Source organism: Candidatus Aegiribacteria sp., from assembly GCA_021108435.1.
Lineage (GTDB): Bacteria > Fermentibacterota > Fermentibacteria > Fermentibacterales > JCC-6 > Aegiribacteria.
On record JAIOQY010000073.1, the window covers coordinates 1 to 45,017 of the forward strand.

Annotated in this window: 38 protein-coding genes and 1 pseudogene; 20 read left to right on the top strand and 19 right to left on the bottom strand. The window is 45.6% G+C overall.

Going from position 1 to position 45,017, the window contains the following annotated elements:
• The 6 genes and pseudogenes from K8R76_04380 to K8R76_04405 form a co-directional block, all read left to right on the top strand.
• On the top strand, positions 1 to 486 hold a 486-nt coding region (locus tag K8R76_04380), incomplete at its 5' end, for a hypothetical protein (protein ID MCD4847409.1).
• A 212-nt stretch (positions 487 to 698) separates the two neighbouring features.
• Positions 699 to 1,184 (top strand): GNAT family N-acetyltransferase, encoded by a 486-nt coding sequence (locus K8R76_04385; protein MCD4847410.1) that lies wholly within the window; start codon positions 699 to 701, stop codon positions 1,182 to 1,184.
• Between the two features lie 124 nt (positions 1,185 to 1,308).
• Positions 1,309 to 1,686, top strand: a complete 378-nt coding sequence (locus K8R76_04390; protein MCD4847411.1) for a nuclear transport factor 2 family protein — start codon at positions 1,309 to 1,311, stop codon at positions 1,684 to 1,686.
• A gap of 129 nt (positions 1,687 to 1,815) precedes the next feature.
• Positions 1,816 to 2,304: a GNAT family N-acetyltransferase gene (locus K8R76_04395; protein MCD4847412.1), complete on the top strand. Its 489-nt coding sequence runs from the start codon at positions 1,816 to 1,818 to the stop codon at positions 2,302 to 2,304.
• Positions 2,305 to 2,366: 62 nt separating this feature from the next.
• Positions 2,367 to 3,128 (top strand): GNAT family N-acetyltransferase, encoded by a 762-nt coding sequence (locus K8R76_04400; protein ID MCD4847413.1) that lies wholly within the window; start codon positions 2,367 to 2,369, stop codon positions 3,126 to 3,128.
• A gap of 94 nt (positions 3,129 to 3,222) precedes the next feature.
• Positions 3,223 to 4,079: pseudogene (locus tag K8R76_04405) on the top strand (hypothetical protein).
• 33 nt (positions 4,080 to 4,112) lie between these two features.
• Here K8R76_04405 and K8R76_04410 read toward each other — a convergent pair.
• The gene (locus tag K8R76_04410; GenBank protein MCD4847414.1) at positions 4,113 to 4,331 is read right to left on the bottom strand and encodes a transcriptional coactivator p15/PC4 family protein; all 219 of its coding nucleotides are present in this window, start codon (positions 4,329 to 4,331) and stop codon (positions 4,113 to 4,115) included.
• A 123-nt stretch (positions 4,332 to 4,454) separates the two neighbouring features.
• Entirely contained in the window at positions 4,455 to 6,767 is a 2,313-nt protein-coding gene (locus K8R76_04415; GenBank protein MCD4847415.1) for a vitamin B12-dependent ribonucleotide reductase, read from the bottom strand.
• Positions 6,768 to 7,144: 377 nt separating this feature from the next.
• On the opposite strand from K8R76_04415, the gene K8R76_04420 reads away from it, so the two are divergent.
• The 6 genes from K8R76_04420 (at position 7,145) to K8R76_04445 (ending at position 10,882) form a co-directional block, all read left to right on the top strand.
• On the top strand, positions 7,145 to 7,702 hold the full coding sequence (locus K8R76_04420; GenBank protein MCD4847416.1) for a sigma-70 family RNA polymerase sigma factor: 558 nt from the start codon (positions 7,145 to 7,147) through the stop codon (positions 7,700 to 7,702).
• Between the two features lies 1 nt (position 7,703).
• Entirely contained in the window at positions 7,704 to 7,925 is a 222-nt protein-coding gene (locus K8R76_04425) for a zf-HC2 domain-containing protein (protein MCD4847417.1), read from the top strand.
• Between the two features lie 203 nt (positions 7,926 to 8,128).
• Positions 8,129 to 8,566, top strand: a complete 438-nt coding sequence (locus K8R76_04430) for a hypothetical protein (GenBank protein MCD4847418.1) — start codon at positions 8,129 to 8,131, stop codon at positions 8,564 to 8,566.
• Positions 8,567 to 8,629: 63 nt separating this feature from the next.
• Positions 8,630 to 9,133, top strand: coding sequence for a hypothetical protein (locus tag K8R76_04435; GenBank protein ID MCD4847419.1), 504 nt, complete (start codon positions 8,630 to 8,632; stop codon positions 9,131 to 9,133).
• The gene (locus K8R76_04440; GenBank protein ID MCD4847420.1) at positions 9,133 to 9,915 is read left to right on the top strand and encodes a UDP-2,3-diacylglucosamine diphosphatase; all 783 of its coding nucleotides are present in this window, start codon (positions 9,133 to 9,135) and stop codon (positions 9,913 to 9,915) included. Before K8R76_04435 ends, K8R76_04440 begins: the two co-directional genes overlap by 1 nt.
• Positions 9,908 to 10,882 carry a glycosyltransferase family 2 protein gene (locus K8R76_04445; protein ID MCD4847421.1) on the top strand — a complete coding sequence of 325 codons (975 nt, stop codon included), beginning with the start codon at positions 9,908 to 9,910 and terminating at the stop codon, positions 10,880 to 10,882. The genes K8R76_04440 and K8R76_04445 overlap by 8 nt, the downstream gene beginning before the upstream one ends.
• 190 nt (positions 10,883 to 11,072) lie before the next feature.
• On the opposite strand, the gene K8R76_04450 is transcribed toward K8R76_04445, so the two are convergent.
• From K8R76_04450 to K8R76_04465, 4 genes are all read right to left on the bottom strand, one after another.
• Complete coding sequence (locus K8R76_04450; protein MCD4847422.1) at positions 11,073 to 11,954, bottom strand: hypothetical protein; 882 nt, start codon at positions 11,952 to 11,954, stop codon at positions 11,073 to 11,075.
• A 229-nt stretch (positions 11,955 to 12,183) separates the two neighbouring features.
• Positions 12,184 to 12,915, bottom strand: coding sequence for a methionine biosynthesis protein MetW (locus K8R76_04455; protein MCD4847423.1), 732 nt, complete (start codon positions 12,913 to 12,915; stop codon positions 12,184 to 12,186).
• Positions 12,916 to 13,210: 295 nt separating this feature from the next.
• Positions 13,211 to 14,362 carry a glycosyltransferase gene (locus tag K8R76_04460; GenBank protein ID MCD4847424.1) on the bottom strand — a complete coding sequence of 384 codons (1,152 nt, stop codon included), beginning with the start codon at positions 14,360 to 14,362 and terminating at the stop codon, positions 13,211 to 13,213.
• The gene (locus K8R76_04465; GenBank protein MCD4847425.1) at positions 14,359 to 15,432 is read right to left on the bottom strand and encodes a glycosyltransferase family 9 protein; all 1,074 of its coding nucleotides are present in this window, start codon (positions 15,430 to 15,432) and stop codon (positions 14,359 to 14,361) included. Before K8R76_04465 ends, K8R76_04460 begins: the two co-directional genes overlap by 4 nt.
• A gap of 204 nt (positions 15,433 to 15,636) precedes the next feature.
• On the opposite strand from K8R76_04465, the gene K8R76_04470 reads away from it, so the two are divergent.
• From K8R76_04470 to K8R76_04490, 5 genes are all read left to right on the top strand, one after another.
• Positions 15,637 to 16,533 carry an NAD(P)-dependent oxidoreductase gene (locus K8R76_04470; GenBank protein MCD4847426.1) on the top strand — a complete coding sequence of 299 codons (897 nt, stop codon included), beginning with the start codon at positions 15,637 to 15,639 and terminating at the stop codon, positions 16,531 to 16,533.
• A complete protein-coding gene (locus tag K8R76_04475) occupies positions 16,530 to 17,486 on the top strand; it encodes a flippase-like domain-containing protein (GenBank protein ID MCD4847427.1) in 957 nt (318 codons plus the stop codon). Before K8R76_04470 ends, K8R76_04475 begins: the two co-directional genes overlap by 4 nt.
• A 183-nt stretch (positions 17,487 to 17,669) precedes the next feature.
• Positions 17,670 to 18,419, top strand: a complete 750-nt coding sequence (locus K8R76_04480; protein MCD4847428.1) for a methyltransferase domain-containing protein — start codon at positions 17,670 to 17,672, stop codon at positions 18,417 to 18,419.
• A 248-nt stretch (positions 18,420 to 18,667) separates the two neighbouring features.
• Positions 18,668 to 20,998: a hypothetical protein gene (locus K8R76_04485; protein ID MCD4847429.1), complete on the top strand. Its 2,331-nt coding sequence runs from the start codon at positions 18,668 to 18,670 to the stop codon at positions 20,996 to 20,998.
• Complete coding sequence (locus tag K8R76_04490; GenBank protein MCD4847430.1) at positions 20,998 to 23,100, top strand: lysylphosphatidylglycerol synthase domain-containing protein; 2,103 nt, start codon at positions 20,998 to 21,000, stop codon at positions 23,098 to 23,100. Before K8R76_04485 ends, K8R76_04490 begins: the two co-directional genes overlap by 1 nt.
• A gap of 25 nt (positions 23,101 to 23,125) precedes the next feature.
• Here K8R76_04490 and K8R76_04495 read toward each other — a convergent pair whose 3' ends face one another.
• From K8R76_04495 to K8R76_04520, 6 genes are all read right to left on the bottom strand, one after another.
• Positions 23,126 to 24,139 carry a transposase gene (locus K8R76_04495; GenBank protein ID MCD4847431.1) on the bottom strand — a complete coding sequence of 338 codons (1,014 nt, stop codon included), beginning with the start codon at positions 24,137 to 24,139 and terminating at the stop codon, positions 23,126 to 23,128.
• A gap of 107 nt (positions 24,140 to 24,246) precedes the next feature.
• Entirely contained in the window at positions 24,247 to 24,837 is a 591-nt protein-coding gene (locus K8R76_04500; protein ID MCD4847432.1) for a threonylcarbamoyl-AMP synthase, read from the bottom strand.
• The gene (gene purE / locus K8R76_04505) at positions 24,834 to 25,277 is read right to left on the bottom strand and encodes a 5-(carboxyamino)imidazole ribonucleotide mutase (GenBank protein ID MCD4847433.1); all 444 of its coding nucleotides are present in this window, start codon (positions 25,275 to 25,277) and stop codon (positions 24,834 to 24,836) included. The genes K8R76_04500 and purE overlap by 4 nt, the downstream gene beginning before the upstream one ends.
• Entirely contained in the window at positions 25,277 to 26,524 is a 1,248-nt protein-coding gene (gene purD, locus K8R76_04510) for a phosphoribosylamine--glycine ligase (protein MCD4847434.1), read from the bottom strand. Before purD ends, purE begins: the two co-directional genes overlap by 1 nt.
• Complete coding sequence (panB, locus tag K8R76_04515) at positions 26,521 to 27,330, bottom strand: 3-methyl-2-oxobutanoate hydroxymethyltransferase (GenBank protein ID MCD4847435.1); 810 nt, start codon at positions 27,328 to 27,330, stop codon at positions 26,521 to 26,523. Before panB ends, purD begins: the two co-directional genes overlap by 4 nt.
• On the bottom strand, positions 27,327 to 28,253 hold the full coding sequence (locus tag K8R76_04520; GenBank protein ID MCD4847436.1) for a phosphatase PAP2 family protein: 927 nt from the start codon (positions 28,251 to 28,253) through the stop codon (positions 27,327 to 27,329). The genes panB and K8R76_04520 overlap by 4 nt, the downstream gene beginning before the upstream one ends.
• Before the next feature lie 327 nt (positions 28,254 to 28,580).
• On the opposite strand from K8R76_04520, the gene proS reads away from it, so the two are divergent.
• Positions 28,581 to 30,020, top strand: coding sequence for a proline--tRNA ligase (gene proS, locus K8R76_04525; protein MCD4847437.1), 1,440 nt, complete (start codon positions 28,581 to 28,583; stop codon positions 30,018 to 30,020).
• 23 nt (positions 30,021 to 30,043) lie between these two features.
• Positions 30,044 to 32,530 carry a hypothetical protein gene (locus K8R76_04530; protein MCD4847438.1) on the top strand — a complete coding sequence of 829 codons (2,487 nt, stop codon included), beginning with the start codon at positions 30,044 to 30,046 and terminating at the stop codon, positions 32,528 to 32,530.
• 59 nt (positions 32,531 to 32,589) lie between these two features.
• Here the strand turns inward: K8R76_04530 and K8R76_04535 are convergent, their stop codons facing one another.
• A complete protein-coding gene (locus K8R76_04535; protein ID MCD4847439.1) occupies positions 32,590 to 34,620 on the bottom strand; it encodes a S9 family peptidase in 2,031 nt (676 codons plus the stop codon).
• A gap of 202 nt (positions 34,621 to 34,822) precedes the next feature.
• Here K8R76_04535 and K8R76_04540 point away from each other — a divergent pair, with 202 nt between their 5' ends.
• Positions 34,823 to 35,296, top strand: coding sequence for a hypothetical protein (locus K8R76_04540; protein ID MCD4847440.1), 474 nt, complete (start codon positions 34,823 to 34,825; stop codon positions 35,294 to 35,296).
• Between the two features lie 405 nt (positions 35,297 to 35,701).
• Here K8R76_04540 and K8R76_04545 read toward each other — a convergent pair whose 3' ends face one another.
• The 6 genes from K8R76_04545 to K8R76_04570 all read right to left on the bottom strand — a co-directional run bounded on the left by K8R76_04545 (position 35,702) and on the right by K8R76_04570 (position 44,708).
• Entirely contained in the window at positions 35,702 to 36,751 is a 1,050-nt protein-coding gene (locus tag K8R76_04545; GenBank protein ID MCD4847441.1) for an efflux RND transporter periplasmic adaptor subunit, read from the bottom strand.
• Entirely contained in the window at positions 36,748 to 39,786 is a 3,039-nt protein-coding gene (locus K8R76_04550) for an efflux RND transporter permease subunit (protein MCD4847442.1), read from the bottom strand. The genes K8R76_04545 and K8R76_04550 overlap by 4 nt, the downstream gene beginning before the upstream one ends.
• Positions 39,773 to 42,778, bottom strand: coding sequence for an efflux RND transporter permease subunit (locus K8R76_04555; GenBank protein ID MCD4847443.1), 3,006 nt, complete (start codon positions 42,776 to 42,778; stop codon positions 39,773 to 39,775). The genes K8R76_04550 and K8R76_04555 overlap by 14 nt, the downstream gene beginning before the upstream one ends.
• Positions 42,779 to 43,101: 323 nt before the next feature.
• Positions 43,102 to 44,049, bottom strand: coding sequence for a HipA domain-containing protein (locus K8R76_04560; protein ID MCD4847444.1), 948 nt, complete (start codon positions 44,047 to 44,049; stop codon positions 43,102 to 43,104).
• A complete protein-coding gene (locus tag K8R76_04565) occupies positions 44,046 to 44,357 on the bottom strand; it encodes a HipA N-terminal domain-containing protein (protein ID MCD4847445.1) in 312 nt (103 codons plus the stop codon). The genes K8R76_04560 and K8R76_04565 overlap by 4 nt, the downstream gene beginning before the upstream one ends.
• An 87-nt stretch (positions 44,358 to 44,444) precedes the next feature.
• The gene (locus K8R76_04570) at positions 44,445 to 44,708 is read right to left on the bottom strand and encodes a helix-turn-helix domain-containing protein (protein MCD4847446.1); all 264 of its coding nucleotides are present in this window, start codon (positions 44,706 to 44,708) and stop codon (positions 44,445 to 44,447) included.
• Positions 44,709 to 45,017 lie beyond the last annotated feature (309 nt).

Below are 45,017 nucleotides of genomic sequence, written 5' to 3' on the forward strand. Positions count from 1 at the left end.
CTTTCCCGCCTGTCTCGCTCCGAGATGCGGTACGACACTGTGGATATGAGCGCATGCGCCATTGAAATTACCGAAGACCTTCGGCAAACAGATCCCAATAGAAAGGTAGAATTCGTTATTTCACCGAATATCTCCGCACACGGAGACGCAACGCTGCTAAAAATCGCGCTGATTAATCTTCTGTCCAACGCGTGGAAATTCACAGGCAATCACGAGCATGCCAGGATCGAAGTCGGTGTTGAGAGTATTAAAAACGATAAAGTCTACTTCGTTCGAGACGATGGAGCTGGTTTCAATATGAAATATGTTGAAAAATTGTTTGGTGTTTTTCAACGCCTGCACGGTACAACAGAATTTTCAGGCAACGGAATCGGGCTTGCTACCGTACAACGGATAATACACCGGCACGGGGGACAAATATGGGCCGAAAGTGAAGTGGAGAAGGGGGCAATCTTCTATTTCACCTTACCGAAACAGAATTCTTGAAATCGATGCGGAAACAAGTCGTTGGACACAGACACTATCTCAACTTCAATTGTCAAACAAATTGGCATCTGTCGCCAGTTCAGTTATCAACAGTACAGGTCAACTCAGCCGTTGTGCCGTGAAAATAAAGGCAATTGTTTATATGCTTCAAATTCGAGAATACTCATAAATATTATGTGAAGAATAGAAGGTCAATAAAAATGATTCAAATAGTGAAACTTGAAGATCCGTTAATTAAAAAAACCGATAAACTTGTATCAAAAGTATTTCCATTCAGAAGTTTATCAGAACGCTTAACATTCTGGGCATTTAAAAATCAGAATAATGGATTAGTGAAAATATTAATTAAATTGTTCGGTGTTTCATCTCTATCAAATTTCTGGGTTGCTATAGATGAAGATAACAATGTTGTTGGAACAACTGGAATTTATACATACATAAAGGATGAAAATGAAGCAATCTGGTTGGCATGGTTCTGTGTTGATCCCGAGCAAAGAGGGAAAGGTATTGGGAAAAAATTGATCGAGTATTCAATCAATATGGCAAGAGAATACAAGAAAAAGTATTTTCGACTTTATACTTCAAGTGATCCTAATGAAGCTGCTGCCCAAAACCTATATGATAAATATGGCTTTAAAGTGATAAAAAGGGGAAAGAAATTATTTTACACGAGAATATATAGAGAGCTTGAATTATGAAAATCCTGTCTTACGCACAACAGTAGATAAATGACTTCGCTTATGCAATGAGATCAGCAAATGTGTTTGATCAAGTCGAAATATCAAAGATGAACTTGAAATTAACCCTCAAGGAAGAGATCAAATGAATGCAAAAGAAGTTGTAACAGCATTCTGGAAAACAATTGAGAGCAATGATTTTTACATGGCAAGTGAATGGCTCTCTGAAAATTTCGAATGCTACTGGCCTCAATCATCAGAATTGATCATCGGCAGAATGAATTTCGCTTTGATAAATACTAACTATCCTGCAAACGGCACCTGGAAATATCACATTAATTCAATTGTTTGTGAGGGTAATCACGTGGTTAGTGATGTTAGTGTTACAGATGGTACAGTCAGCGCCAGAGCGATAACATTCCATACTGTAGAGAATGACTTAATCACCAAGCAAACAGAATTCTGGCCGGAAAACTATGAAGCTCCAGAGTGGCGGAGACAGTGGGTCAGGATCGTTAAGTGATTTCCATAATCAAGCCATTGACAATCGTATTCAGTCGAATAAACAAAAACAGCTCAATGCATCGTCTCGGTTCCCGCTGCGTAGAATCAGGTGCGTAAAAACATGACTGACGAACTTACAATACGAGAAATGGCATATAAAGATCCTCCGACTATTGCGAAGGCGTTCCGTGCACAGGGGTGGAATAAAACGCAGGGTCAATATGAGAAATACCATTCGCAACAAATGGAAGGTAGTCGTACTGTTCTTATCGCTGAGATGAATGGAGAATTCGCTGGCTACCTCACCATAGTCTGGGAATCAGATTATCGCCCTTTTCGTGATGCGGGTATTCCCGAAATCGTAGATTTTAATGTCCTGATGGCTCAACAGCAGAAAGGTTTCGGGACTGCCCTTATGGACAGAGCAGAAGCCTTGATAGCGGAGAGATCGAAGATCGCAGGTATTTGTGTGGGCCTGGACGCGGATTTTGGAGCGGCCCAGGTTATGTACGCCAGGCGAGGCTATATACCCGATGGCCGCGGAATACAGTATGATGGAAAGCAGCTTAAGTTCGGGGATAAAACAATTGTGGATTACAGCCTTTGCATGTGTTTCATGAAGCAGCTCAAGGAATAGACGGACACTCAGGCAAGCAGTTCCTGGCCAGGTGATAAAGAATAAAATGAGAGATGAAACCGATGATCAACTTCGATCAATATTACCATAAATACCTTGGCGTTGATACGGAACGCATGAAAGCAGGAAATCGAGTCTTTCCATGCGAGAGAAGAGCAGAATCATTTGCTTTCTTCTATGTACACCATCTGATTTCAACAGTTATTGATGGGAATGTGATATTCTCTGTTTCTCCGGAGTTTGCTCCTGCCTTTGAGATTCAACGTACAGCACTTTCAGACAACCTTGTTAATGAGGAATTACTGAAAATGATCGATGATACTTTCTTTGATTTCCTTCCGGTCCTGCTTTACAGCACCAGACTTATGATACGAATGACACTGGATAAGGGAGAATTGGTCAAACAAAAAAAGAAGATCCAGGTTAATGTTCTCTCAGAATCAGACAAGGCCAGGTTCATTTCTCGCTGGATTGTTAGAGGAAAGAAATCTATTGAATATTTGTGGGACGCAAGAGCAGAAACTATTCGTGCCGGCAGATACTTCACTGCTTTTGAGAAAGATGAAATCGCTTCTTCAGCATACATATCAGATATTGATTACCAGGGAGCAAATATTACGGTAGGAACAGGTTTAAAATTCAGGAAAAAAGGATATGGAAAAGCTGTTGTCAGCCATGCGACTGAATGGTGCTTCACGCATGGATATCGACCAATATACCTTGTAGATATTAACAACAAACCATCGATTAAACTGGCTGAGAGCCTGGGTTTCAGGGAGATGTCTCGGGAAGTTATCGTATCGTCGTACAATGAAATCCATTAATAATAATCGATTGCCAGAACGTCAAAAACGCTGCTTCGAAACATTTATATATCCACATGCTTAAGCCTGATGCAAAAAAAAAGGAGCATCAGATATGTGGTTAAAAGTTATTGTGATTGCGATTATCGTTCTGGTTTTCGTGATTACGGCAGCAATCCTCTACGGCGCGAACCGGTGGCAGTCGAACACGAAAGAACTGTATTCGAAGATGGAGGCAGCACGCTTACCGATCAGCCCTGAATCGTATTATTCACACGAATGGGATGGGCTGCCCGTTCCTGTTCAGCGGTATTTCCGCGCTGTTCTAAAAGAGGGGCAGCCATTGATTGCGGCGGTCAACCTTGAACACACTGGAACATTCAACATGAGTGAAACAGGAGAACAATGGAAGCCGTTCAAGTCGACTCAGCGCGTCATTACGCAGTGCCCGGGTTTTGTCTGGGATGCACGCATCTGTATGGTGCCGTTGCTTAACGTTTTTATCCATGATGCCTACATCGCTGGTGAGGGTGTTCTGACTGCGAAGCTGTTCGGTTTCCTGACAGTGATGGAGCAACCAGGTATTCCGGAACTGGCACAGGGAGAGCTGATGCGTTTTTTCGCTGAAGCGGTATGGTATCCCACAGCACTTCTTCCGGGTCAGGGTGTGATTTGGGAGGCAATTGATGACGCACACGCCAGTGCTACTCTTACCGACGGTATAACTACAGTAAACTGGTGTTTCAGTTTGATGCTCAGGGATTAATCAGTTCAGTTTATTCCCATGGCCGATACCGTGAAGCGGACGGAATGCAGATAATAACCCCATGGCAGGGTCGTTTCTGGAACTACGAATTACACGACGATATGCTTATACCATTTGAGGGCGAAGTGGAATGGCTGCTGCCGGAAGGACCAAAACCTTACTGGCGCGGCCATATTCAGCAAATCGAATACGAATATACGGATTAACCGCCTGATACAGGTACAACAGCCGCTATGGAATTATTTGTCTTCAATCTCATCCAGAGCTTCGCTCAGTGAATCCCGAACCTGCTCCATCAATTCAGGCGTCAATGTAATACCCTTGCGAGTGGGCTTCCAGTCGCCCTTGTCATCCATATAGTAAATCCTGGCGCCAATGTACTGATTTCCTTTGAATTCAGACAGTTCTATTCGTACCAGATCCGTACCCTTCTCGATATCCCTGATAGTTTTTTCCAATGGTTTCATCCTCTCCAAATGCTGACTCTGGTTACTCACGAAAGGCAAGTCTAATAAAAAAGAGCTTTGAAATGCAAGATCAAATAATTGCAGTGTGATAATTGGGGAGGTTCAGAGTACTGATCAACCGCACTCAGAGTAGCCACAATTCAAAGCGCAGGAAACACATCCTGATTCATACTTGAGCGGTCCTCCGCACATTGGACAGGCTCCTGCAAGGTTTTCGACTACTTCATCATCTAGTTCAGATCTGATATTCTCAGATTCTCCTCCCGTGTTCTCCACAGGTTCAAGAGATTGAATTGTACTTATTGTCTGCTCCTGAATTGAATCAGGATTTCCTTCAAGATACCATTCGATAGTCTGACCAATTGCATCAGCGCAAGAGAGTATTCTGTTTCCACCCTGCCAGACAATCCGGTGACAGCTGATCCCTGTCAGTTCTTTGACAATTGCTTCAGGTTTGATATTTGACCGCAGTGCAAGCGAAACAAGTCTGCTGATAGCTTCCGACTGACTCGCTGCGCATCCTCCGGCCTTGCCCATCTGAGAGAATATCTCTACAGGTCCGTCCGAGTCCATATTGATGGTTACGTAAAGGTTACCACAACCGGTCCGGATTCTCCTTGTGATACCGGATGTGACATCTCCCCTGTCTCTTGGACCAATCGGAATTGCAGGGAGCGGAACATCAAGCATCTGTTCTTCGGTTTCAGAACTATTCAGATTGAGAACCTGCTTATCTCTGCTCTTGTCACGGTATACAGTAACACCCTTGCAACCAAGCCGTCTGGATAATTTGAATACTTCCGCTACATCCTCGCGAGTAGCATCCTCAGGCAAATTAACTGTTTTTGAAACAGCATTATCAGTGTACTTCTGGAAAGCAGCCTGCATTCGGACATGGTAAGCAGGAGAAATATCATGAGATGTACTGAATACTCTCTGGACATCAATCGGAATTTCTTTTATTCCCTGACATGAACCTTTTTCAGTCACCAGGCTCATGATCTTCTCGGAGGCAAATCCTCTCTCCTCGGCTACTCTTGAAAATTCGGGAACAACTTCATACAGTTCATCATTCTCATCAAGAAGATTACGCCTGGTGAATGACAGTGCAAATACCGGCTCAATGCCTCCCGAACATCCAGCAAGAATACTTATGGAACCAGTAGGAGCTATTGTTGTTACAGTAGCATTTCGGAGCGGGGTCTGATGCTTTTCATCGTATACACTGCCCTTGAAATTCGGAAAAGGCCCCCGATCCTCTGCTAGATCAATACTAGCTTTTCTGCCTTTCTCTGCAATAAAACTCATCAGATCCTCAGCGAATAGAAGAGCTTCTTCTGAATCGTAAGGTATCCCCAGCTTAAACAGAAGATCAGCAAAGCCCATTACTCCAAGTCCGATTTTTCTATTTCCGGCAACCATTTCCGCTATCTCCGGCAGAGGATATTTATTCACTTCAATAACATCATCAAGAAACCTTACTGCATTCAAAACTGTTTTCTCAAGTCTGGTCCAGTTCATTGCCCAGGCTCCATCATTTCTTTGTTCCGCCATGACAGAGACGTTAACTGAACCCAGATTGCAGGCTTCGAATGGAAGAAGAGGCTGCTCACCACATGGATTCGTTGCTTCAATATCGGCAATATGAGGTGTAGGATTCGCATCATTCATTCTATCGATAAAGATGATTCCGGGTTCTCCGGAATTCCATGCTGAATCTACAATTGCATTGAAAATCTCCGTGGCATCTCTGGTTCCGGCAGTCTTACCTTCTCTGGGATTTATGATATCGTAAGTTGCTTGTCTTTCAACAGCATTCATGAATTTATCAGTAGCAGCTACCGAAAGATTGAAATTGTTCAGTTTTTTCATGTCTCGCTTAATGTTGATAAATTCATCAATATCAGGATGATCTACCCGCAAAACAGCCATATTAGCACCTCGGCGGACACCGCCCTGTTTCACCGTTTCAGTTGCCTGATCAAAAACGGTCATAAAGGATAATGGACCACTTGAAACACCTTTTGTAGACATCACAGTATCGTGTGCTGGGCGTACTTTTGAGAATGAGAAACCTGTTCCTCCACCGCTCTTGTGTATCAGAGCAGTGTTCTTAACCGCGGTGAAGATACTCTCCATGCTGTCCTCTACAGGAAGTACAAAACAGGCGGACAGCTGACCTAGAGTCGTGCCAGCGTTCATGAGTGTAGGAGAATTGGGAAGAAATTCCTTTCTTGCCATCATGTTATAAAATGATATTGCCCTCTGTTCGACATCATCATTGAACTTCTCTTCAGCTGTGGCAACAGTGGAAGCAACCCTCCACAGCATCTCTCCTGGCTCTTCCAGTATCTCTCCGGTTGCTGATCTGTTAAGGTAACGTTTTCTAAGAACCAGAATTGCATTATCGGTAAATTCAGGCTGAATTAAATCACTGGGATGAGATGCGGTTTTTCGTTCAGCAGATGCCTCTTCAGTATCAGTTCCTGCCCCTGAGAAAAGATCCTGCTGAAGACGTAACTCGTCCAACGACACCCTCCTGCCCCAAGCGGGGCTTTCAATCACAGATATTACGAATCATCTTGTGATAATCATCATTTATAGACCAAATCGAAGTTCTCAATAAAATGAGGACTTAATTTCCCGTCAAAGGATTGCTTTGACGTCAAATGTAGACTATCAATATTTTGTGCTTTTGGCAAGGGGGCACCACAACCGGTTGTGTATGTACATAACCTCTTGCCATATCTCTGGATCCTTCGCTAGTATAGAGCAAACGGATTGCAGGATAATTCTGGAGTAATATGAAAAGTGATCAAAAGCAGATATTCGAACAGGAAATACTCACTCATCTTGACAGACTATACGGGTACGCGATGCATCTATGCAGGAACAGTGACGATGCCTCAGACCTCGTACAGGATACATATCTCAGTGCTCTGAGATATGAGAAGCAATACTCCATCGGAACAAATGCGGGTGCTTGGTTGTTTACAATTATGAGAAATACGTTTTTAAACAAGATGAGATCAAAGAACAGAAGACCTGTTGGATTAGCCGGTGAATGGATTGAAGAGCTGTCTCGAAAAGATATTTCTGAACTTAGAAAACTCGGACCGGATCCGAGCGTGCAAATGCTTGATGATCTTTTAAAAGAGGATATCAGAGAAGCAATTGACAGTTTACCAAAAGAGTTCAGGGATGCGGTTGTACTGTGTGATGTTCAGGGGTTTTCATACTCGGAGATTGCTTCAATTCTTGATATTCCAATTGGTACTGTGAGATCCAGAATTCACAGGGGTAGAAGCATTCTGCGGCATTTACTTGCGGAGTGGAAGAATATTGCGAAGGAGGGAAGATAATATGACTTGTGAGGATGCTCACTCTCATATGCATGACTACATTTCCGGTGAATTAGCTCCGGAATACCATGAACCCCTGATGAATCATCTGGAGGAATGTGGCTCCTGCCGCGCACTGTTCAACCAAACTCAACTTCTTCAAACTGCTGTAAGGAATTTAATGCAATATGAAACTCCTCCCGAGCTTCAAACAGCTGTTTCCCGGATTCTTCTGGATATCTGATCATTAGCCTGCATATTTCACCAGCATTTTACTGCAGCGACGCATACAGCTGCGTCTACTTCGTTATGCTCGCACAGCCGTCCTCGATGTACTGTTCAAGTACGCCTGCGGAGTCTGCACTCACAAGCCTCGTATCCATAACTGTCTGCGACGCTTCGAAAAAAAAGCTGGTGAAAAATGCAGGTTAGAATGCTGACACGGTTATGAGGAAATCAAAACTTCCTGCCATATTCATTGCCGGCATTCTCCTTTCCACAATACCGGTCCTGTTCAGGAAACCTGCAGCAACAATTATCAGACTTGATGAAATCGCAATTCTGGCTGCAGAGGTTTCAGTGAGAGACGCGTTCTGGATGGGGGATAATACCTTCTTCAATTCGCATCTCCCTGAGCCAGGTACTGTTGCTTTCGGTTCTCATGAATATTACCCTTACCATCTCACAACAGTAAGAGATTCGGCTTCAGGTGCTGTCATGGTTATGATAACTTCCCGGCTAAGCATTCCCTCCGTCATACCTCAGAACACTTCCACTCATTCTTTTAAAGCTGCTGTTGATGATGGGAAAGTTTATGTACTCATACATGATGGTTCAGATGGATCCTGGCCAGCAAGACTCTTTTCCGTTATTAGTAATGATTGATCCAGGCAATGTTGTCCGGGTTTCATTGAGTATTATCAAGCCTATCAGTGGAGAGACGAGGACATGAAGATTTCTGTGTTACTTACAATAGTGCTTTTCCTTACCATCACACTCAACGGATGTGGTTCGGAGGAAAGCAACGCTTCTCAGGCTGAATCTATAGAACCATGTGAACCAATTACAGTGATTCTGCCAGGTAACGTGATGGAACCTGCGGGAGATACAGTATCTGTTCCGGATAGTACTTCTGTTATGCTCTATTACTGGGTACCGCTGGAAAAGTTTGAGGCAATGGAAAAAGATCTGCTTTTCCTGTCATCAGTCGATCCAACAATTCTTGTTCTGCCTGTACAGCCTGATCAGGAATCCAGGAATCATGCCCAGAGGGTTGTAAACAGCCTGGAGATTTCTCTTCCTGTTTACCTTGCGGATTCAACTCTCATGGAAGTATTCGAAGGGTCTATTCTTCCAATGACTGTTCTTTTTACTCCCGAGGGTGATCTATTTACCGCTGAAGGATTTGGAGCTCCATTACGGCTTCTTGAAAAACATCAAACGGGGATTTGATGGACTATTTCTTTTTAAGTGATGTACACATGTTCCCGGAACCGGAAGAACATCCTGGCCGGGATATATTCATCAATTTTCTGGGTTCTCTTCTGCTGAATCATGATCCCGGACAGCTCTGGATATTAGGAGATCTCTTCGATTTCTGGTTCGAGTACCGCAGTGTCATCCCCTCTGGATATGACAGGACATTATCAGCCATCAGAGGACTTTCCGACTCAGGATGGGATGTCAATTTCATGCCTGGCAACCATGATTTCTGGGTGGCTGAACACTTCTCACGGGCAACTGGCGCTTTAATCCATTCCAGGGATCATCTGGTAAGAAATTTCAACGGCAGGAATGTACTTCTTGCTCATGGAGATGGTCTTGGTCCAGGAGATACCGGATACAAGATAATGAAACCGGTCCTTCGATCCGGTCTGAGCAGATTTCTCTTCAGTCTCATTCACCCGGATATAGCAACATATCTCGCCCGTATTTTCTCGGATACCAGCAGGAGGATTCTTCGCCGGGATCTGGATTCAATACCTCCTGGAATCGAAAAGTGGGTAAAGGACAGATTCGAGGAGGATATTGATATCGTAATAACCGGTCACACACATCTGGACAGTATTCTCCACATGAAGAATGGTACCTATGTTTCTCTTGGAGACTGGCTCACGAGGTATACCTACTGCATAATCAGAAATAATAGCCCGGAACCGGAGCTTTTATCATATTCTGATGAAATATCCGCAGAGAATTCCCAGCAGGAAGAAGGAGTATCAAACGATGGATAGCAGGCTAGAGAAGATAATACCTGAAGTTTCTATCGTAATACCGGCATTCAACGAAGAAGAAAGTATCATAGAGCTTGTTGGAGAAATAACATCTCACTTCACAGATATTCCTCATGAAATCATCATTGTGGATGATGGAAGCACTGACCTTACCTGGGAGAATGTCAAACAGCTCTCTCTGGAATACCCCGTTTCAGGTCTGAGGTTCAGCAATAATCAGGGAAAAGCTGCAGCTCTCGCTGCTGGATTTCAGGAATCCAGAGGGAAGTACGTGGCAACACTTGATGCAGATCTACAGGATGATCCAACTGAGATTACCGCAATGATTCAACTCATGGAGAAGGACGGCTTCGATCTGGTCAGCGGATGGAAAAGAGATCGCAAGGATCCAACAGGCAAGACTCTCCCCTCAAAGTTTTTCAATTTCACAGTAAGACTTACCACAGGTGTCAAGTTGCATGACTTTAACTGCGGTCTTAAAGTATACACCAGGAATGTAGCGAAGAATCTGGAACTGTATGGAGAAATGCATCGATATACTCCTGTACTTGCTGCTCAACAGGGTTTTTCAGTGGGAGAGAAAATAGTACATCATCGACCCAGGAAATATGGAAAGACGAAATATGGAATGGCTCGTTTCTTCAGGGGCTACTCAGATCTTCTGACGGTCCTGTTCCTGCACAGGTATTCACATCGCCCTCTTCATTTTTTCGGTGGAATAGGAACCTTTCTCGCATTCATTGGATTTGGCATATCCGTTTATATGACAGTTCTATGGTTCAGCGGTGAATCTATTGGCCAGAGGCCTCTGCTTCTACTCGGTGTGCTTCTTCTGGTAGTTGGATTCCAGTTCATATCCCTGGGTCTCCTTGGAGAAATGTTTCTGAAACTTTTTTCCGGATCACATTACAGTATAAGAGAACGAACCGGGATAAATATCATGAAGGAAACTCAAAAAGGAGACTAGGAGCTTGTCCGATAATGTGCATTGAGCAGAAGAGCCTCGCAGCTGAGATAGAATGCTCGGAGATTTGAGGAGAATACTGGATGTATTTTACGCCAATATGCGAAGATTATAGCCAGCTGTGTAGGTTTTATGCCGATGCTTCATTGTCGGACAAGATCCTAGATAATCCTGATATGGAATCACCAGCCTGCTAATAAAATTTGATAATCCTGAGAGAACCGGAGCTGCTTCCAATATGATTGAATTTTACGAAGTAAGCACCGGATGGAACGTGATTTCCGGAATCATCAACTCCGTCCCATATTACTGCAGATGAACTTATGCCCTGGTATACCGCTTCAATACTTCTCACAGGATGCCCGGAAATATCATAGATGAGGAATGTTACATCATCAGATATCCCGGATAAATTGAATGTTACAACAGAGTGGAACGGATTAGGTTCAACGGAAACACTGAACTCATCACAGCCTGGATTCGTATCTTCAGCAACTCCAGTCTCTGGAACCGCTTGAAACCAATCCCAGTATGCGTGATACTCGCCTCCTGTCATCAAACCCACACGTCCAGAAACAGGAGCTGGGTCAATTGCTGAAAATTCCCATTGCTGTTCAGTTGACGGAACTTCAATAAGGAAAATCAGACTATCTCCCCTGCAGGTAAATGTAAGATTGTACCATACATTTGATGGGAAATTGTAGTATATGGAATTGTATTTGGTGCTGACATTTCCGTTGTATACTCGTCGAATCCTTGCTACATCATGATCCGGTGAAACATAAGCACATACACCGTTATTCGGATCATACATGCGAGCTGCAACTCCGCAAACGTGAACAGCTTGAGTTCTTGTAGTCACAACGCAATCCTCAAACTCCACATATTCGGGAGCCAGCAATGCTGCGCAACTGGCAGTATGATAAGCATGAACCATGGAATCAGCAGCAACCCATTTACCGAGAAGGCAGGAAACCTGCCAGTCACTTATATCATTATCAGAGAAATCGTCATAAAATCCGAGTACAGTTGAGAAAACAGCAAGAATAAGAATAAGGTATACTGATAAACGCATAATAATGAAACCTCCTATCCATATTCAGTATATATGGATGAAAGAACCTTGTCAATAATGTTAAAATTGGCCGGCTTGAGTTTGAGGAGATTGGTCATGAAAGATACCTGGTTGCCTGTTTTCTCGTCTGAAACAACTTTTACAGCAACTATAACTGGTGATGAGATTCGCACTGCATGATTGCTCAGTGTGACATTTATGATACCGGAGAATCAATGATGTAAAGCTTTTATACAGGGGGGAAACGGAAAATTACATCACTTGCCCATAGAGAAGGCCATCTGGCGTATGCATTGAATAACTTAACCTTGCCGCGAGCACCTATGATCTCCGGCTTCCCGAATCCTAACCAATCTGTCCAGTCGATAAAATCTCTGACTGTCCAATAGCGTATGTGCTCCCGAACATCAGTGATATATGTGAGAGGAAACCGTCCGAACAGCATTCGAAGGCGATGGGCAATGTAGCCAAGGTTGGGAATGGCTACATAGAGACCCTTCCTGAATCTGCCACGAAGATTAAGCATAAGCGTTTCTGTGTTGTGGACATGCTCTGCAACACCGAATACGATGATATGGTCATATTGACATTCAAGGCCGCTGGCCGGTTCAGTCAGATCCAGGAAGATCGTTTTAAAACCTTTTGCTGAAACCTGTTCCAGTGCTGTCATTGAAATATCAAGCCCGGTTCCCTCTATTGACCTCGCTTCTCTAAGATGATCAAGCGTTTCTCCGGTTCCGCAACCTATATCGAGAACGGAATCACCTCTGTCCAGAAATCGCTCTATCATTCGAGCTCTTCGAAGTGTCGGTTCAATGACCACATCAGTGTCAATCCTGTCACGCCAGTAATCATTGTAATCGAGATCAAAACTACCTTTACTGGCAGGAAACGGCATTGTGCCGAATACTTCCTGAAGCACGCTTCGTCCCTTTTCACCTGGCCGCTTCGAATCAGACACTCTGTTCCTTCCCTGAATCAGACATCAATGGTTTAGAATGACAGCAACATATCTTCTTATAGGATAGAGGATTAACATGTTCTGGATCGCAGTCAGATTCATGATGTCCTTGCTAGTGCATTCTATGATAATATCTAAGATAGTATTATAAGCAATTGAAAAATGAGGTGTCTACGTGCAAAGCCGGTATCGACAAAGATGTCTGCAGACAGCTGTATGCTTTAATAAGTTGGATGATCTTACGGGCTAAGGATATACACTACAAAATATCATTAACGCCTGGCTTTACTATGTATTACTCGGTTGTTAGAGCAAGAATCGCTGATGCCAGATTATTCCAGGAGTATTTGTGCTTTTCCTCAGCAATTCCTTCAGCTAATCCAGATGCAAAATCTTCATCAAAAAACCGGATTACGGCATCTGCCAGCTTCACCGCATCTTTAGGGGGAACAAGAAATCCAGTTAAGCCATCGTGTACTACTTCGGGCAATCCACCAACTTCTGTTGTTACCACTGGCAGATCGTAATTGTAGGCTATCTGAATAATACCGCTCTGAGTTGCTGATAGATACGGAAGCACGAGGAGATCTGATGCAATGAAATAGTCCTCTACTTTATTGTCAGGAACGAAGCCGATATCGAACGATATTATATCTTCGGCACCTGAATTCTTAATTCTGTCGTAATAAGGCGCACTGTCTCCGTAAACATCCCCAACTATCAACACTCTGATCCCATTACCATATTTGGCTTTCAGAACGGGACATGCGTCAATTAAATAGTCAACTCCCTTGTACGGCTTGATGAATCCGAAGAACAGAATAACCTTGATATCTGCTGGAAGTCCCAGGTCTCTCCTGGTTTCACTTCTACTTTTTCTTTCCACGCCGGGTTCACCGAAGTCATAAACTGGATGTGGAATCAACCTGATCCTATCCTTGTTAACCCCCGGCAGTACAGAAAGAAGATCGCTCTTCACATTCTCTGACTGTGCTATGAACCCATAACCCTGATTTAATGCAACTTTTCCCAGTATACGGCTGAAAGGCTGTTTTTCATGTGGTATAACGTTATCAAGTATATAGATAGTCCTGATATCGGTGTATCGATTGAGAAGATAAGCAACTGCCGCATAACCGAGTGCAAAGAAAGGCAACCAGTACTTCATTATTACTGATTCAGGATTCTCTTTTCGGATATCCCTGTAAGTCCTGTACCAGCTTACGGGGGACCATGGTACAAATCGTGGACTGTTCTCCATTATGATCCAGGAGGCAACTTCCCCAAGCTGATCCGATCCTGGAAACAAAAACCGTGGATACTGCTTCTTAAATGAAGACCAGTATAGTTCATTTCCTTCTTTCTTGAGTTCTCTTGCCAGCATCCCAAGATATGTAACGATACCTCCCCGGAATGGTGGAGCTGGACCAAGAATGCAGATTTTCATTTCGAACTCAGCAGACAGTTTATGGCTTCCAGCACGGTATCGGGCATCAGTGTTTCCATGCAAAAGCTCTTATTCGTACATTTGGGTTGGAAGAAGCATGTGCATTTCTGTTCGGGAGCAAGAATAACTCCCCTCCCGTATAGTTCAAATTCATGAGGATTGAAGATATTGTTAAACAGAACAAGCTTTTTCTTCAGACCGATCGCTATATGCATAGCCATTGTAACCGCAGTGACTACTACCTTACATCTATCCATAACTGAAATGAACTCATTCAGTGAGAAGTAACCTGGATAGTATGCATCTGTTATCCTCGAAATCCTGGAATTCTTCTCATCTTCTTCTGGTCCACCAAGAAGCATGACCCTGTTCCCATGATTAAGAAGAAGTCGGGTCAGATCAACCCAGTATTTCTCAGGCCATAATCTGCTGGTCCATCTGCTTCCACATCCAGTATTCAATCCTATAACAGGCCCTGTGCCGGGAATCTCCAGATCCACTTGAGTATCCGGTGGGTCCAGGATGTACTCCTCCCCATGAAACTCATAGCCACACATGGCCATCGTTTCTTCAACATAGGATAGCGTATTCTTCATGTTTGAATCATCGAATAAACCTGTAATGAACTTGTCCTTTGCTGCTCCTTCATCACATGGACTGCAGATACCACTGTCATCAAGAATAAAACCCAGCTTCCGCCCGGCGTTTATCTCTTTCGCCAGAGCACAGGCTTCTCTGTCTTTATCAAGATTTATAAGAAGATCAAAGTACGTGTTTCTCAACCATAGTATTGATTCAGGTGAAAACGATAAAGGATCATCTATGATTGAAGGGAGAAGGTCAGTGTACTTGCTGAGCCATGTAATCCTATGAGAGGAATAATCCTTTTTTAAAGGTTCCAGAATGGGTGTGGTTCTGATCACATCACCGGCAGCAGCCAGCTTGATTATCAGAATTCGACCATCTGCTTTCAGATACTCCGGGCACGAACTGCAATGATATCCATGTAGTTTGTGTGGTTTGCACGGTATGTGTCCATGGAAATGAATGCAATCAGTTTTTATCATCATACTGGAGGTCCCTTCCAAAGTTCGCTGCGAAGTGAATTTGATCAGTTGCCTTCAAACAAGCTGTATCATCGCTTTCGTTGTAGTATATATATATTTGTTTATTGAATGTTACATACTCTGTTTTTAATATTGAACCAATCCTGAACAGGCAGAATTATCGTAGCCTGAAAACTCGATTCATATTCAAAAGATAGGGAGACAGTTCTGAATATTCTGATAACCGGAGCAGGTGGCTTTATTGGCTCGGCAGTATTCACCCATCTAACACAGAAGGATCTCTCGGTAGAGAGACATATAAGATCCATTCACGGTGATCTGACTGAAGCTTCCATCCCCGCTACGGTGGATGTAATTGTTAACTGCGCTGGCAAACTGGGGATTCCAGGTGTTGATTCAGATCAGTTAACTAAATCCAATGTAATCCTGCCATTGATGCTGGCGGATGTATGCAAAAGCAGACAGATTCATCTAATACACCTGAGCACACCTGGTATTGCAGGTCTTCATGCAGATATTATGGAAGAAAGTCCAGCTGATCCATGGGGAGATTATGAGATATCAAAACACCAGGGTGAGGAGGTTCTGCGTAAACATGATATCTCCAAATCAGGGCAGCTGACAATATTAAGACCGGATTTTGTCTATGGTCCTGGAGATCGACATAAATTGCCATTCTTCAAGCAGGTGAAAAAAGGTTACCTTCCACTGATCGGTTTGAAAGGTGGAAGGATCAGACCAACCTTTGTTTCAGACGTCTGTAACGCAATTGTGAATTCAATGCCTGGAAGATGCCTGAATGCGGGACTCTTTAATATCGGTGGTCCTGAGGTTGTATCTATTAAAGAGTTTGGCGCTCTGATAGCACAGATAATGGAAAGGAAGCTTACAACGATTCCGCTTCCTCGATTTCTTTACGCTTTAGCTCTGATATCAGGACCATTCAAACCAAGGTCTCTATCATACAGCAGATTGAGACTTTTCAGTGAAGATCACTACGTATCTATCAGCAAAGCTGCTGAGGCAGGATTTGTATCCTCGGTCTCGCTTTCTGATGGTATATATAAAACACTGGAGTGGTATAGATTCGAGAAACTGCTATGACAGGAAGGCAACGTCTTCTCTGGCTTAGCAGAGCTGTATTACTGGTGCTGATTGTACTGGCAATACTTCTAATCCTCAAGTATGGAAGCGAATGGCTTTCTGAAATAGCTCAACTGAACTGGGAACCTGACCCTATTCTTGTTGCTCTTTCAGCTCTTCTTCTTTTCATTTCTCTCTGGTTGACACCTTTCGCGTGGATATGGATATCAAGAAAACTCGGATCTACTTCCAGCTCGAGCGAACTCAGAGGTATATGGTTCGCGAGCCATCTTGGTAGATATGTTCCGGGGAAGATCTGGCTTTTCGTCGGCAGAGCTGGTTATCTGAAATCAAACGGGGTCAGCACATTGAATTCTGCTCTGGCTCCAGTGTATGAGTTAATGCACACAGCTGCCGCAGTTGGCGTTATCACCATTTCTGCTGCATTGTTGTTTCCAGAATTTCTTAACTCAGATATTCTAAGAATAACGGCAGTTGTAGCTGGTATATGCATGCTGGTTCTACCGTTGCTTCATCCCATACAGAAGTATGTTTATCGACTCAGGGAGAAGAGAAGCGGTAATGCTGTCGGCTCTGGAAGAACGAATCGTATAACTTTTCTTCCATTGAGTCTTTCAATGAAGATGATCAGCCTTTTCTCTGCTGTCTTTATTATCAGAGGGCTTTCCCTATTCATTCTTCTTGCGGCTCTCGGAATATCCAGCAAAGGGATTTTGGCTTGCATAACTGCAACCCCGCTATCCTGGCTGGCCGGGTATATTGTTTTCCTCGTACCTGGTGGCATTGGCGTAAGAGAAGCCGTAATCGTTTCAATGATAGCGGGTCCGAGTGAGACTGGTCCCGTGCTTGCAGCTGTACTGGGTCAGAGATTACTGCTTGCTGCAATAGAAGTGATCTTAGCCGTAATCAGCGCGAAATCAATTTCGTTTCTCCGAAAGGAAGGAAAGGGATAAGGAAACACCCGATCTGGCAGAGGTGTATACTTCCGGACGCGGTTTCTGGCTGTATCATCAATTCAAGTTGAAATCGGAGAAATAGCTATGCTGAGAACTGTCCTGGTATTGTGAAAAATCCAGTTTCCTTTTATTTTCACTTGCATTTAGTGATTAGAAGAATAATAAACTTTAAGGAACTTTGTGATGAAAGATAATCCTCAAAAGGTATCTCTTAGTGAGAAGGAACTTGCTTTCTTTGATCAACGGGCAAAGTTATATGATAAGATGATTATAAGCACTTCGCCTGTAGGTATGGATCGTATAAAACGCCGGGCTCGGTCGATTACTCAGGGTGCTGAACTGAAAGAGGGGATGACTGTTTTAGAACTCGGTTGCGGCACTGGAGAATACACGAAAGAATTTGCCGAAGAAAAAGTGCAGTTGGTTTCCCTGGACATTTCACCGGAGATGGTAAAAGTAGCCAGATCCAAGACGGGGAACAGCGTGAAATATATCGTCAGCAACGCTGAACAGCTCCCTTTTAAAGACGGTGTTTTTGACTCCGTTCTGGGCAACGCTATTCTCCACCATTTTCCTGATTTAAGTACAGCCTTGCTGGAAGTAGGGCGTATTAAGACGCAACGGGCAAGAATTGTATTCAGGGAACCAAATTTGTATAATCCCGGTAAATTTTTCGCGTTCGGTATCCCGATACTGCGGTTATTCAGGAAAAACCGCTGGTCGCCGTCAGAGAAAGTATTTTCCCGTTCGTTCATCAAGAAATTACTTGAGAAGACCGGATACTCCGTGGTGGATATTGAATATGCCGGATTGGTGGGTTCCAGATGCCCGACGTCGATTAGCAACTTCTTGTACCGGGTAGAGAGATGGGTCTCTAAAATACCTGTTTTGAACGCGCTTATGGGTTCCATGATTATCCAGGCTAAATAGTACTGAATCAATCAACTCATTTCAGAACATTGCGCCTTTCTGCTTCTCGACTCATTTTCCGAAATGAATCTACATTGAAATACAAGGTTTATAGCAGTCGATGAATTACCTCAGGGCTAGGAGGCTATGAACCGGACCCTGTTCTTGCGGTTATAGCCGGACAGCGTTTGATATCATCTATTATTGAAGTATCTTTTGTCTTTGCATCCACAGGAAAATAGATAATTCTCCGGAGAGGGGAAACGATTTTGATTTCATTTCCGAAAAGAACAGGATATCTGCTTTTTCTAATTCCTGCAGTACTAATAACCTATTCAACTGTCTTTACATCAGGAAAACTGCCTGGCGGGGAACTCAGCGATACGGTAACTCAGGGATATCCCTTCTTTACATACACAGCTGAATCTCTTCAGAATGGCAGTCTCCCACACTGGAATCCTTACATATTCTGTGGTATTCCATTCTACTCTTCATTTTCTGCCCCTGTTTTCTATCCCGTTCGCGGTTTGCTTCTGCTGATCACAGGTTTAGAAGGTATGGTACGTTTTCTCTTTCCCATTCAGATGCTTCTTGGAGGAATATTCGCATGGCTCTTTCTCGGGTCCATCGGAGTAAGCAGGTGGGGCAGAATAGCCGGTTCTATTGCTTTTGCCGCAACAGCCTGGTCAAATACACTGGTCTATGCTGGACATGGCAGCAAGATAGTTTGCTGGAGTTTTCTACCTCTGCTTCTGTACGCATGTGAAGGGTGGATGCAGACAAGAAGAGGAAAATACATAGCAATTGGCGGTATAGCACTAGGTATGCAAACCCTCGCCAGCCATCCACAGATGGTTCTATACTCAGTTGGGGCCTCTCTAATCTGGTTCGGCTTCCGGGCTTTCTCCAGAAAGGGATCTATTGGCAAGAACCTTGGCAGTGCAACTATTGGAATAACGGTTATCGTACTTCTTGCAGTAGCGATTGGAGCCGTTCAGCTGCTGCCGGGATATAATTATTCAGAGTATTCCTCAAGGGGTGATAATCTATCTTTCGATCAGGCGTCAAGCTATTCTCTCCCTCCTGAAGAAACACTGACAATGCTGTTCCCGCATCTTTTCGGTTACAGGCACGGATTTCCTGACAGTACGTTTTCTGGTGTTCCCCTCTATTTTGGCAGACTCGGACTGAGATTAAGCAGTGAGTTCACAGGTGTTCTAGTCTTTTTGCTGGCACTTGCCGCATTTCTGGGCTTTTCAAAAAAATACAGATGGCCTCTGCTGGCTGTCATGGTGACAGGACTTCTCATATCATGGGGCGGTTATACCCCGTTCTTCGGAGTACTCTACAAGATAGTACCGTTCTTCCGTAAGCTTAGAGCTCCGCATATGGCCGCATTCCTTACGACTTCTGCTATAGCACTTGCTGCTGGCCCCGGTTTTGATTCGATTTTCTGTAACGATAGTTTTCCCAGAAAGAAGTTCCTTATCGGGATTTCCGTTTTTGCAGGCATATGCGTATTAATTTTCCTCCTCGCTGATTCTGTACTGCCCGGTCTGCAATCCGGCTGGTGGTCCAGAATGCAAAACCCCCTGGCTTCAGGATACGCTTCCGTAGTACATAGAAGAGTTGATATTGCTTCACCGGATTTTCTGAAAGCCGCTGCTGCCGCTCTGATTCTGGCAGGTTTAATCTATTTCAGAAATAGAATCAAAATGGGGCTGTTGATCCCGGGTTCTGTCCTTACGGTTCTGATTGCTGTTGAAATAATACCGGTGGACAAAGATTTCCAGTTCTACCTGGATGAAACAAGTGTTGACGAACTTTTCGAAGACTACAGCGATTTGTCCGCACTGACAGAATCCGGGCGACTTCTCATTGGTGGAAACAAGTTTATTCCCTACCATATCAGATCGGTAGGTGGCTATCATGCGGCAAAAACCGCTATTGCGGAAGACCTCCAGAGTATTATTTCAACAGCCGGGGTCACAGCAGCCAGGCAGACTGCTTTCACTGTTCTTCAGACACAGGATAGTTACTTCACATATCCGCAGTTCAGAAATTATCTAATCGAACAGGCCTCGTCTTCCAATCCATCCTATGTCGATACACTCGAAGCCTTGCTTCCTGAAGAACATCTTCCAAGGGTATGGTTTGCTGAATCCTGGGTAGTGCTATCGGAGAATCAGTGTCTGAATCTTCTAACGAGCGGCATCGATCCGCAAAAGATTACGATACTGTACGAAAGTTCTGAACTGCCCGAAATGCTTAATACAATAGAAGCGGAAGCAACAATAGTACTTGATGAACCCCAACAGGTTACTATTCGAACTGATAACCCGGAGGATGGTCTTCTTGTCCTTGCCGATACATGGTACCCGAGGTGGCGTGTATTCATAGATGGAGAACCAGCTTCAATGATGCAGGCAAATCACTGGCAGCGGGGAGTTGTTGTACCTTCCGGACTGCATGAAGTAGAATTCAGGTTTGATTCATCCGATGTTACCACCGGTCTTATCATATCAATTGCGGGATTGATATGTTCCATTCTCCTTATTGTATCTGATCTAATAATTAGAAGGAAACGGAAATCGGCTTAATGATCAAGGATCGCAAAAAATTGTTCCACCTGCTGTCCACCTGGGGTGGAGTACTCCTGCTTATTATCGCCATTCTCTATTTCGCTCTGGAACTCTGGCCCAAGTGGGAACCCGGACTGATCAGCTTCTGGGAAAACTCCAGGGACAGTGCAAGCCTTCCAATGATAGGTCTCTCTTTCATCTCGCTGCTACTGGGATACTATTTTGCACCTGCGCCATGGAGAAAGATCCTGGAAGCCCTGAAAATTCCAAAGATTGATAAAGGCGAAGTCAGGCGTAACTGGTACACAACTCAGATGGGGCAGTACGTTCCAGGCAAACTCTGGATGATTGTCGGAAGGATTGCCTTCCTGAAAGCAAACGGGACAGGTCCAGTCAAAGCTATAACAGCCTTTATTCTCGAAAACCTCTACATGATGGTCACACTGACTATTATGGCCTTGATAGGCCTTCCGTTTCTGGGTCTTGCGAATGTACCTCTTCCTGTAGTAATCGCTCTGTGGATCTCAGCAGGTCTTGGAGTTGTAATGCTCTTCGCACCGAAAATACAGAGAGTGCTTACTCATAAGCTGAGTCACAGACTGGGAGCAGATATTGATGATCTTCCTCATATCTCTCACAGGCACCAGGCTGCATTCATAGGTTACAATCTACTTTCATGGAGCCTCCGGAGCATGGCTCTGTATTTCTGGTTCAGGGGATTCGGAGTTCAATCTGATCCACCATTCGCAATGATAGCAATCTGTCTTCTTGCAGGTCCTGTATCCTGGTTTATCGCGCTCATAATGGTTTTCATACCGGGCGGAATAGGAATAAGGGAAGGTGTTCAGGGCATTCTTCTTTCAGGTTTCGTACACGGTGGAGTCGAAGTTGCTACAGTCATCGCGCTTGGTCAAAGGGTCATGCTTATAATTATCGAAGGGTTATATGCTCTTCAGGCAATTGTTTATGGAGCAATGAGAAAAAGATTCACGACAAAAATGAATCATATAGAGCAAGTTTTTCATCTTGCGGGCAGCTTATTCAAAGGTGCTCTTGCGATGCGAGGACTCTCTCCTCCACCTCAGCCGATCAACGTAACATTCTCTGTTACACGTCGCTGTCAATCAAGGTGCAAAACATGTTACATATGGAAGCATAACCCCGGTGATGATCTTGATCTTAATACGATTGAAAGACTTTTCAGGTCTATTGGATGGACTTATTTCTTTAATATCTCCGGTGGGGAGCCGTATCTTAGAGACGATCTACCGGAAATAGTAAGACTGGCATGCAGATTCATGAAACCTGCAATAGTGCATATTCCAACAAACGCTCTTGCTCCTGAGCGAATTGAAAGAATAACACTGGAGATACTCAACGCAATTAAGCAGGAAGCACCGGGAACTGTTCTAACTGTAAAACCCTCCTTTGATGGAGTAGGAGCTTTGCATGATGAGATCCGAGGCGTACCGGGTAACTTCGAGAAGCTTCTGGATACTATCGAAAGACTGAATAAACTCAGAGAACAGTATAAGTATCTTCATATTGGAGTTGGAACAGTGATCTCCCGGTTTAATGCTTCTCATCTCAAAGAAATAATCGTATACGCAAGAGGACTTGGTGTTGATACATACATCAATGAAATAGCAGAGGAACGCGAAGAATTTTTCAATCTGGGGTCAGGAATAACACCGGAAAGCCACAGCTATGATCAACTGATGGAAACATTCAAGGAATCAGTCAGAGGAAAAATGAAGGATATGAAAATACTTCCTCGAATTACTACTGCCATGAGGATTGTTTACTACGATCTTGCGGTGAAGATCCTTGACAGCAATAAACAGGAGATACCATGCAATGCAGGTATACTGAATGTAAACATCAATTCTGATGGCGCCGTATGGCCCTGTGCCGTGCTGGCTTATAAGGCAGAAATGGGTATAGTCAGTCAGGACAATGATTTCCAGTATATCTGGAGATCAAAGAAAGCAAAAAATATCAGAAAATCAATCAGAAGAGGGGAATGTGCCTGTCCACTTGCGAATCAAGCTTACTCCAACATCCTCCTCCATCCTCCCAGCCTTCTAAGAGCTCTCTGGATCGCATTCCGAGGCAAATAGCAGGGTCGGACATAACATCGTACACTTATGAAATCAGTTGTTCTATAATAAATGGGCGTTCTCTCTGTAATTCTGCCCCTCTCTGGACTGCTTTCGCAGCACCAGACCTACTAATAGCGAGTAATCTTGAAATATCTCTATAACTGAGACCATACTTCTGCGAACATATCCATGCTATCGCTCCACGGGCTTCTGCAAGCTCAGTGCTGCGGCTATTCCCGCAGATCACACTGCGGCATAATCCCATCGTTACTTCCATTTGATTAAATAATCGTTCAATCTTCCTGTGTATATTTTCTCTGTCCCTGATATCCAGTGATCTGGAATCATTTAACTTACTTAGAACTCTTTTTGCGAATTCCTTATCTCCCAGAACTCTGCAGATACCAGTCCAGTGAGAAGTTCCAGTTCTCTGATCTGAACTCGTAATTCCATTTGTACCTAAAGTATAACTTCCACAAACCATTTCGCTGGAGGGTAAATCACTTATATTATTCATTAGAGATGTCTGATAATTCTTTATTGCACAGAGTTCAGTATCACCGAAATTCTCTAATACTGAATCCCTTTTCATCCATCTGCACTCCGTCTTTCCGATAAGACACGGATGTCCGGACCATTTATATATGTCTAGCTCTTCTAGCGAATTAGCAAGATTAGCCTTTAAAGGATTAAGATGAATGTAGTTAATGAGTTTCAGAAAATAGTTTTCCTCTTGTACGAGAATTGATTTGAATCGACCCTGAAACACATGTCCAGTTCTGTCATGGCGTCTGTTATATGAAACAGCAAATCCGGTAAGTAACCGGTGCATCAGGAGACTTATAGGTTCTGGCCCGGTTCGAATAAGAAGATGAAAATGATTAGGCATTATCACCCACGCATATACGGAAAACTTCAATTCAATAACAAGTTGTTCCAGCCTGCTTCTAAGATGTTCGTACTCAAATACGTTTGAGAAAAGAGTTCTACCGTCTATCCCCCGTGCCATCACATGGTGCAGAGCATTTTCCCAGTCTGGGCGCGTGATTCTAGCCATAGTACCTATAGCTTACTCATGAATTCATTTAATTTCAAGGTCTGAATTATGATACAAGAACTATTGTCAGTTTATTATGAGATTATTTGTATCACAAGTGTACGTTGTTATGTCCGACCCTGGCTGCTCCGGAGGAGACGGAGGATCGTCGATGGAGAGGACGGTGGCATAGTACCGGCATCGAGAATGATATCCACACCATCCAGTATAGATTCAGGAATTTCAGCCAGACTCAGGGTAGGTTTCATTCCAGACAGATTGGCGCTGGTTGAGACCAGCGGGACACCGCAGCGTTTCAGGAGTTGTCCGCTCAGGGGATCGGCGGGATGACGAAGTGCCACGGTATTATCCTCTCCCCTTACCCATTCAGGACACCTGTTCCCTGCCGGAAGCACAAATGTCAATCTGCCGGGCCAGCGCTGTAAAAGAATTTCACGCACTTCGGGATCAATTCCATCTGTAAGGGATTCCACCATGGAAATGCCATCTACGATGAGTATGAATGGTCTCTGCTCTTTGTAACCTTTTAAATTTGATAGTCTATCGACTGATTCCTTATCGTCAGCTCGGCAAAGAAGACCGTAGACAGTGTCCGAGGGGTATAGAACGATCCCACCACCGAGAATACATGAAGAGACCTGCTCAATAATTTCCAAAGCAGGTTTATCAGTATTTATCCGAATGTGTGCAGTTCTCACCAGCCCCGCAATTCTCTCAGTTTGACTGCAACGTTTTCGTCTTCCAGAGCAATAATCTGAGCCGCGAGATAGGCCGCGTTTCTGGCTCCGTGCGAACCGATTGCAACCGTTGCCACCGGAATACCTTTGGGCATCTGAACAGTTGAAAGAAGTGAATCCATTCCGTTGAGTGGTCCCGCTGCAAGAGGTACGCCAATCACCGGAAGTATGGTGTGTGCCGCTACCGCTCCAGCCAGATGCGCGGCAAGCCCTGCTCCGGCAATCAGAACCTTCAAACCTCTTTCTGAAGCGGCCGAAGAGTACTCTTTGACTTTTTCCGGTGTTCTGTGAGCTGACATGACATTAACTTCGAATGGAATATTGAGTTCCTTCAGTATATCTGAAGTATATTTCATTACTTCTCTATCGCTTTCGCTACCCATTAGAATTCCAACAAGCATTAGACAATCCTCCCAATATCATTTCTGAAATATTTCCTCTTAAATTCTATTTTCTCAAGTTCCAGATAGGTTCTATCAAGAGCATCGTTCAGTGTACTTCCTATGGCTACCACACTGAGCACTCTTCCACCGTTGGTTACAATCCCGTCATCGGTCTTCTTTGTACCGGCGTGGAATACAACAGCACCTTCAACTCTCTCCAGTCCGGAGATGAGAAAACCCTTTTCATATGACGATGGATATCCGCCTGAAGCCATCACAACGCAGGCGCAGCAGCCATCCTTAACAGCAACTTCACTCGGAAGTGATCCTCCACGGGCAGCGGCATCAAAAAGATCCGCAAGATCACCTTCAATCATGGGAAGCACTGCCTGAGTCTCCGGATCGCCAAAACGAACGTTAAACTCCAGGACACTTGGCCCATCATCTGTAAGCATCAGACCAGCGTACAGAACTCCTCTGTAATCAATACCCCGTGAAGCCAGTTCCCGGAGAACCGGAAGGATGATCTCCTCTCTGACCGTTTCGCAAAAACCGTCTTCAATTTCAGGCGGTGGGCAGATGGCTCCCATCCCTCCTGTATTCGGGCCTGTATTTCCATCGCCGAGCCGCTTGTGATCTCTGCTGGGAGGAAGAATAACACAATCAGTTCCGCTGCAGACGGCGAGTATGCTGACTTCCCTGCCCTTAAGCCGCTCCTCTATTACAACACGCAGACCTGACTCGCCAAGCCCGCCTCCGAAAAGGAAGTCAAGGATGGTACACGCTTCATCAGATCCATCTGGCAGGAAAACACCTTTACCCGCTGCCAGGCCGTCAGCCTTTATTACAAATCCTGATGCGTCTTCACCCATATACTCCATAGCAGAGTCTGTGTCTGTGAAAACCTTACTCCGAGCTGTAGGCACTCCTGCGGAATTCATGACATCCTTCGCGAACCATTTACTGCCTTCCAGCCTGGCTGCCTTCTCACCTGGGCCAAAACAGGAAATACCTTCCGCTCTGAGCGCGTCCCCCAGTCCGGATACCAATGGTACTTCAGGACCTACCACGACCAGATCGATACTCCTGTCACGGGCAAGTGAAACAAGACCATTAATATTGTCCGCTTCGACAGGTTCAAGCACTCCGAGTTCTGCCATACCGGGATTGCCGGGAGCACAGAATAGTGAGTGTTTCCCGGATTTTGAAAGAGACCAGGAAATCGCGTGCTCTCTTCCTCCGCTGCCTACAACGAGTATTCTCACTTGCTGCCCCTGGCACTGTAAACGTGTTTCTCGTCAGGGAATTCCCCGCCCCGAACCTCATTGCAGTATTCCTTCACAGCACCAAGTATCATCTCATCAAGCTGTATATATTTCTTAAGGAATTTCGGTTTGAATTCACCGGAAAGACCGAGCATGTCATTCACAACCAGTATCTGACCATCCGTATATCTTCCAGCTCCAATGCCAATGGTTGGAACAGATAATTTACTTGTTATTTCTCGAGCAAGCTCCTCCTCGGTACTTTCAAGCACAACAGAAAAAATACCCGCCTCCTGAAGAGCAAAAGCTTCTGACAGCATCCTCTCGCGCTGATCACTGTAAACAACTCTGTATCCTCCGATCTGCCTAATTGACTGCGGAAGCAGCCCGATATGACCCATCACAGGAATTCCAGAATCGATAATTGCTTGTACCCTTGAAACGGATCGCTCGTTACCACCTTCAAGTTTTACCGCATCAGCCCCTCCCTCTGCAAGGAATCGAACAGCGTTCTTAACTGCCTGAGCATCGGAGCATTCGTAAGATCCGAAAGGCATATCTCCAACGACAAGGGTATTCGGTGCTCCCAGGCTGACCGCTTTCGTATGAGCTATCATGATATCAAGGTTAGCTGTAAGGGTTGTCTCCTCCCCAAGAACCACCATCGCAAGCGTGTCTCCGACAAGGATAAAATCAACTCCGGCCTTTTCTTCAAGCTTTGCAGTTACAAAATCATATGCAGTGAGCGATACGATCCTTTCACCCTTTTGCTTTTTAATGAGAAGAGATCGTACATTTCCCTTCATTCAAGTATCTCCTTCCCGGCACCACTGGAGCCAGGTTTCGCAATAACTTCCGGAAGCAACCATCTATAAACAATAATGTATGAAACAACAGCATATATAAGACCTGCCACAATATCAACAATGTAATGCTCGGCACCATAGATGATTTCGAAGCATATTCCAATAACCAGAATGGATATCCACCAGGCTTTCCATCCAAATTCCTTGAATGCCATAATCAGTATCAGTATCGGTACCCCTGCGTGAAGTGAAGGCATAGCACCTCTCGGACTTGGACTGAAGGCTGAGATTATACCTCCTGGCGCAAGCTCACCAAGCGCTCTGATTGTAATTCTCTCCACATGAGGAATTGCGTTTTCAAGAGAAGCCATCCAGGGTGGGGTAAGCGGGAATAACACATATGTTGCATAACCGGCAAGTGTCAGCAGTGTAATCGCAACCGTTGCCCGTTTCATCCGCTCAACGCCGCGTCTAATCAGCAGAAGCAGCGGGAATACAATTGGAAGAAAGAAAAGCGTTGAGTGGAAAATCGCAAACATGTAATCGTACCAGGAAAATTCTCCATGCTGATAAAGATGCTGCTGCAGCCAGACAACAGGAAGTGAACCGAAAAGGTTTTTCTCTAAAGCAATGATCCCCGCACCATGAAATTCCTGAAAATGTGACGTCACAACAAACTGCAGTTGCCAGTAGGACAGCACAAGAACCAGATAGAACAGCCAGGGCTTTAGTACCCCGGGTAGTTTTCTCCATCTGTATAAAAGGAAGCACAGAGCAAATGAAAGAATCGGCACCGGCACCCTGGGAACAAGTCGAATCAAAGGTACAAGAATCAGAATAGCTGTATAAATGGTGAAGAAGATTAGTATCCATCTGTAACTCCGGTCATCGACCGACGAGTATAACGCCCTCAACGATAACAAGTTACTGCCTTTCGGACATAGGTTTTATGCCCATTGAAGAAGTGTGGGGGCCATATCCCATGAGAATGTTTCTCAAAAAAGGGCTAAAGGTCTTATAACGGCCTGTTGCTGCCTCTGTCTACCTGTTTACCAGATCACGCATTGGCAAAACATCGGGGCGCAGCCTTCATCGGTTCTTTTTGCCACTCTCAGCAATCGGCCCCCTATGTCAACAAGTTAATAATTTGTGATGGGAGTGTCAATTCTCCCCTTGGAGTATCCTCCGCTCTGAATTAGTTTTCGCTTTAAGGAAAATAGAAAACTTTCGCTCTAACAGGAAGTAAATCAATGGCAAAAAATATTATGAATCCCAATAAGGATTATGCCAGATGGTACCAGGATGTTATCAGAGAAGCTGAATTATCGGATTCTGCTCCTGTACGTGGATGCATGATTATCAGACCCTATGGGTTTGCCATATGGGAAAATATCAAAGCAAGTCTGGATCGCAGATTCAAGGATACCGGTCACAGCAATGTATACTTTCCCATGCTGATTCCTCAGAGTTTCTTTGAAAAGGAGGCTGAACACGTCGAGGGATTTGCGCCGGAACTTGCAGTGGTCACTCATGGTGGCGGAAAAAAACTGGATGAACCTCTTGTTCTCAGACCTACTTCCGAAACGATGTTCAACCATATGTTCTCAAAATGGATTAACAGCTACCGCGATCTTCCCATGCTGCTGAATCAGTGGGCAAACGTAATTCGATGGGAAATGAGACCGAGAGCATTCCTTCGAACCACTGAATTCCTCTGGCAGGAAGGACACACCGCGCACGCAAATGAAAAAGAAGCAAGAGAAGAAACTCTTCGAATGCTTGATGTTTATGAAGACTTTGCCAGGAACGTAGCGGCAATTCCTGTTATTCAGGGAAGAAAAACCGAACGCGAGAAGTTTGCCGGCTCAGTAGCCAGTTATACCATTGAAGCAATGATGGGGAATGGCTGGGCACTTCAGAGCGGTACAACACACTATCTGGGTACAAACTTCGCAAAAGCGTTCAATACCATGTATCTGGACAGCAGCAACGAACAGAAATACGTTCATCAAAGCAGCTGGGGTGTATCAACCAGACTGATCGGTGGTGTAATCATGGTCCATGGTGATGAAAATGGACTCCGCCTGCCGCCAAGGCTTGCACCCTTTCAGGTTGTAATCGTACCCATACTCAAGGATGCTTCAAGAGACGAGACCTTGAGAACAGCGGAGAAGATAGCATCAGAACTCAAAGGCAATGGTATCAGGGTTAAATTGGACGATCGCGAAGGCATGAGTCCCGGTTTCAAATTCAATTACTGGGAAGTGAGAGGTGTTCCTCTCAGACTTGAAATCGGTCCCAGGGATATTGAAGAGGGATATGTCATGCTCAGCCCCAGGAACAATCCCGGAAGAGATGGAAAATTCAAGGTAGCACTGGATGATGTTTCCGGTGAAATGCCCGGACTGCTGGATAAAATCCAGGAAGAAATGCTCAATGAAGCAACAACGAAATTGAACGAAAGAACATATACGGCAGAATCCTTTGAGGAATTCGCGAAAGCGATCAATGAAAAACCGGGTTTTTACAGTGTATGGTGGGATGGCGACGCTGACGATGAAATCAGACTCCAGCAGGAGACAAAAGCCACAGTCAGATGTATCCCCCTTGATCAGACCGGAGGTTCCGGTAAATGTATCATGACCGGAAGGGATACAATCGTAAAAGCTATTCTCGCCAGAGCATACTAACAGCTCTTTGGGAGAGGTAAACAATGAATACACTGCTCCTGCTTGCTCTTCTGGTTCAGACACCTGTTCCGGTGGGATCGGTGCAGCGCTCAATGGCACAGGTTGAACCATCTCCGCTTTCAAGCCTTCCGGCAGATTTCCACAGATCGGTTTCCGTCTCTCCTGACAGGGGTGATTCGGATGTTATCATCATAATTGCAGAAGGACTTGAGATCCCTCTTGCTTCAGAGCTTGCACAGTTCGAATCCGATCTGTCAGCGGAGGGCTGGAATGTCACTTCGTGGATTATGAGTGGCGGATCAGCGGCTGATCTGAGGACTTTCCTCCAGATGCATTCAGATATCAGCGGAGCGGTGCTTGTCGGAAATCTTCCACGAGCGTGGTATGAGATGGATGAGTTCACCGGACAACACGAGGAATTTCCGATGGATCTCTACCTGATGGATCTTGACGGAATATGGTTGGATATCGACGAAAATGGCTTGCTGGACAGTCTTTCCGGCGACAGGGCACCGGAGATCTGGGTGGGCAGAATCGACGCTCATGCGATGGAATTCGGCAGTGAACTCAGTCTATTGAAAGACTACTTCGCCTCAAACCACCTTTACAGAACCGGAAGCCTGTCGGTACCGGCAAGGGCGCTTGCATTCAACGATGATGACTGGAGTTATTACGGCAGCTGTGGTCTTGAGAACATCTATTCAACTGTTGAAGTGGTGAACAGTAATTCTCAAACTACTGCAGACAACTACAAGGCAGAGCTGACAGAAGGCTACGAATTCGTTCATCTAATGTCCCACTCATCACCATGGGGACATACTTTCAGAGTTTCATCAGGTTACGGCGGCACTGTCATGGCTCCCGAGATTTCCTGCATAAACCCGCAGACTGTATTCGTTCAACTCTTCGCGTGCTCCAACTGCAGATGGACGGAACCGAACTGTCTTGGAAACTGGTATCTCTTTGGAACGGACTATGGCCTTCTTGCTATCGGATCAACCAAGACAGGGGCTATGCTGGATTTCAGTGAATTCTACGAACCTATCGGCTCAGGCAATATACCCGGGGTTGCATTCAGAACCTGGTTCACAAACGTAGGCATTTATAATCCGGACTGGCACTACGGATGTGTACTGCTTGGCGATCCGACAATCATGCCGCTCTCAGGCAGAGATCGCTTATCATCAACATTCCCGGTATCGGATGAAACAGATGACTACATTCAGGTTTCAACCAGCAGCTTTTCTGACTGTTATCCTGTTACAGCATCTTCGGGAAACAATACCTGGGTTGCCTGGCTCACAGCCGAAAACGGAAGATTGGATATAGCAGCAAGAAACTGGGATGGTGATGTATGGAGTTCTGTTTACTACGTTGACGCCGACGAATACTGGGATGTTACACCTGATATGGCGCTGGATGGAAACGGTGAGCCCTGGCTTGCATGGAGCGATTTCGATGTTTCAACATATGGATACAATGTGAAGACCGCTTCAGGATCATTCTTCAACAACGTAACCGTAGCGGCAAATGGCGATGGTTACGACGGTGCTCCACAACTAGCTTATACGGACAGGATGTGGCTTGTCTGGCAGGTATGGAGGCGCGGTGAAGGTGATATAATGATCAAGGCGCTTGATGGATCATTCCCGGAAACCTACCTTTCCGGCATTAATACCGGAGAAATCTCACCAACCGCAGCAGCTGATATTTCGGGTTATCTTCATGCGGCATGGGTCGAGGGAACCACATCAGGTGAGAGAATAATGTGGACCAGGGGAAGTGAAACAGGATTCTTAGCTCCTGTGGAGGTATCCTCCGGTAACTTCTGCCGCTCACCTGAACTCGTACTTGTCGAAAACACTCTTCTCCTTCTCTGGCAGGAAGATGACGATAATTCAAGAATTATTGCGCAATTCTGGAACGGAACCGGATGGGACGATGAAGAAGAGCTATTTTCATCCCCAACACTTCAGGCATTCGCGCCGACAGCCGGACTCTCTCTTTCAGGAAATATCTTCGCCGCATGGCAGATTGGAAATGGTACTGACGCTCAAATCTGGCAGAGTACTCTTGAAGGCGCGGAATGGTCCAGCCCCTCTCAGCTGGTGAATCCAGCAGGGGAAGCATGGCTGCCTGCTCTTTCTGACGGCATTATTGCCTGGGCCGGTACGGGAGGGGACAGCTCCTGGAACATATACGCCTCGCTTGACGGAGGGGTCGGGATTTCATCTGAGGAGGAATTATCCGTTGCCTTCATATTCGACATTCTTGGCAATCCTGTCAATCAGGTGGTAAGACTCTCGGTTCCCGCTTTAAATCCTGCTTCTGCGCCTTTCAATGTATTGATTTATGATCTTACCGGAAGGTGCGTATTCAGACAGGAACTCACCACCGGACCGGAAACAGTTCTCACTATTCCCTGCACACATCTTCCACCCGCTGTATACTGCCTCAGAGTCTCGGATTCTCAGAACAGCTGGTCCTCACTGTTCACCATCATAAGATAATCGCACTAAAGAAACCGGGAGCATGACTCATGCCCCCGGTAATTGCTTCTTGAAAGTATCTATCTTACTTCAGCAGTTGAATTAGGAATTTCTTCGAACAGCTGACACTCAACACCACGTACGTGATTGTGAAGGAACTCTTCAATTCTTCCGGCGAATTCGAGCCTGTTCGCTTCAATCGCGAATCCGTGTCCCTCGTTTTCGTAAACGATGTAGTAAACCTCGTTGCCGTTGTTCCTGAGAGCTTCGACCATCTGATCTGACTCAGCCTGAACAACTCTCGGATCATTGGCTCCCTGCACGATAAACATGGGAATGGAAATATTCTCAACATGATTTAGAGGGGATCTGTCCTGAAGCATCTCCGCATCTTCCTCGAGATCACCTATCCTGATATCCATTATGGCATCAAGAGGTCTCCAGTAAGGAGGCACAGTCTCTCTGAATGTAACCAGATTGGATGGCCCGAAGAAATCCACACCGGCGCAGTAAAGGTCAGGTGTGAATGTTACACCTGCAAGTGTGGCATACCCTCCGTAAGAACCGCCCATGATCACAACTCTGGCAGGATCCGCGATACCTTCAGTTATGGCCCACCTGACAGCATCGGTCAGGTCATCCTGCATCAGTCCGCCCCACTCCTTATTACCGGCATTCATGTGTTCCTTGCCAAAACCGGTTGATGCCCTGAAATTAACCTGCAGTACTGCAAACCCTCTGTTGGCAAGCAACTGCGCGAAGGGATCATATCCATAATAATCCCTAGCCCATGGACCGCCATGAACGTAAAGAACCATCGGCAGCGGTTCATCTGCTGCATTAACAGGAAGCGTCAAATAGCTCGGAAGCTCCCACCCATCTCTTGCGGGTATGAGAAGCGGTTTAATATCCGCAATCTGATAATCATCCAGAGCCGGAATAGCTGTGAAAAGGAAGGTCATTTCTTTAGAAGTACGGTCGTAAACGTAATAAGAAGCTGGATTCTGTGGCGTGAAGTAAGCCACAATCCAGGTGCTGTCAGCGTTATCTCTCGAAACCATGGCGAAATCTCCGGGATCATAGCTTCCCAGGAAATCGTAATCATCCTGTATTGAAGCATCAAGCACTTCTACATTCCGTCTGAGATAATGGATACTGACCGCTCTGGGTTCTCCGGTGAACGGATCAAAAGATACTCCGCCAAGATCGGCAAGCGAATCGTGTGCGATTTCGGTGATCTCTCCTGTGTCGAGATCCTGATAGAGAAGTTTTGTAGTATTTGACTCAAGGTTGGACTGGTAGTAGAGACCCCTGCCGTCATTGCTGAACCTCTCGGGAGAAACACTGTCAAGAGCTGAGAAAGATATGAACTCCACCCATTCTTCAGCACCGACATCCCTAAGGTAAATGACTATCGTTCCGTCCTCAGGATCAATCGTTCCCATTCCACGTACATTGAGATTCTCATCAGTCATATATCCCAGCACCATGTCGCCGTCTTCAGTTGTTCCTGGATTCTCCTGCAGGAGGGTAAGTTCACCGGTTTCCAGATCACATGAATAGACGTCAAAGAACATTGGATTGATCTGATTCATTTCCACAAGTACTGTATTCGGCTGATCTTCGTCAGTAGCGCTGACATAAGCCTTAACTTCCTCATAAGGAGTCATATCGAGTACATCACCTGTAGTAACATCCAGCCTGTAAACATGAGTGTTTTCCTCGCCGGCAAGATCCTGCATATAAAGAATATGAGTGTTATTCTCTGCCCAGAAGTAATTTATAACACCTCTGTTTGTGTCGAAGGTTAGCTGCGTTGGCTCGCTGCCATCAATATTCATCACCCACAGGTTAAGAACACTGTCAACCGGAGCGATGTAAGCTATCATATCACCGGCAGGTGAAAGCTGAGGTCTGATTCTCTCAGGATTACCGAAGAGAACTGCTCGTGGGATTAGATCAGCAGCACCCTCCGATTCAACATGGTCAACAAGTATATCGGTGGCAGAAGAATCATCCAGAGTAGCAGTACTTCCTTCCTCTCCACAGGCAGTCAGCACAAGCATGCTCGACATCAGTACAAGCAACGCAAATAGTAAAACTCGATTCATTTTACTTCCTTTCGGATATCAGTTAAGTGAAAAGCTTCATGCCCAATATGGTATACCTATCATACTATGATTGAGGCTTTTATACAATTTTCCTATAATATTAGTAGAGTATTATCAATCTTAACCCTTTCCCAATTGATGATTTCTATTATCATTGCATCATTGAGAATAACATTAAGAAACACATTGAAAGGGGCATTTCATGCCTGGAAGCATGTTTGATGACAAAGGAAGATTAAAGATTCCCGAAATGAACCACGAGAAGAACGAGAAGGAAAAGGTCGAGGTTGTAGTGAACGCGGTTTACTGCCCCGAGGGACATAATCTGATTTCGCTTGACCATCCTGTTTCCGGATATCCGGCAATAGTAGTCAAATTCTCGGGCAGGAGAAGTGGAAACGGCCTTGTGGCCCTGTCAGCTGTACTGGGGGATTCAGCTTACCAGATACTGGAAGGTGAAGCGAATCCTGATGAACCCCTTGATTTATCATGCCCCCATTGCGGAACTTCACTGGATGTTCTTGGCAGCTGTCCATGCAACGCGGATGCTCTCACTGTAATGGCATATCTTTATCCGAAAAAGGATCCGCACCAGGCTATTGCCTTCTGCAATGTTCTTTCATGCCCCAATTCGGCACTGTTCAGGTCAGGTGAAATAATCCGAATGTACTCTTAGAACGGGCGCGGCGGACGTGACAGGTTGATGATAGTCAGTATGCCATAGAGTCCAACCTGTCCCACAACACACATAAGCCAACCCCATCCAAATAAGAAATTTGTGCCATTCCAAACAAGTATACTTATGAGGAATAGAAGTATGCCTTTATGATACTCCGTTTTGCCGATGTGATAAAACGTTGCAGCACATGCGAGCATTATCACTGAGCTGAAATACATACTTACTCTCTCTCCTGGAGCGGGCGGGGTCGGACGTCACTTGCGGCACTTACGGATAAAATACATACTCATAGTATAATGATATAAGTAGAATGAATCACAAATTTCATATATAATTGTTAACTATATCAACGATTATTAGCGTTTACTGTTATCACAAGTGTACAATGTTATGTCCGACCCTCTAATTGACGACGGCTACCGGGGCATCGTGGGCAAGTGAGTAATGACCGGAGGTAATTACCTGCTCGCCTTCCGCAACGCCTTCCAGATCACTCTCCAGCACCGCGACATAACCTCTCCCTTTTGGTCCAAGTGTGAGATATCGCCATTTTGCATGACCATCAGTGACAACGAAAACCATATCTCGGTCATCTCTTATAAGAACTGCTTCCTCAGGAATAATCAGTTGATTTAAATAGACCGCGATTACTATCTCGACCCTTGTTGTAGCTCCTGATCGAAGATTCGGAATAACCGGAAGATCAATAACCACTTTACCGGCCCTAAGAGATGGGTCAATAGTAGGAGAAACGGATGCAACCGTTCCAACAACGGTTGTATCATTCAATGAGGGAATGGTCACATAAACCCTTTGTCCCTTCATACATTGAACAAGTGCCCTCTCATCAAGACTGACTTCAACCTGAAGACTCCATGGATCGATAATCTCACCCAGTACAGTACCGGGATAGACAACCATCCCCTCCCTGGCTGAAACATCCGAAATGACTCCATTAAAGCTCGCTGTGATTGCGGAGTTGCTGTACTGGGTCTGAGCTCCTGCAAGATTTGTCTGCGCATCAGCCAACCCTGTTGTCTGGCGCAGCATACTCTGAATCTCCGGAGTGAGCTCACCCCTGTAATTCTCACATTCGAATTCGTAAAGAGCCTGCGCATTTCTGTATGAACTGCTTGCACTTGAAAGCCTGGAAGCACTTTCACCTGAAGCAATCCTGAAAACTATCTCACCATCTCTCACTTCTTCACCTGTATGCGCGGGTGCCTGTACTACCTCTCCCTGTATCATTGCGGACAGGGACTGTGTCCTGGCAGAAGTAACTCTGCCGGTTGAATTGACTACTTCAAAAAGAGTATCCACCGAAGCTGCTTCCGCTGTTACCGGAAGAGGAGAAGGCTCAAGGGTTTCCAGCTCAGCCTCTTCTTCCTCACCACCGCATGCAGCAATCGTTAGAAACACTATTAAAAGTCCGAATATCACTTTTTGTATCACTTCTTCTTCCTCCCTTTCCGGGAAGTCAACTGTATTAATGCCGGCAGCGAAATGAGAACCAGAGGTGTTGAGATTACCATTCCGCACACAACTGTAAATGACAATGTACTCCAGAGATCTTCAACCTCTTTCATTGGCCAGAGAACCAGAGGCAGCAATCCTAGAATAGTAGTAGCGCTGGTTTGCAGGATAGGCCGCAGCCGCTCGGAGACAACCATGTCAGCGGCCATTTTGGTATCCATCCCGGCTCTCTTCTTTTTCTGATAACTGTCAACAAGGAGTATGGAATTATTCACCGCAATGCCAACAAGAAATACGCTCCCTACGTAAGCCTGCGGCGTGAATACCTTATCAAATATCCAGAATCCGGCAACGACACCGACCATAGCCATAGGGATGACCGCCAGGATATAAAGAGGCGCCTTGAATGATTCGAACACAATAGCGGTCACGGCAAATACGGCAATTATCGCAAGGATAACGAGAAGATTCATATCGGTACCATCGTCCTGCAGCCAGAACGGGATATACTCAGCCTCATGTACCCTGTATCCGGATGGAAGAACAAGATTATCCAGCAGAGTGACCCTGAAACGGGCTGCCATTCTCTCTGCTCCCATAAATGAATAGGCAACTGTTCGTATATATTCCCCGTTATCCCTTTCAATGGAGCCCTGAACCTCGAGTGTATCGATCTGAACGATGTCCCCAAGCTCCATGGTTCCACCAACGGTCAATATCCTGCTTTCCAGAACCTCAGACAATTCCGGATTATCCATCCCGTCAATTCTGAAGGTCATGTCGAGGCTTTCATCACCTACCTGAACCTCCGCGCCATAACCGCCTGCAAGATTGTATCTGAACGCCTGAAATATCTGGCCCGGATTGATTCCAAGATCCGCCAGCTCCTGTCTGTCAAAAACTATCGCGAGCTGGTTACGTTCAGGGTTTCTGGGATCGAAGTTGATGTTAACCTCTCCAACCCTAGGGTGCCGTTCGAGCATTGTCTGCATTGAGAGCGCTATATTCTTGAGTCCCTGGTAATCGAATCCGCGCAGCTCTATTGTCTGCATCATTCCCGCGCTTCTTGAACTCCGCCAGTATGGTTCAGGATTCATCCCGCGCACATAAATGGAGCGCACACCTCCAAGCGTAGTAGCACGCGCTCTTGCTTCGGCTTCTATCTGCAGACCATAACCGGTCTGTACGGCCTCATCTGTTAATACTGAATAGATACTCGCGCTCTCACCTGTAACTCGTGTTCTTGTAGAAGTAATACCTTCCCTGTTGGCCAGTATTACCTCAAATTCCTTTGCAGCTGTATCGACAACATCCTGAGGAGTACCCGGCGGGTATTGCATCCAGACCAGGACGTAATCCGGATCGAAGCTGAAAGCCCATTCTTGCCCCTTCTCGACCTTCGCGAGGAATGCCCAAACCGCTCCGGCCACAAGAAGAGCCGCGATTAGAACAGCGATAAGAGGCTTGTGATGGAGAACCGCGATCCCTTTTGCCAGATGCCTGTCCCATCTTCTTTCCCTGAACCAGTTTCTGGACTTCCATCTCGCAGCTATCGAGGGAACCAGAGTTAGGCAGACACAGAATGAAGCCGTAAGTGTGGCTGCAATAGTAAAGGCAAATGGACGATAGTAGAGTTTCAGGATTCCTTCACTTGCAAGAAGCGGTACAAGTGCGACCATAGTAGTCAGTATGCCTCCAAGAATCGGCATGGCGACTTCCTTTGCCCCTATCCTTGCCGCTTCCATTGGCGAGAGACCTTGTCTTCGCCTGAATCCGATAGCTTCCAGAACAACAACAGCTCCGTCAACCAGCAGCCCGAACGCTATCGCGAGTGCACTGAGCGTGAGAACATTGATACTGTAACCGGCCAGATATACAGCAGTAACAGCCATCGCAGCCGAGAAGAGGATGGAACTTATGATAAGAGGAGTGGAAAGCGGGCTGCGATTGAGAAACAGAAGAATAAGGACTATCGCACATAGTGCAACCAGGGCTCTCCAGGACAGGTCTTTCAGATCATCTGTAATACTTTCGGTTCCATCCTCTGTAAGATGAAGCTCTATTCCATCGGGCAGTTCCTTACTCAATTCCTCGACACTGGATTTTACTGAAGAGGCCACTCGAACAGCGTTACTGGACGCATTTCTGTCGATCTGAAGAGTAACCTGATCCATTCCGTTGTACCTGAATATGAAAGTATCATTTGTATTGAAATCGACCAGTATCCTGTTTGTAATATCGGAGAGAGTAATGAATCTCCCGCCCCGATTCGAGATAACGAGTTCTTTCAATTCAGCTACTGAGCCGGGGACTGTGGATATCCTGAGAACCGCTTCAAGTCCGGAGCTGTCAACCACGACACCCGTGTTCCGATCAACGATTCCTTGATGGACAGCGCTTGCAACCTGTGAAAGGGTCAGATTAAGTGAGTTGAGCGCATCACGGTCGATGTCTACTACAATTTCCTGCTGACCTAAACCCTCGACAATGACCGAACTTACTCCATCAATCCGTTCCAGCCTCGGAACAATCACATCATCGGCAAGCTGCTTAAGAACAGAGGACTCGTCGCCAGTTATGGCGTACAAGAGAAACCCCTCACTGTCTAGTTCCTGTGGTATGGCCTGTGTCACACTGCCGGTTATGACGGCCTGCGGCAGTTCATCCCGGAGGAATGAAACCCGTTCTGTCAATTCCATTGCAGCAACATCCATGTCAGTGCCATTCTCGAATGAAACACTTACAGAACTGCTTCCATTCCTGGATGTTGAAGATATCTCTACAACACCTTCAATCTCTCGGGAAGTTTCTTCGATGGGACGAGTAACCTGTTCACAGATGGCTTCAGGATCGGCCCCTGACCAGTAAGCTGAAACATGAAGCGTAGGCAGAGTAGTGTCCGGTGTTCCCTCTATCGGTATCCTGTTGAATGATACCCAGGCCAGAATAAGGAGAGCAATGTAGATTACAGCTGTTCCACGCGGTCTGTGGAGAACCAGATCAACGACCGACAACGGAACCCCTCCTGCTCGAAAGCAATCTGTACAGAATAGGAACAACCACGAGAGTGAGTGCCGTAGCAACGGTGATTCCGCCAATGACCGCGATAGCAAGCGGCTGGCGAAGGCTTGCTCCGGAACCGAATCCTATGGCCATCGGGGTCAGGCCGAGAACTGTTGTTACCGTGGTCATCAGAACAGGTCTGAATCTATCTCTGCCTGCCTGAATGATAGCGTTATTCCTGTCGAATCCCTCTTTCCTGAGCTGACCGATACGTTCAACGAGAAGAATGCCGTCGTTCACAACGATTCCACACAGAACGACAAGACCTATTCCGGAGAGTGCATTCCAGCTCTGTCCGAACATGGCCAGACCAAGAACGACACCAATAACGCCAAGCGGTACAGTAAACATTATCACAAAAGGCTCCCGGAAAGATTCGAACTGCGCGGCAAGCAGAACGTAAACCAGACCAACAGCAAGAAGAGCAGCAAGTATAAGGCTTGATGTGGTTCTGTTCATTTCCTCAATCTCATCTCCTGTTCGAAGACGGACGGGAATTTCCCTCAGAAGTGTATCCGAAGCTGTGGATACACTGCTGGATATCCTCGCAAGATTACTTCCGGATCCCTGTATCTGTACAGCGACTGCTCTGTTTCCCTGGTTGTGCTCTATGAAACCGGGGGTCTGTCGTCTTACCGGCTCGCTTATTCTGTCAATTGAAAGCAATCCTGATGATGTAGGCATTGATCTCAGGAAAAGTGAATCAATTGAAATCCCTTCGCCGCGGCCGGCCAGCAGAACAACATCAACCCGCTCATCCTGTCTGTAATAGGTTGTGGCTGTGATTCCTCTTGAGAGGCTTCCTACAAAATCAGCCACATTAGACGCGGATACTCCGAACAGATTGATCAGTTCCTGATCCAGATCAAGCACCATCTCCGGCTTGCCTGGAAGGTACTGCAAATTAGCGGATTCAACTCCTTCCAGTCCGGATAGGATCTGCACAAGTCCTTGAGCTGCCTCAAGATCTGCATTGATGCTTTCACCCTCGAGATATACTGTAAAGGAGCTGCCGCCACCAAGTATTTCTCCAAGCAGAGATTTTCTTTTCTCAACTGTTATCGGAAATCTGAATACCGAGTTCCATGCATCTCTCAATGGTTGCATAGCGTCAGTGGCATCCTCAGGAGTCTGGTATGATGCAGTTAAAACTGCGTCAACACCTTCCTCTGAACGGACTCCGCTTCGGCCTGAAACCCAGTCCGCGCCTGAGGACAGTGCAAGATCAGTCACACCTGATGAAAGCTCAACCATCTGAGCCATGGATGTTCCCCTTGGAGCGGAATAGGATATCTCCAGCTGGTCTACGGGTGTACTGGGAAGAAGCTGCATAGGAAGCCCCATGCCGACCAGAACAGCAATTGCAAAAGCTGCCATAACGCCGAGCAGAATCTTACCTGGATGCCTGAGTGCCTTCTGCATCAATCTGACATATCGATCCTTCATTCTCGTAGTGACATCGGTGCTCTTTTTAATATTCCTTATCCTTGCGGACAGGGTTGGTATAATCGTAACCGCTACCAGAAGGCTGGCTATCAGCGCGAATCCAACTGCCAGAGCCTGATCTCTGAAAAGCTGGCTGGTGATTCCCTCCATGTATACTACAGGGAAGAAGACAATGAGTGTTGTAAGAGTACTGGCAGTAATTGCTTTCCCAACTTCAGAGGTACCGGAATTGGCACCTTCAATCGCTTTTTCTCCATTTTCTCTGCGCCTGTATATAGCTTCCAGGACTACGACCGCATTATCCACAAGGAGGCCGGTTCCAAGAGCAAGTCCTCCAAGAGACATGATGTTAAGCGTCACTCCTGAAATGAACAGGAAGAACAGCGCGATGGCTATGCTGAGAGGCAATGAGAGGCCGAGTACCAGAGGACTTCTCCAGTCTCTCAGAAAGAAGAACAGAACTCCAAACGCTAATAATCCACCAAGAATCAGGGCTTCTATTACTTCACCAATGGATTCCTCTATGAAGTCCGCATCGTTCTGTATTATCTGAAGATCAAGAGCCTCGTATTCCTCCCTTAGTTCAGTGACAAGCTCACTGACTTCCCTTGCCACTTCAACGGTATTGGCCTCAGCCATCTTGCGTACTCTTATGATAAGACATCTCTCACCATTGAAGCTGGCCCACTCAGTTACCGGTTTCTCTCCTATTGATACTTCTGCTATGTCTCTTAACAGGAGCGGTGTATTGCCTCTGATTCCAACAACTGTGTTTTCAACATCCTCAAGAGTTGAAAATTCACCCTCAAGTGAAAGAAAGTACTCTCTCTGACCATCACGTACGAGCCCGCCCGACATGGAGACATTAGCGCCCTGAAGAGCAAGCGCAATCGTCTCAGGATTAAGGTTCAGCTCTTCAACCACGCCTTCTCTCAGGCGCACGAAGACTGCAGGATCAGCCTCTCCCTGTATTTCACATCCCGCGACGCCTTCAGCCTGATCGATCCGCGACGTTACCAGTCTTCTCGCGAAATCAGTGACATCGGTCCAGTCACTCGATTCCATTGTCATCAATATTTCCATGAAAGGCCTGCGGGAAGGATCGTAATCAACTATCGTCGGTCTTCCTGCCTCATCCGGCATCGACCATCCGGCAACATCAAGTTTTTCCCTAACCTCGAGCCTTGTGAAATCCATCCGCGCGCCCCAGTCAAACTCAAGGGTTATGCGGCTCCTGTCCCCGTAAGACCTGGATGTATAGCTCCTGAGCCCTCTGACACCGGCAACGGCATTCTCGAGAGGATCGGTTACAAGGCGTTCAACCTCGTAAGGACTGGATGATGGATATGTAGTCTCAATGGTCAATCTTGGATACTCTACCGATGGAAGAAGATCCACCGGCATTTTCATAACGGCAACGGTACCGAGCAGCGCAGCAACAATGGAAAGTACGGTAACAGCAACAGGTCTTGAAACAGCAGTTTTTGTAAGCTTCACCGGGTCAATCCCCCGTTCAATCTGATATCATTTATCGGTTAACAATACATCAGAAAGACGTTAAATGCAATTATTTAACGTTGATATTCTGTTATCTATATAATATATAATATTTTACAATGCTTGATGCTTGTTTTTCTCAGACATTTTCAGTACGTGTCTCCGCATATACGCAAGCGTTATCCCATCTGTGACTTGATTGACTTTTCAAGCTCTATCTTACGGGATTTCACAGGTTCCAGATAGTTCTGTTCAACCTTGATGCTCCTGACTTTCTATAGAAGAAGTAACAACTGGCGGGAAACGGATTCATGTGGTTTTATTCAGAGTCCCAACACAGCACAACGCCGATGCAGCAATTCAGAATAGAGCATCTTCATGGGATCGGACAGGAAACTCGTTTTGATAAGGTCGTACCACTCTGGAATAGTTGTTTCTAATACCTGCAGGGAACCATCAATCACTTTTGCGGTGAGCTGAAGCCTCTCCCGGCCGAAGTAGTCGATCAGGTCTTTTCGAGTCAGATTCTGCTTTTTACCTCTTAATGGCAAAGCAAGCTCCTCAATCTCCTCAATTGGTTTCCCTATTGCCTGAAGCGCGATTGTAGTATTCAGGTAGTCGTACATTGGTGACAACTCAATCATGCCATCGCGACGGATGAGGGAAAAATTCTTCAGATGCATGTCCTCATTGCCAATCAGGAAGCTAAAGAGAGATCTTCGGAATAGTTTTGCTTGCTCAACAGCAGGAAACGTGCAGTACTGCTCAAGAATTGTTATAACCTTTTCCATGCTGAAGTTGTACTTCGTGTCCCGGTCTTTACCGCTGAGTTGCGCGAAGTCCTCCGTCGCAATCTTCGTGCCTTTTCCGACTCGGTCAAATCGCCTGATGAAATATGTTAGAGAGCCATCCCTGGAATACACCATCCCGTTCAACGGAACATCCATACCTGCAAGGTCAGCCAGATGCATAGTGAGACCCTCATTCTCCGGCAACTCGGGGTATACGCTGTGTTGAGGTTTGAGAATGTAGTGACCACCCCTGTCTACTATTTCAAAAACGGATTTCTTTACGCTGAGTCGTGTGCTCAGTTTCGGCTGGATACCTTGAATCGATATTTTACCCGCTCGAATAATTGCTTCCTTCCGCTGTTCTGAGGCCGTCAGCGGAAAACGGTTCAGATTTGAAAGGTTTTTATTCAGCAAGTGCAAACCTCGTTGTGAGTAAAGGCTTACGCCGCACTCATCATATGTGATAGGGCAGCGATTCATGTGATTTCCTCAACGGTGACTGCACCAATCAGCTCGCGCCCGACAGCCATGAGCTGCGCAAAACAGTCGTTCCGGTCAATCTTCCGCTGACGGAGAAGCCCTTCAAGCATCTCGCCTTCCGGCAGAAGTCCGTCGAAAAAAGCGGGGAATCTTAAAAATTCATGGATTTTTTCCCCGACAGGCATTGTAAGCGAAATCGGATGGCCATCGTAACTATCACGATAAACAAACCTGTATTCTCTGTTGGTCACCCACTCCTCAAGGATACCGGCCCATTGACCGTGCATGAACACTTTTGCCTGTCTTATCGGTTCCGACATGATAGAACTCCTGAAATCCTGATGTTCCGGATATGACACCGAATAATCGTTTTATCTCCAGTCAAATGCAGACCCTTATTTCTCTGATGATTGATCTGCAGACCATTTTTCGAATGCAGCACTTAGTGGTCCTGAGAATTTGACATCAATATTCATTATGGCAAGTACAGCAAAAAGACTGTTGATCTGAATAGTAGGCTTGCCTTTCTCGATATCGTAGACAGTAGATTTTCCAACCCCGGCCAGATCGGCCAGTTGAATCTGCGTCAAACCGGCTTTGTTACGATGAAACCGCACTAGTTTACCGAGCCTTCCAATTATCTGTGCAATATTAGCCATTATGATCCCCTCATATTTACTGCCTTAACAGTAAAATGTGCTATTTCAAGTTCAAGTCAAGGGCTTTGATAAGATAATCCATGAATTTTTACTGTCTGAGCAGTGAATATCATTGGTTTTTAGCTTGATCGCATGGCATGTTCTTGAATAATGGTGAATCTTACTGCTATAACAGCAAATACTATCAGAGGAAGGCACATCCGTTATTCAACCTCTGGTGCTTCCATCGCATTTTACAGGTTCTATCCATCACGTTTTCCTGAATACAGTGATTCTTTTTTTGCCCCTCGTACCTTCGAGAGCTTTTGT

Excerpts from the sequence above, each read along its gene's own strand:
- K8R76_04390 (MCD4847411.1), top strand. The coding sequence starts at position 1,309 with ATGAATGCAAAAGAAGTTGTAACAGCATTCTGGAAAACAATTGAGAGC.
- K8R76_04395 (MCD4847412.1), top strand. The coding sequence starts at position 1,816 with ATGGCATATAAAGATCCTCCGACTATTGCGAAGGCGTTCCGTGCACAG.
- K8R76_04400 (MCD4847413.1), top strand. The coding sequence starts at position 2,367 with ATGATCAACTTCGATCAATATTACCATAAATACCTTGGCGTTGATACG.
- K8R76_04420 (MCD4847416.1), top strand. The coding sequence starts at position 7,145 with ATGAAAAGTGATCAAAAGCAGATATTCGAACAGGAAATACTCACTCAT.
- K8R76_04425 (MCD4847417.1), top strand. The coding sequence starts at position 7,704 with ATGACTTGTGAGGATGCTCACTCTCATATGCATGACTACATTTCCGGT.
- K8R76_04430 (MCD4847418.1), top strand. The coding sequence starts at position 8,129 with ATGAGGAAATCAAAACTTCCTGCCATATTCATTGCCGGCATTCTCCTT.
- K8R76_04435 (MCD4847419.1), top strand. The coding sequence starts at position 8,630 with ATGAAGATTTCTGTGTTACTTACAATAGTGCTTTTCCTTACCATCACA.
- K8R76_04440 (MCD4847420.1), top strand. The coding sequence starts at position 9,133 with ATGGACTATTTCTTTTTAAGTGATGTACACATGTTCCCGGAACCGGAA.
- K8R76_04445 (MCD4847421.1), top strand. The coding sequence starts at position 9,908 with ATGGATAGCAGGCTAGAGAAGATAATACCTGAAGTTTCTATCGTAATA.
- K8R76_04450 (MCD4847422.1), bottom strand. The coding sequence starts at position 11,954 with ATGCGTTTATCAGTATACCTTATTCTTATTCTTGCTGTTTTCTCAACT.
- K8R76_04460 (MCD4847424.1), bottom strand. The coding sequence starts at position 14,362 with ATGAAAATCTGCATTCTTGGTCCAGCTCCACCATTCCGGGGAGGTATC.
- K8R76_04465 (MCD4847425.1), bottom strand. The coding sequence starts at position 15,432 with ATGATGATAAAAACTGATTGCATTCATTTCCATGGACACATACCGTGC.
- K8R76_04475 (MCD4847427.1), top strand. The coding sequence starts at position 16,530 with ATGACAGGAAGGCAACGTCTTCTCTGGCTTAGCAGAGCTGTATTACTG.
- K8R76_04490 (MCD4847430.1), top strand. The coding sequence starts at position 20,998 with ATGATCAAGGATCGCAAAAAATTGTTCCACCTGCTGTCCACCTGGGGT.
- K8R76_04495 (MCD4847431.1), bottom strand. The coding sequence starts at position 24,139 with ATGGCTAGAATCACGCGCCCAGACTGGGAAAATGCTCTGCACCATGTG.
- purE (MCD4847433.1), bottom strand. The coding sequence starts at position 25,277 with ATGCTTGTTGGAATTCTAATGGGTAGCGAAAGCGATAGAGAAGTAATG.
- panB (MCD4847435.1), bottom strand. The coding sequence starts at position 27,330 with ATGAAGGGAAATGTACGATCTCTTCTCATTAAAAAGCAAAAGGGTGAA.
- proS (MCD4847437.1), top strand. The coding sequence starts at position 28,581 with ATGGCAAAAAATATTATGAATCCCAATAAGGATTATGCCAGATGGTAC.
- K8R76_04530 (MCD4847438.1), top strand. The coding sequence starts at position 30,044 with ATGAATACACTGCTCCTGCTTGCTCTTCTGGTTCAGACACCTGTTCCG.
- K8R76_04535 (MCD4847439.1), bottom strand. The coding sequence starts at position 34,620 with ATGAATCGAGTTTTACTATTTGCGTTGCTTGTACTGATGTCGAGCATG.
- K8R76_04540 (MCD4847440.1), top strand. The coding sequence starts at position 34,823 with ATGCCTGGAAGCATGTTTGATGACAAAGGAAGATTAAAGATTCCCGAA.
- K8R76_04560 (MCD4847444.1), bottom strand. The coding sequence starts at position 44,049 with ATGAATCGCTGCCCTATCACATATGATGAGTGCGGCGTAAGCCTTTAC.
- K8R76_04570 (MCD4847446.1), bottom strand. The coding sequence starts at position 44,708 with ATGGCTAATATTGCACAGATAATTGGAAGGCTCGGTAAACTAGTGCGG.